This is a genomic window from Candidatus Electronema sp. PJ, assembly GCF_048287395.1.
Lineage (GTDB): Bacteria > Desulfobacterota > Desulfobulbia > Desulfobulbales > Desulfobulbaceae > Electronema.
The window spans coordinates 1-53,940 of sequence record NZ_JBLWEO010000065.1 but is presented as its reverse complement, the minus strand read 5'-3'; the positions used below and the strand labels follow the sequence as shown (position 1 = coordinate 53,940).

The window sequence follows — 53,940 nt, the reverse complement described above, 5'->3', positions numbered from 1 at the left end:
CTCATGCTCCCAATAAAAAGTATGGGAATAAAACGGGAGTTATCATGTTTAGAACAGATGGAATAATAACAGACCAACCATCATGTAACACGGAGAACGAATGGTCTTTTAATATAAACACAGAAGTTGGCAAAGCGATGTATACTATGCTCTTACACGCTGATTCAAAAAAAATACCTATTATAGTTCTGGGCACAGGCAAATGTTCTTCATGGTCAGACAGAGAGACTGTTTACTGGATTCAGATTAACCCATGAGTCCACTGCAACATTAACGTAATACCCGTGAATTATTTTGTTTAACTGGAGACCTGTGTCGCGGGGAAGCTATCTGCTGTAACGAGTGAATTCCTTCCTAGAGCGGCTGATTTCGAGCCTCTGCAAGTCAGTAGCACTCCTTTCTAAGTCGGCAAGACTTCTTTCTGGCTTGGCAAAACTCCTTTCTTGCCGAGCCAGACTCCTTTCCAAGTCGGTAGAACTTCTTTGCGGCTCAACAAGACTCCTTTTCTGCCAAGCAGGAAAGGAGTTCTACTTGGCAAAACTCCTTTCTTGCCGAGTACAACTCCTTTGTAAGTCGGCAGGACTCCTTTTCTGCCAAGCCAAACTCCTTTGCCAGCGAGCAGAAAAGGAATATTTTCTCCGCCTAGAGCTGCCCTCTCCCCTGGCTGACCGCGCCAACTCAGCCTTTCTGCAAACTCTTCGCCACCAGCTCGCCCACATCCCGCGATAAACCCGGCAAAGCCGCGATCCGTTCCAACTCAGCCTGCATGAGCTGCTGCCGTCTGGCATCGTAACGTTTCCACTGGGTGAGCGGAGTGAGCATTCGGGCGGCCACCTGCGGGTTAGCCGGGTCAAGCTCGAGAACACAGTCCGCGAGAAAGGCGTAGCCTGTGCCGTCAACCGCATGAAACTGGTACAAATTGCCGCCAAAGGCCCCAATCAGCGAGCGCACCTTGTTGGGATTCTTCATGCTAAAGGCCGGATGCTGTGTCAGGGCCTTGACTCGCTGTAAAGTGCCAGGGAGAAGGCATGTTGCCTGAAGAATAAGCCACTTATCCACCACCAAGGGGTCGTGTTGCCATTTCGCATAGAACTCCGCTAGCAGCGCGTCGCCAGCCTCTTGGTCAGCATTGACCACCACAGCCAAGGCAGCAGCGGCATCTGTCATATTATCCGCCTGCCGGTACTGATTGACCGCCATTTCTAGGAATCGGCCAGAGGCGGTCTCGCCTGGAGCCAGTGCTAACAGATAGGCCAGGCAGCAATTGCGCAACGAACGGCGGCCTGCCTCTTCGCCAGAATAACCATACGGCTTTTGGCTGGTCAGCTGCGTGTAGCGAGCAAGAAGAGCCTGCTTATGCCGCTGCTTGAGCTGACTGCGGAAGGTTTGGCGCACGGCAGACACCGCTTCTGGGTCTATCACCGCGAGTTGCTGGCTGATCCAACCTTCTGTAGGTAAGACAAGGGCGAGGGCAAGGAAGGCCGGGTCGCTCTGCTCATCTGCCAACAGCTGGGCAAAGGCCTGCTGAAACAGTTCAGGCAATTCCGGTTCGTTGCCTTCCTGACAATCGGCGATCCCCTTGAGTAAACAGCGCAGACCCAGCTGCTGACCTGCGTCCCAACGGTTGAAGGGATCGCGGTCATGCGCCATGAGAAAGGCCAGCTCCTCGTCCTGCAAGTCTGACTCCACATTGACAGGCGCGGAAAAGTTGCGATTAAGCGAGACCACCGGCTTTGCATTCAGGCCAGCAAAGCGGAACTCCTTGCATTCCTGGTCGAGCAAGAGCACCTCGTCGCGCAGCTCTGCACCTGTGTTCTTGTCCAGCAGACCAACCCTGATCGGCATGAAGAAAGGCAGCTTCTCGGCCTCCCCTGGCGTGGCTGGACAGCTTTGGCAAAGGGTAAGGATGAACTCCTGCGTTGCTTGGTCGTATTCACCGGAGAAGCGCAGCAGGGGCGTGCCAGCTTGATTGTACCAAAGCTGGAACTGATTCAGATCAAAGCCATTCGCATCCTGGAGAGCTTGGACAAAATCCTCGCAGGTCACAGCCTGGCCGTCATGCCGGAGGAAATACAGATCCATGCCCTTGCGGAAGCCCTCTGCACCCAGCAAGGTATGCAGCATCCGTATCACCTCAGCCCCTTTATTATAGACCGTAGCGGTGTAGAAGTTGTTGATCTCCACGTAGGACGCTGGCCGGACAGGATGGGCCGTGGGGCCGCTGTCTTCTCGGAACTGAACATTGCGGATGAGGTTGGCATCTTGGATGCGTTTCACGGCCCGCGACCCCATATCTGCGGAAAACTCCTGGTCACGGAACACGGTCAGCCCTTCTTTGAGACTGAGCTGGAACCAATCTCGGCAGGTGATGCGGTTGCCTGTCCAATTATGGAAGTACTCATGGCCGATCACCGCCTCAATGCCCTCATAGTCATTGTCAGTCGCGGTCTCTGGTTGGGCCAGCACATATTTGGAGTTAAAGATGTTCAGCCCTTTATTCTCCATTGCCCCCATATTGAAGTCATCCACAGCCACGATCATGTAGGTGTCGAGGTCGTATTCTCGTCCGAAGGTCTCTTCATCCCAGCGTAGAGCCTGTTTGAGCGATTGCATGGCATGAGCGCACTTGTCTCGGTTACGTTCCTCCACATAGATATGCAGAGCCACTGCTCGGCCTGATCGAGTTACGAAGCTATCCTTGATCTGGACGAGCTGCCCAGCAACCAAGGCGAAAAGGTAGCTGGGTTTAGGGAAAGGATCCTGCCAAATGGCAAAATGGCGGCCATTATCCAGCGTGCCTTGCTCGAGCAGATTACCATTCGAGAGCAGCACCGGGCAGCTTGCTTGCGGGCCAATCACTGTGACGGTGAACACCGCCATGACATCCGGGCGATCAGGCCAGCAGGTGATGCGACGGAAGCCCTCGGCTTCACACTGCGTGCAGTAGTTGCCAGAGGAGAGATAAAGCCCCTCTAAGGCCGTATTGTGCTCCGGGGCAATAAGAGTGACGACCTCCAGGCTAAACTGCTCTGGTACTGCCATGATGCGCAGTTTGCCCTCGCCGAATTGGTATTCCTCTGCCGCCAATCTCCGGCCATCCACGGCCACTGAAAGCAGCTCTAACTGCTCGCCGTCCAGCTCCAGTATCGCCTGGCTCTCTGCTGCTGGGTTACGCCGGAATGTGCTCTGAGCTGTGACCTTGGTTTGCAGAGGAGCAAGCTCAACAGTAAGGTGGATATTGGCAACCGTAAAGGGATAAGGCTGGTAGTCTTTGAGGTAGATCGCGCTGGGCTGGGACATACTCTATATTCTGGTTAAATTGTTAGCAGATTGTAGGGTGACATGGGACTCTAAAACACCCTTGCTAGGATTGCAAGCGGCAAGTACCTAGCACGCGCTTTCCTGGAAGACCATAGTCACCATAAAGCCCTGAGGCTGGAGGTTCTTGGCTGACACTGTGCCTGCACAGCTCTCCACACAGGTCTTGACAATCGCCAAGCCAAGTCCTACACCACCGGAATCCCGGTTGCGTGATGGTTCAGGCCGAAAGAACGGTTCAAAGAGGCGGTCAAGATGTTCCTCAGCAACCCCTGGGCCGCAGTCTGCAACTGTAATAACTACCTCCCTCTCCTGTGCTGTTGCAGCAATGGTGATTGGCCCGGCTGTGCCTGCATATTTGACCGCATTACGGAGGATATTTGCCAGGGCACGAGTGAGCAGTTCAGCTGAGGCCAGCAGACATATTTCCGGGGCAACGTGCATGATAACAGACACCGACTGTGGGCATTCTCGCCGGATAACTACCTCAACAATGGGCAGGAGCTGTAGCTGTTCCAGATGCACGGCTTGCGGGTTCATTTCTGCCCGCGAAAAGGCCAACAACTCGCCAATCAAGGCTGCCATCAGCTCCACATCTTCCATCACATCTTGCACCCGTTCACGGTTCACCCCATCCAGTCGCTGCTCTAATATTCCCAGGCCAAATTGCATCCTGGCCACTGGGGAACCAAGCTCATGCGAGACATCACCAAGAAAGCGTTTCTGGCCCTGCATAAGCAGGGAGAGACGACTCGTCATGTGCTGAATCGTGCTGGCAAGTCGCCCGATTTCATCCTTCCTGGGTTCATAGAGAGAGACCGCAAAGTTGCCGCGCGCAATCTCCTCAGCTGCCTGGGTCATGCGGGCCAAAGGCCGGGTTATGCTGCGGATCATGGGCAACCAGAAAAGGACAGAGATTACTACCACCCCGACTGCCGCGAATATCCATGGTAGCGGGTCAAAGAAGAAGCCATTACCAGTGATCGAAGCAGAGGAGGCGATCAGCATGATGGGGAGATGTCGCTCTGAGGCTTCGAGGAACAAAGGCATCCGAATGCCAAACCACCAGCGGCCAGGTGCATTGGTATGCAGGAGCAAGAGTGGTCGCTGCCAGCGTTGCTGTGTGGCTTTACCTACCTGGTCATGACCAGGCCCACCAGGTTGCTGCAACAGCTCTTTGGCCCTGTTCAAGACCTCTGCGGGCACCTGGTCTTTATTGGGGGAAAAGACCAGCCCTTCCCGCAGTACCAGCAGGAAATCCACCCCGTGAATTTGCGTATGACGAGCCAGGATATCAGGCCACTCATCCGGTGGTGCTTGCGCCAAATCATGGTTGATCAGCATCCCTGCAGCTCGGAGACGTTCAGCTCCCTCATGCCTGAATACTTCATGGAGATTCATCTGCACTTGGACAGCAAAGAATACGGCAAAGACCACCACGAGCAGGAGGAGATTGAGGAAGAACCAGGCCAGGATTTTGGCAAACAGGGATGAGGCCAGTTTCATAGCACTGAGCTAGGCAATAAACATATACCCTGCGGTACGCACGGTCTGAATGTACCTGGGTTGGCGGGGCTGTTCTCCTAGCTTGCGGCGAAGCGATGAGATATGCACATCAATGGAACGATCAAAGACATCATAGTTGCGACCAGCCACGGCTTCGAGCAGATAATCCCGCGTTAACACCCGCCCAGCTGCGTTGGCCAGAACAGCCAGCAGATCATACTCTACCGGAGTCAAATTCAGTAGTTCACCCTGCAAACGCACCGTGCGCGAAGCCTGCTCAATCTCTAGGTCAGCGAAACGCAAAGTCTGGCCTGCTTGCTCGGCATTGGCCCGGCTCTCAGTCTGCTGATAACGACGGGTAACAGCCCGCAACCTGGCTAACAGTTCCCGGGAAGAGAACGTCTTAGGCAGGTAGTCATCTGCACCCAATTCTAAGCCCACAATGCGGTCAGTTTCCTCGCCCCGCGCAGTGAGCATGAGCACCGGGATGCCTGATTCTTGACGCAGTTGTTTCAGGACTTCAAAGCCATCCATCCGTGGCAACATGACATCCAAAATCACCGCATGATAGGCCCCTGCTCGGAACATTTCTAGGCCCTGAGTACCAGTATAGGCTACCTCTACCTTGTAGCCCATTGGCTCCAGATAATCAGCCACCAAGCGGCAGAGCTTCTGGTCATCATCAATCATCAGGATCTTCATAGTTGCCTTGCTGGTATCAGTTGCCTTGCCTAGCCAATTCGTAGCTCCAAAACTTCCAACAACCGACCTGAGTAATTTTTACCCACCAGGCGGATAAGCCCCTCAGTTACCTGGTTGCCGGAGAGCAACATCCACTGATCGTATTCCTCTCTCTACGTGTTCTCAGCGTATTTGTCAATACCCTCTCTGGAACTGAGGTACCAGGGTACTTGGGTGGCAACTATCATGATAGTTGGATGGCAAGTACCATGATAGTTGGATGGCAAGTATCATGATAGTTGGGCGGCAAGTACCAGGGTACTTGGGTACCTTTATGTATGTTGACAGGCGCATAGGAACGATGTAGGTATAGTATATATCTCCGTTGTATCAGCCACTCAACTATCACTCTCTTCAGGTGATGTCATGCGTTACTCTCGCCTTACTTCCCGCACCATTCTTCAACAGGTTGGATTGAGCTTCCTCTGCCTGTTTGTCCCAGCACAAGCTGCACCTGCCTCAGTGTTGAAGATGATTATCCCTGTGCTTGCCAGCGAGAAACAGATCCCGCCACCTCCAGCCCTCACATGGGGCAGTCCGCAACGTCTTGAGAGTAATACTGGCTTCATTTGGAGTACGGTACAACTGACTGGAGATGCAGCAGGGAATGCCTTTGTTACCTGGGCACAACAGGCACAACCTGATACGGTGATGCGGGTCTGGCTGAACCGTTATAGCGTAGGAAGTGGCTGGCAAGTTGCCCAGACAATAGATGCCAACACGGGGTATAATGCCTATACGCCTTATCTCACAATAGACCCCACAGCGACTCATGCTGGCCTAGGTTGGCGGGAAGAGAATGCCAGTGGTTACTACGACCTTTATACCCGCTTCTATACAGCCGCAAACGGCTGGACTGAGCCGGTAATTATCCAGGATCAAGTCTCGGCAGTATCTAGCCCGATTGTCAGCGTAGATCCCGCAGGTAATGCCATGACTGCCTGGCACGAAGGCTACAAGCCAGCGATCTTAAAGGCGCGTCGCTATGGAGCAGGCAGCGGCTGGGAAACCACGCAGGTGCTGGTCTCAAATAGTACAGATATATCCGATATCAACCTAGGGATGGATACGCAGGGTAACGCACTGCTGGTCTGGGCATTTAAGCCCATGTACACCTACTTTGTCATGGCAAGTTGCTACCAATCTGGCGTGGGCTGGACTGAGCCACAATTGATTGAGCCGGTTACTTGGCCCCAATATACTAACTCCACTGATATACAGCTGGTTATGCTCCCTTCTGGTGCAGCAATGGTGGTTTGGACACGGGAAGATAAGATCTGGTTAAATAGCTATGAACCAGGCAATGGTTGGGGTACTGGCCAGCCGATTACCTCTGATGTCGGCACACCAGGATATCCTGATGTGGCCAGCAATGAGGCAGGCCATAAGGTGGTGGTCTGGCAGCAATTTGACGGTACCTATCAGAGCATCTGGGCCAAGTATTATCTGCCAGGTAGTGGCTGGAGTCTAGCCAGGTTAATTGAAAAGAATACTACAGGAAATGCCCAACGGCCTAAGGTAGCCATCAATGCAACAGGTACGGCAGTGGTGGTCTGGCAGCAGGATAATAGCGGGCAAACCAGCGTCTGGACCAACCACTACGTGCCTGGCACTGGCTGGAGCTTGGCCCAGGCAATTGACCCAGCCAATACCAGTGGCACAGTAGCCCAATCGCCCTTGGTTACGATCAACACTGAGGGTCATGCCCTAGCCGTATGGAGGAATGAGCAGACCATCTGGGCAGCTCGCTCACAATAGATCAATATGCCCGCAGTTGAGTTGACAAAACCGGCTGAATGCGGTACTTATGGTCATCTCTATCTGATCTCCCTGTATTCCCAATCAACTGCTTCAAGGTGGTGGCATGTCTCTTCAAGTCTTTAATCCAAGCTCTGGCTTCAGTACTGAGGTCGCAGCTGAACCAGGTGGGCAACACCTGAATGCCTGCTTTGCCTGTGGTGCCTGCTCTGGTGCCTGCCCAGTGAGCCAGGCAATTCCAGCCTACGATCCCCGGAAAATCATCCACATGATCCGCCTGGGTATGGAGGAGCGGCTCCTCAGCTCTGATCTACTCTGGTATTGCTCTGGTTGTCGGAGTTGTGTACCAGTCTGCCCGCAGAATGTCGGCTTTGCCGATATCATGATGGTGCTCCGTAAGCTCGCTCTGCGCAAGGGCGGCTACATCACTGAAGCCCAGCTGGTTGATAAGGGCAAGGCTGCTCAGGTGCAAAGTGATCTGTGCGTGTCCTGCTTGACCTGTGTTAGGGTGTGCCCTTGGAGTATCCCGAAAATTGATCAGAACAGCGGCAAGGCCACCATTGATGTCACAGCCTGCCGCGCATGTGGCATCTGCGCAGGCGAATGCCCGGCTCGTGCCATTGTTCTCAACCAGTCGGAAGATGCGCGACTACTTGCCACCTGCGGTGCCTAATAAAGGAGGACTTACTGATGAACTTCACACCAGATATCCGGCTGTTTACCTGCCATTATGCCTCCCAACAGAGCTGCGCTGAAGGCGGCAAGGTGCTGCGTGATCTGAACTTTCCCAGCAACATCACCCTAACCCGATTACTCTGCACCGGGAAGCTCGAAGAGAAGGATTTGCTCAAGGCATTTGAGGACGGAGCTGATGGCGTCTATGTAGTGGGCTGCCCGGCAAGTTGCCACAATGTTAAGGGGAGTCAACGTGCATCGAAGCGCGTTGCATCCGTGCGTAAGGCCTTGGCGGAAATGGGCGTGGAAGAGGATCGGATACGGATGTATCACCTGGAACGTGGCCTCCATCCTGAATTCATTACTGCTGCTGAAGAGATGAACACCCTCATCAGCAAGTTGGGGCCTAGCCCTTTCTGCCATAAGGCAGCTTGATTTTACCTATCCCCCTGCTTATCAGGAGAATACCCATGATTATAGCTGAACGGAAGCCGCTGGCTGAAATACTGAATATGGTGCAGAACTGCGGCAGGATACTGGTGCTGGCCTGTCGAGGCTGTGTGACGGTCTGCTCCGCAGGTGGCGAGCGAGAGGCTGAGATACTGGCCTCGCTCGTTCGTCTAGGCTTACAAAAGGCGGGCAAGACTGCTGAGGTGGCCACGGCCTCCTTGGTGCGTCAGTGCGATAAAGAATACATCGAGAGCCTTGATCAGTATGCAGGACAGTATGATGCGATCTTGTCAACTGCCTGTGGTGTAGGAGTGAACTTCATCGCTAACCTGCGGCCTACGGAGCATGTTTATCCAGCCCTTAATACCACCTTCTTTGGTGGCTCTGCCGAGCAGGGTGTGTGGAAAGAAATGTGTGCAGGCTGCGGTAACTGTGTGCTGCACTTCACTGGTGGTCTCTGTCCAGTGGCCCGCTGCGCTAAGAGCCTGATGAACGGCCCTTGTGGTGGCTCGGCCAACGGTCGCTGCGAGATCAATACTGAGACCGACTGCGTTTGGCAGATGATCTACGACCGCATGGGCAGGCTGAAGCGGCAACAGGAGCTGACTGCATCGGCACCCATCCGCGACTGGTCAACCGCTGGGCATGGTGGGCCAAGGAAGGAGGTGCGGGCAGATTTGACGGTGTAGAGGGAAAGGCAGGGATTTGGCGTAGCTGAATTCCTGTTGTTGAATCATATTCAACAGGAAGAATGTGATGTTGAAGTTCAATCCAGAATGGAGGTTTCAACCGCTACCTGATGGTATTTACCACACTAGCGAGATACCCGAAGAAGCTCTTTCGGATTTTGATCTCTTCATCGGTACAGTTGCTACGCAAGGCAAGCGGTGGAGCATTCTTGAAGACTTCAAAGAAGTCTTTTCCAGAGCAGCAAGAAGAAGTTATTATCGAAGTTCGAGCGAAAGTTGGGCTGAGTCTGATTTATCATCTGACATGCGCGAGGCCGCAAAGAATGCCCCTCTTTTTTTGGAGGCGTTTTATGACGCATGTATGAAATTTCAAAGTCCGGGGTTGTTCGCTCCTAATGCTGCAATGATCAATGCAGTCTGTGAGAAACACCGAATAGGCTACATACTCCAGCCTCCTGAATTGCTTCTCCGAGAATCGTCTTCAGCGACTGTTAATGCACCGGTATTAGTCGATAACCGTACCAGGACATTAACTGAGGAGGCCATCGAGATTTTGCAACAATCTATTGCTCGTTCAGAGCAATTGCTTAAGGAAGGCCATCACCGCGAAGCTGTTCAAGAAACTCTTTGGGTGCTTGAGTCGGTAACGACAACTGCATTCCGTGGCCTCGAAACCACAACAGGCGAGGTAATCCGTGGTAAATACTTCAACAAAATCATTGATGATCTCCGCCGTCGTGCACGAGGTTCAACTTTAGATCGTATTCTGGAATGGATGACAAACCTTCATGGCTTCCTTTCATCGCCCACTGGTGGAGGAGTTCGGCATGGAATTGATTTAAATGCAGGCGTTCAAATAGGTCCCGCCGAAACCAGACTCTTTTGCAATCTCATTCGGAGCTACACCAATTATTTGCTTGCGGAGCATGAACAACTAACCAAGAATATTGAGATAAAAAATACCTCAATATGGTAAGTTCTCACGCTCCAGCGCGGGAGCCAAGACGGAATACCTGAAATTCCCCTGAGATGATATGCCCTACAGCGACTTCACCATTAAACAGGCGCAACGCGATTTTGGCTTGGAAAGATTACAGCCTTGATGACAACCCTGGCCGCATTATCGGCATTCTGGCTGCGATGATCGAGCAGCGAGCCTGATTTCTCATTGAACAAGAAAATCTCTAACAGGAGAAAATTATGCAGGTGCAAGGTGTTATCGTTGGCAGATATATAGAATTGCTCCAGGAGATAAACTTACCCGATGGACAGCCTGTCACTGTGGATATCCACGCGGAGTCGCTTTCTTTGGCAGAAAAACAAAGCCTGGTTGATGAAGTGTGCGGCTTATGGGCAGATGACAGCAGTCTGAGTCCGATTTTTAAGGAAATTGAACAAAATCGGCGGGCAAGTCTGACCCGCAAAGTGGATTTCGATGCGGCATCTTGACACCTGCATTGTTATCGCCTATTTGAACGGCAACCAGGTTCTCGCTGAGAAACTGAAATTTTATCTTCCTGATCTTGCAATCAGTTCGGTGGTGTTCGGCGAATTATTGTATGGTGCGAAAGCCTCTGCCCGTAGTTCAGAGAATCTGAAGAACTTGGGAAGGTTCCTCCAGCTTGTTAGTATTGCTGATTATGACCGAAGAAGTGCCGAATCATACAGCGAAATACGTTTGTCACTCCGTCAGCAAGGCCGTCCTTCAGGCGAGGCGGATATGATGATCGCTGCCATTGCCATAGCTGACAATGCAGTGCTTGTTACCGATAATGTAAAACATTTCCAGCAGATTGAAAACCTAACAATAGAAAATTGGCTGAGAGGGTAGCACTCTAGCCAGATCAGCAGTTTCGATACAATGTAGCTCGATGAAATTATTACTGAGATCAGACGGCACAGAAAATCTCGAAGCCTCCTTCCACTCCTTTGCGGCTTGGCCGCATTCCTTTTCTGCCGAGCCGAACTGCTTTGTGGCTTAATAACAAAGGAGTTCGGCCAAGCAAAACTCCTCTTTGGCTCGGCCAAACTCCTTTCTTACTCGACAGGAAAGAAGTTTGGCCAACTTGGACTCCTTTCCTGCCGACTTCAACTCCTTTGTTACCGAGCAAGATTCCTTTGCGGCTAAGTCAAACTCCTTTTCTGCCAGGCTGCACTCGTTGGCAAACAGGCAAGATTTCCTTTCCCAGTAGGCGAAAACCTTGCCTGTTTCTGTGGCAAGAAGAACAGACTGGGCAAACTGCAATGTCCTGGCCTTTTAATCTGACCAGCTTGCCGTCAGCTCGTCCAATTCACTGACCGCCATCTCCAGTGCAGCATTCAAGGCCGCCATTTCCGCTGCGGCCACGTCTGCTGGCTGCCGCGTTGCGAGCCTTTCAAAGGATTTTTTCATCTCGCCCTCTTCCTGAAGCAGATTAGAAACACTTCCTGTCAGCATCACATCCTCCTTTTCTTGTTGTGCCCAAGCCCTATTGACGAACCGGCCTGTGCTTTTCTTATCATACAACCTGTATTTCTTTTGAAGACAGTCCATTTTCACCAAATGAGGACTGGATTTCTGCTTGATTTAAACGAAAGCACCGGTCATTCTTTGCAATTGCCGTGCCCTCTCGTTACATTACGCCGGGCATTCGGTTCGCAGCTTCCCTTCTTTTTACGCAGCGAACCTGGAGCAAAAAAATACAAGTGCGTTTCAGGTGCCGTTTTTGCTCGGTATGCGAAAATCATGCCAGTTTCTCATGCAATACAAAAATAATTCGCAAGACCGCAATATTCCCTTCTGTCATATATCTTATTGATAATAAATACTTTTCACCTTTTTGAAATACTGAGTATTTTTTACTCAACATTGCGTAGCCAGCTGGGTAATTTTTACCCAGAGCAGTAAGCGAGACAAAAAAGTTTTCAGTTGACAGATACCTGGTAATTATGTTTCTTCTTTGAGATCAAAAAAGAACCGCTGCCCGGAGCTACTCCCATGTCCAGCAAAACCGCAGAACCCTGCCGCTGTGCCTCAGAGGTGCGCCTTGTCGCCGCGCCAAAGTCTGATTTTATTCCCTCCGTCGTCAGGCATCTGGCAGAGGGCTTCACCTCGCGCAGATGGTCAAGCCATATTGAGCCGGTGGAGATTCCTTCCCGGCGGGAGACCGTGGATCTGCTTTTACAGGCCCAGCGCATCCTTTTTCCCGGCTACTTCAGCAGTTCGACCATGCCTAGCCCCTCCAGTTTGGAGTACCATCTAGGCCACAACCTGACGCTTTTTCACAAAAACCTCAGCCAGCAGATCAACTCGGCTCTTCGGCATGAGTGCTTCCGCCGCAATCAATCCTGTTCGCACTGCGGTGGGCGCAGTAGCGAGCTGGCCGACGAAGTTGTCCGTTCGCTGCCGGAAATCCGCGAGACGCTGGAGACGGACATCAACGCGGCCCTCGAAGGCGATCCTGCGGCAACCAATGCCGACGAGGTGATCTTCAGCTATCCCGGCTTCTTTGCTATTTTAGTCTATCGGCTGGCACACCAGCTCTTTGTGCTGGAAGTTCCCTTGCTGCCCCGCATCATGAGCGAATATGCCTACCACCGCACCGCCATTGATATCCATCCTGGCGCGGTGATCGGCGATTCTTTTTTTATTGATCACGGCGCAGGCGTGGTGATCGGCGCGACTTGCACCATTGGCAGACGGGTGCGACTCTATCAGGGCGTGACTCTTGGCGCGTTGTCCTTGCCCAAAGAGGCGGTCAAGCGGCTGAAACACGCCAAGCGGCATCCAACCATCGAGGATGATGCGATCATCTACGCCAATGCCACGATTCTTGGCGGAGACACCGTGATTGGGGCGCGTTCCATTGTGGGCGGTAATGTCTGGCTGACCAAGAGCATCGGCCCAGACACCAAAGTGCTGCTCAAACAGCCGGAGCTGATCTACATCGGCAAACACGGCGAAACTGACAACGAAGGAGGAGAAAATGGAAATCTTTGACAGGCTGGCCAGCAGCGCAGGCAACACGCCACTGGTGCGCCTAAACCGCTTCAGCGCGGGCTGCGGAGCCGAGATCATGGTCAAAGTGGAATCCGCTAATCCGCTTGGCAGCGTGAAAGACCGAATCGCAGGGGCCATGATTGAGGCAGCAGAAAACGAAGGCTTACTCTCACCAGAGACCGTGATCATCGAACCGACTTCTGGCAACACCGGCATCGGTCTCGCTTTTGTCTGTGCCGGGCGTGGCTACCGACTAATCCTGACTATGCCAGAAACCATGAGCGTAGAGCGGCGCAAGCTGCTGGCCTATCTCGGCGCGGAGTTGGTGCTCACACCTGGTGCCGAAGGTATGAAGGGAGCTATCACCCGCGCTCAGACCTTGCTGCAAGAACACAAGACGGCCTGGATGCCCAATCAGTTTGAGAACCCGGCCAATCCGGCCATGCACTATCGTACTACAGGGCCGGAAATATGGCGGCAAATGGAAGGGAAGGTTGATGTCTTAGTGGCAGGCGTAGGCACTGGCGGCACAGTTACCGGCGCAGGTCGGTTCCTCAAGGAACGGAATCCGGCCCTGCGCGTGGTAGCTGTAGAACCGTCTGCCTCAGCGGTATTGTCCGGTGGCAAGCCAGGCCCGCACAAAATTCAGGGTATCGGGGCCGGGTTTGTGCCGACAATTCTTGATCAGCAGCTCCTGGACGAGGTGGTGCAAATCAGCAATGATGAGGCAATGGCAGCGGCTCGAAGCCTAGCCCGTCTGGAAGGTATCCTCTGTGGAATTTCTTCAGGTGCAGCAGCAGCAGCAGCTTTGAAGATCGCCAATAGATCAGAAAATACAGGCAGAAGAATTGTCGCGGTGCTGCCAGATACTGGCGAACGATATCTCAGCACAGAGCTGATGGCAGAGGCATGAAATAAACGATTTTCTCGCAGGTTGTTTGTACCCAGCGAGAAAATCGTTTGACCTGTAAGAGGCTTTTCCTTATAATGGAAACAGCTACATGCTGACACACAAGGGAGGGAAATTCTGCAATGTCGAGCAGGGGGACTATTATGAGGAAGATTGCAGTTGCATTATGTTTCTTGATGAGTTTTATTTTGCCGGTGATCAGCTTCAGTGAAGACACTAAATGGTCTGGAGTCCTTTATGTAAAAGGTAAAGGAGCGACAAACTGTGGTAAACCGCGCATCAGCAATGAGGCTTGGGATAGATGTGAGGAATGGGCCAAGAACAGCATCAAAGGTAACGAGAAACCAGTCATTAAAGATATAGAGCTGTACAATATCGCTATCGAGAATGACAAAGGACCTTCTTGGAATCCGAAGTTGAACTGTAACTTCCGCGCCAGCGTGAAGTGTGAATATAGGATGGAGAAGATCAGCACCGCAGAAAAGCTCAAGTTGGCCAAGGGAAACAAGCTCAAAGGAGCGGATGAAAGCTGCGACGAGCCAAGCCCTGAAGAAGAAGTTGTGCAGGAAGACTGTGAAATCGGAGCAGAAAGCAAAAAGCCGGTAGTGGCTCAAGTGCAATCTGTGGTAAAGCCGAACGCTGTAGCCAAGACTCCGCTTGTCGTTACTCTGCCAAAGCCTGAAACCGCAGTTTCGGTGAGCAAGGTGGATCTTGCCTCCGTATCTCAAGACAAAGACAGTGCGGCGAAACAGCCAGAAGCTGCACCAAAGGTCAAACTCAAGTGGTCAGGGCAGCTCAATGTCAAAGGAGATGGCATTACCAACTGTAGCCAATCGCGTATTACCAGCGAGGCCTGGGAAATCTGCGAGGCCTGGGCAGAAAAGAAGAAAGACAAGAAAGGCGTTACTGTGAAACCTGAAGTCAAAGATATCAATGTCTCTGACATTACGGTTGCAACCGGCAAGCCGATTGGTAACGATCCCAACCCAAGCTGTTCGTTCAAGGCCCATGTGAAATGCGGCTACAGTACAGCGATCTATCTTGTCGAGCAGTCTGCCCAGACCGCCAAGGAAAAAGGCAAAGTCAGCACCAAGGAGAGCAAGAAGCATAACCTTGACAATCTTTTTGGCGACGGTTTGCGCTGGTCTGAGCTGATCTCAATTGATGGATCAGGCATCAGCAACTGTGGTAAGTCGCGGATCAACAATGAGGCCTGGGAGCGATGCGAAGCTTGGACAGAGCAGCAGAAAAAGAAGCATGTCGGCGGTCTGCATCCGGTGCTCAAGAATATAGAGCTGTATAACATTGCCAGCGAGAACGAAAAAGGGCCTTCCTGGGATCCTAAGCAGAGCTGCTCGTTCCGGGCCACGCTGAAATGCGGCTATAAGATGGAGTGATTTTTCTGCACAAAGAGAAGAAAAGACTCCGGCTCAGACCTGGTTATGAGCCGGGGTTAGATGACCTCGGCAGACACAAGCACCTCATCCGCCGCAAGGACTCTTTTGAGTTCTGGGAGGATTTGGTGCACATCAACCTCGATGCCGCAGGTGGTGACATCAATAACCAGTTTGCGGAATTCCGGCCAGGTCAGACTTGATTGCTGAAGCACATAACTCCCGGTGATGCCGGGCGTATTCGCCTGAAGTGCAACAGCAGAGAAAACCTCTGCTCTGGCAAAACACTCCATTTCGGCTCGGTTGCAAAGGAATTGTACTCGGCCAAACTTCTTTCCTGCCGAGTAAAACTCCGTTCCAAGTCGGCCAAACTCCTTTGCAACCAAGCCGCACTCCTTTCTTGCTCGGCAAAACTTCTTTCCTGCCGAGCAGAACTCCTTTCCAAGTCGGCCAGACTCCTCTGCGGCTTGGCCAGACTCCTTTGCTAGTCGGCAGAACTCCTTTGTTGCCGACTACAACTCCTTTCCTACTCGGCAAAACTTCTTTCCAAGTCGGCCAGACTTCTTTGCGGCCAAGCCGAACTCCTTTCTGAGCGAGTAGAATTCGAGCTGAATTTCGGCGGCAACGTTGCCAACCAGCTCGGCAAGCTCAACAATCTCGCGCAAAAGATCGCATTACTTTCTCATTAGCACAACCGCCGGATTGCCCTCGGCATCATTTAAGGTCAAGACATCTTCCTCAATGCGATACGCCACTGCACTGTAGAGCGCAGCCATAAAACTGCCCTCTTGTTCCATGATTGCGTCTGATGCACATTGTTTAGTCATCATCATGATCATTTCAAAGCTGAAGGTCTTGGCTTTTGGCGAAAAGGTATAATTGGCCAGATAGTTATTACAGCCTGCATGTCCACTTAATTGGCCACTGCTTTGGAACCAAGCGGTCAAAGGCTGGTTTGTCGTGAGAAGATCGGCCATGCCACCCTGTCCATTGCTGTAGCGAAGAACTTGCCACTGCGTGCCGCGCAGATTTTGGCTTTGCGCCTTGAACACAGCAACGGCGGAGCCTTTGGTATCTTGCAAGGTGAGCTTGCCTGCGTCGATCTGGAAGGCTGTCGCCGTCTTCATCATTTCTACGAACCGCTGCTCCTGCTGCATGACCTCTGGCGGACTGCATTGCTTTTTGGTCATTACCGCAAATTCCAGGTGAAATTTGCCCTTAACCCCTTCCATATACGGGCCAGAGTAGCTGTTGCAGCCTGCTGATCCTCTTGCTTGGTCTTTGTCAAAGTTCAGGGTGCTGCCTGGCTGAACTGCTTGATCGCGTAGGCTTTCCAGCAACCAGTTTGTGCCATTGAGAACATGGCCACTCGCTTCCTCTACCGGCACTACTGGCGGCACAACGGGTTTCTTTTTCTTGGAACAGCTACTCAAGAGCAAAGCAGCGGCAAGGACGACGAAGAGGGACAGTATTTTCCGAGTGGTCATAAAGATTACTCGCTTGATAGAGTGGCTGGCTTGAGGCTAACTCAACAGGCGGGTTAAAAAACAGACAGGATCCTATCCACCCCAAAAGAAGGGTATCTGCCGCTGTTGTTTTGCGAAGGATAAGAATACCGGGCACTGTTTTGCCTGGCGATTGGCGGGTAAGAGGTGTTTGTTTTGCTGGCAATAATCTGGTCCATGCTCTGGCGCACAAACTGAGACCGTTTTGAGAACAACTTTTTCTGGATTTCCTGGATTTTCTCGAGCAGATTGTCCGGCTGGTTGTCCCATAAAGGGCTGCCAGTGTAGGGATCTCTGATCCGCAGCTCAAGATAACTCCGAGAGCAATTGACAATCGTCGCGGCAAAGATGTTATTCTGGGTTAGACCAGTGGCAAAGCGCGAACCAGAGATGATCAGCTGGTCGCCTAAATTGAACGTAAACTGGTTAGGGTGATTTTCTGCGTACCATTGCGGGCAAATATGCACTAGATAGCGGTTAGAGAAGGCATCGCGGGCAAACAGATGCATTCCGTATCTCCCGCTGTGAGGATTTTGCAGGGTATTGACGCTCTCCACTCTGGCCGCAACCTGCATAAAGGTCAGCCGGTTGTACTGCGGCATGGCATTCATTTGCGCAAATGCGGCAGAGGAGGAGCAAACTGCGAGGAGGAGAATGAAAAAAAACAGAACAAAACGCCGCATGGTTACACCCTTTCCTTGATGGTTTCTGCTGTTCAAAAGGGAACCGCTGGAACACGGTTATACAAAATTTCCGGCAAAAAACAACTGCAAACTGCAACTTGCTGGCCAGGTTCTGTTGACAGAACACCGACTATCTTCTATAAATACACACGCACGCAAACAGAGGGCCGTCTGAGCGGCTCTTTTTCATTTTTTCATACTCGCGCAAGGAGACACGCCGATGAATACGAAATACGCTGCCCTGCTCTTGGCCCTCTTACTAGCCAGTCCGGCAATGGCAGAAGAGACGAAACAGGCTCCTGCCGAAGCTGCTGCTGCACCTGCCGAGAAAGCGGTTAAGGGTAAGGTGCTGGAAAGTATGTCTGGCGCAGGCTATACATATCTGCTGATCGAGAACGGCCAGGACAAGACCTGGGTAGCCATCCCAGAGAGTAAGGTCGAGGTCGGTCAGGAAGTTGCCCTTCAGCCTGGCATGGAGGCCAAGAACTTTGAATCCAAGGCGTTGAAGAAAACCTTCGACAGCATCGTCTTTTCGTCTGGCTTGGTCGAAGAGGCCGCGCCTGCTGGCATTGAGGGAGGCACCCCAAAGCTGGCTGGAGAAGCTGACAAGCCAGTTGATGAGGCCACCTTGGAAGCTATGTCCGGCGGTTCTTCCCGGGCTGTGGTGCCAGCAGCAAGTGAGGTCAAAGTTGAAAAAGCTGAGGGCGAGAATGGCCGCACAGTTGAGCAATGCTTTGCTGAGGCAGAGAAATTAAATGGCCAGAAGGTGCGGGTGCGGGGCAAGGTAGTCAAGTTCTCGCCGCAGATTATGGATAAGAACTGGATTCATCTCCAGGATGGCAGTGGCGACCCGATGAAGAATACCCACGATCTGGTTGTCACCACCTCAGAGACAGCGGCAAAGGAGGCAGTCGTGGTGGTTGAAGGTGTTCTCAGCAAGGACAAGGACTTTGGCGCAGGCTACCGCTATGTGGCAATCATCGAGGATGCCAAGATCAGCAAGTAACTGCCGGTGAAGCCCACTATCGACCCGACCCGACTCGGCTTTGACTTTGACGGGGTGATTGCCGATACAGCGGAAAGCTTTCTGCGTATCGCCTGTGAGGATTATGGTCTCTGCGGCTTCTGCCCAGAAGACATCACACACTTTGAGGTCGAAAACTGCCTTGATATACCTGCGGAGATCGTGGCTGCGATCTTCCGCAAGATTCTCGAAGACTCCCTCGGCACTGGCCTGCGGCCCATGCCTGGCGCATTAGAGGTTCTTGCGGAGTTGGCAGAGAGAGCCGGAACCGTCACGGTCATCACAGCCAGACCCCTTCTGAGTCCAGTGCTCGATTGGTTTGCCCATCATCTGCTGCCACCGACACTCAAGGCCGTGCGGGTGGTGGCCATGGGCGATCACGATGACAAGCCCCGCTATATTCAAGCCCAAGGGCTGCATTGCTTTATTGATGACCGAGCAGAAACCTGTGTCCAGCTCCATGCCGCAGGGATCCAACCTCTAGTCTTCAGTCAGCCGTGGAATCAGGACTGTCGCCACTTTCCAGTGGTCAACTCTTGGCAGGAAATTCGGGGACTGCTCCTTGGCTCGCAGCCTTCTCTCGCTTTATAAAAGGATCGCTATGCAATGCAGCTGCTGCGGCCATAAGATGCCCATTCACCGAAACCCAGTACCAACAGTTGACATCATCATTGAACTGGAACAGGGCATTGTTCTGATTGAGCGGAAAAATCCACCGCACGGTTGGGCTTTGCCAGGTGGTTTTGTTGATTACGGCGAAAGCTTTGAACAGGCGGCAGTGCGGGAAGCTCAGGAAGAGACTGGGTTGGCTGTCACTCTAATCCGCCAGTTCCACACCTATTCTCAGCCTGATCGGGACAAGAGGTTACACACCGCCTCCACTGTCTTCATTGCCAAGGCCGTTGGCGAGCCACGAGGCTTGGACGATGCCTTGCAGGCAAAAATTTTCCGTCAGGATAATCTGCCTGTGCTCGCCTTTGATCATGCGCAAATTCTAGCGGATTACTTCAGCGGGATCTATTAATTAACCTGCTCTCTGCTGCTCTTCACAGGTTTGTATTTTGCCCTCCCTATCTTGCTCTTTGTCCGACAAAGCACGCACCCTTTTGCTGCCGGGCTTTCTGTTTTTCTTTTTCCTGATCTATTTTGTGTTCGCTACAGGATGGTATGAGCCATCCTATCTCGTTCTTTCTGGGAAGGCAGAAGGTGCTATGCCGCTGCTTACGGTGAGCTGGGACAGCGGAACAGGCTTCAACAGTTATGAACAGCGCGTCTTTCAGCCGCTGATTCCAGCCGTAGAGGATGGAGACAAGCAGATCAGCATTACTCTTGGGGCCACAGGCCGTAGGTATCCTGCCTCTCAGAGCAAGGACGTGGTTTGTGCGGATCTCTTTATTGACGGACACAAAATTGATCTAATTAGCATTGCTGGCAAACCAATCCTTAATAAACGGGGACTGCGTTTCAAGAATACAGAAAAACTTACCTTTACCATCAAGGCAAGCTCGCATGTCGGTATCCGCTTCCGTACTGACACCAACTCCGGCATAGCCTTTGTTGCTGTCAATGGCCTAGAGTCGGAGACAGACCTGTATATGGCTAACGAAGCAGCAAAATTCAAACAACTGGATTATTGGTTGCTTCAACCTGATGGCACCTTCACAGTGCAAACCGATCTGCCTCGTTATCCAGTTCGTGAATTGCAGATAACCAATGGCGAAAAGGGCAAGCCGGTACAGCTCTTCACAGCGGAACTGCGTGGTAAAGGAAAAAACATTGACCTCTTGCATGGCCAGCCTAAACTACTCGGTGAACTTCGTTTCAAAGATGTGGTTGCTGACATGAAGAACTATGTTCATCCACTCCAGTTGGTTCAGCAGATATGTTTTGCCCTGCTTTCCGTTTGGCTGCTCATTGCCTTGCTACGCCTTGCTGCTGAACGTGGTGGGCTGCGCAAGTGTCTGTTGGCTGATCAGCGGCCTTGGTTTTGGCTTATCCTGGCGATCAGTCTAGCGGTGTTCAGCACTTGGCTTGCCGCATTCTGGCCTGGCGTAATGTCGGTTGATTCCCTGAAGGTTTGGCGAGCAGCCCTGCTCCCAGATGTCTATCTCAATGATCATCCGTTTCTGAATGTGATCTTGTATAAATACCTGCGTCATCTCTGGGATGCTTATGCCATCGTGCCCATGATGCAAGTTTTTCTGACAGCCCTGCTCATTTCTTGGTTGAGTTTCTGGATCTACCAGCAAGGCGTACCCTTGTTTCTTGTGCTGTGCTGGCTGCTTTTTGTCCTGTGCTCGGTTCCAGTTGGGATCTACAATACAGTACTGTGGAAGGATATCCCTTTTGCCTTATTGGTGGTCTTTTGGGCCTGTATCCTGATCAAGCTGCGGTTAGAGAAGCAACAACATCGCTTGCACTGGACTGGCGAACGCCTCTGTGCTTTTCTCTTGCTGGGACTAGCATTAGGTTTGGTTCGGCACAACGGGTTAATTTATTTTGCCGTACTGCCACTGCTCTTCCTGCTGCTTGGGTTAGCACCACTCAAGAAAGCTTTGGTCGGCCTAGCTATCCTCCTGGTATTGGCAGGAGCTGGTTTTGCTGTTTTGCGTCTTTCTGGGAGAACCGCAGGCACCGGCTTTCTGAGCCAAGAGATCCGCAAGTACACTGCTCGCCTGTCAGGCCAGCGACTGTCGGTCCAGAATGTTACCAAGGATGCCAAGCGGACTATGCAGGACTACCTGACCGTCCTGAATATCAACCAGAACCACCAGAAGTGGGACAAGTTCCATCATTACTTTCAAGACCGGCAGGCCTGGTGGTTTCTCCGCCTTTCTGGTTGGCATGATGTCTATCCGTATCAACAAGAAAAGATCCGTTTCCCAGAGCTGAATCAAGCTGCCTTGCGCATATACGAGAAAAGCAATCAGCAACCTTGGGTCTGGCTTACCTGGAACCCGGTTTGGCTGCTTGGTCTGTTACCGTTCCTGACGCTGCTCTTCTGGTGGTGCTTGCCCAACACCGCCGTGCTGGGTGCAGTACTGCTGGCAGGTGCGCTGCCCTTGGTCTATCTGCGGATCTTCAACTGGCGCTATTACTATTTTCTCTATTTCGGTCTGCTATTCTTGCCCGCCTTTGTCAGCCTTGATTTGGTCAGCTGGAACAAGAAAAGGCAGTCTCGCAAGCCTGCTTTGTCAGTAGCAGGATAAAATCATGCGCTTTTCCATCATCACCCCTAATTACAACGGTGGCAGGTTTCTTGAACAGACGATCAGTAGTGTCATCAGCCAAACAAGTGCTGGTCTTGAGTTAGAGTATATAGTCGTGGATGGCGGGAGCAGCGACTGCTCACACGAGATTCTGGCAAGATATAAAGGAAAGATCAACCAGACGATCATTGAGAAGGATCGCGGCCCAGCCAATGCGATCAACAAAGGCTTGGCTTTGGCGAGCGGTGAAGTGTTAGCTTGGTTAAATGCAGACGATATATATTATCCAGACACCCTCCAGCGCGTGCAACAGGCTTTGCAAAATCACCCTGAAGCGGCGATTTGTTTTGGGCATTGCCCAATTATTGATGCGCAGAGCAAGGAAATTCGCCTAGGTATAACTCGCTTTAAAGAACTCTTCTATCCCTTGTCGTCCCGCTTTACCTATCAGTGCATCAACTACCTATCGCAGCCATCTTTGTTTTTCCGGCGTTCAGCTTTCGCGCAAGCTGGCTTCCTGCGGGAGGATCTACAGGCAGCTTGGGATTATGACTTTATCCTTCGGCTCTGGCGTTCTGGCGGCGCAGTGCAGGTGCCCAATGCACCGTTGGCCGCCTTCCGTTGGCACGAGCAATCCATTAGCGGCCAGCATTTCCGCCGCCAATTTCAAGAGGAATACGAGGCTGCCCAGGCTGATGCAGGCCGCCTTGCCCCACAGACCTTGCTGCACTTTTTCGTGCGTTGGGGGATAGTCGGCATGTATTCTCTCATGGCATGGAAAAGAACTTACAGCAAGGGGCAATAGCTTGAAGTGAAAGATGAATTATTTTATCCTGATCTCCTATTTCCTTTTTGGCGACATCTTTTATAGCTTGTAAAAGAGATGTTCAAGTAAGCAAAGGAAGAGTCCTACTCATTTGCCAAGGAGTTTGGCTCGGCAACAAAGGAGTTATACTCGGCAGAAAAGGAGTTCTGCTTGGCCAAACTCCTTTCCTAGTCGGCCACAAAGGAGTGTTGCCGACTAAAACTCCTTTGCAAGTCGGCAGAACTCCTTTCTGGCTCGGCCAGACTCCTTTGTTACTCGGCAAAACTCCTCTTTTGTTTAGCCGGACTCCTTTCTTAGTCGACAGAACTCCTCTTTGGCCAAGCCGAACTCCTTTACCAGCGAGTAAGAAAGGAGCATTAACTCAGGGTTATGCGAAAAACACCGCAACAGAAGAAATCGGTTCGCTCTCCGCTTCAACCTCATTGTTGACTTCTTATTTTATTCTACCTGTTCTTTCCCTATCGGCAAATCCTTCCCGGTTTGCACGCCCAAATTTTTCAACGCTTCAGCCCGGCTAATCAGATTGCCTTGGCCAGTGTGCAGGCGTTTCTCAGCCAGCTCCCAGCTTTCCCGTGCCTGTTTCAGTCGGGTGCCGATTTCAGCGAAGGCTTCGACAAAACCAGCGATCTTATCGTACAATTTCCCGGCATCCTTGGCAATCAACTGGCTGTTGCGGTTCTGCTCATCGACTCGCCAGATGTGATGTACGGTGCGGAGGATCGCCAACAACGTTGAAGGCGAGGCCAGCATCACTCGGCGGCGCAAGCCCTCGCCTAACAGCTCTGGTTTAGCCGCCACAACTGCCTGAAAAGCGCCCTCAACCGGGATAAAAAGGAGGACAAAATCCAGCGTGGTTAGGCCAGGCAACTGCTGATACTGTTTGCCGCTCAAATTGGCGACGTGTTTCTGCACTGAAGCGACATGACTTTTCAGATGCTCCTCGCGTTCTCGCTCCTCAGCGGCGCGACAGGCTTCGACATAGCTGTTGAGCGAGACCTTGGAGTCTATCACGATCACTTTACTCTCTGGGAGATAGACCAAAATGTCTGGTTGTTTGAGCTTGCCCTGTTCATCCCGGATTGACACTTGAGCAGCGAATTCCTTGCCCGGACGCAGACCAGATTCCTCCAGTAGCCGCTCCAGCACCATCTCGCCCCATTGCCCTTGCAGCTTGTTAGTGCCCTGCAAAGCCTTGGTAAGATCAACGGCCTCCCGGCTAATGCGCTCGTTCAGGCTTTTCAGGTGTTCAATCTCCTTGATTAGGGCCACGCGGTCGCGGCTTTCTTGATGATGCACCTCTTCAATCTTGCGGCGGAAGTCGCCGAGCTGTTCTCGCACGGGCTGAAGTAGGTTTTCCAAGCCGCCTACGTGTTGCTCGCGGAGTAGTCGCCCCTGCTCGGCCATTACTTTGCGGGAGAGATTGTTAAATTCCTCTTCCATGCGCTGCTGGCTTTGCTCCAACAGGTTCTGCCGTTCCTCAGCCAAGGCTTGGTTTTCGTGCAACAGGCCTTCCAGTCGAATTTTCTCGCCTTCTAACTCCTCTTTCCGTAGCCGGAGTGCGTCGCGTTCAGTGCGCAGCCGCTGGCTGTCCTCTTCCAGCTGTTGCGTTGTTTTTTCTGCCTGTTCTAAGCGCAGGTTAAACTCCAGCTGCTCCCGCTGTAGCCGGTTCCAGAGCAGCAACAGGGCCACGCCAAGCCCGATAAGCAGCAGCGCAGCAAGCACCAGCAGCAAACCGTTTCCTTCCACCTTCTTTCTCCGCTTGAGTTCAAGGCACACAGCTCTCTTGCCGATGTGCGCAAAGTGCTGTAGTCTTACCGCACGAGTGACAGGACGGAAAGAGAAAAGTGACCCAAGGTAGAGTTGATGAAGAAAGTGGCTGCGCGGCAGGATGGCTTGATTGTCCTGACTGGCTTCCGCGCTACGGGCAAAACAGCGGTAGGTCGGCTTTTAGCCCAGCTCTGCGGCAAGGAATTTGCTGACACTGACCTGCTTTTGGTCGAGCGGATGGGCTGTTCGATTGCCGAGGCAGTGCAGCGTCATGGCTGGCCGTATTTCCGCGAGCAGGAACGACAGCTCTTGACCGAGCTGGCAATGTGGCGGAACACGGTGCTGGCCACTGGCGGCGGTGCAATTCTGCATCAACAAGAATGGACGCTGCTGCGCCAACAGGCCTTGGTGATCTGGCTGCGGACAGATTTCATCACCACCTTAGCTCGAATGCAGCAGGATGAAAACAGCACCGGGCAGCAGCGGCCTCGCTTAAATAATCAGGCAGTTGATCTGGAAACGGAAACAGCCATGCTGCTCAAAGAGCGGGAGCCGTTGTATCAGGCAGGGGCAGATCTGGTGATTGAGACGGCAGAAAAAAAGGCAGAGGAAGTGGCCTTATCACTTTTTGAAGACATCAGAACTTATTACCGATGAAAATACAAAGAATATATGTTGACACCTCTGTAATAGGAGGCTGCTTCGATCCAGAGTTTACAGTTTGGTCTAACGGCTTAATGAATGACTTTAAATTTAAAAAGTTCAAACCAGTTATATCAGAAATAGTATCGGAAGAGATCGTAGAGGCACCAACTTTTGTCAGAGAAAAATATGCTGAACTGATCAACATCGGAGCTGAATGCCTCGAAGTCAATGAAGAGGCACTTAATCTACTTGCTCAATATCAAATAGAATCAATTTTAACAGAAAAATACAGAAATGATATGGTTCATATCGCTCTTGCGACTATTGCTGGAGTTGACTTGCTGACAAGCTGGAATTTCAAACATATTGTCCGTTTTGACAAGATAAGGGCATTTAATGCGGTTAATATCGCCAGCGGATATAAAACTGTGGAAATTTATTCTCCCAGAGAGGTGACGACGTATGAAACCGATTGAGATTGATGCACTCGCGATGATCCGCCAGATCAGAGATGCTGAATACAGCAAAACCAAAACAATGGACAACGAAGACTTCATCAGCTATGTACGAAAGAAAGCAAAGGTCGCCCATGAGGAAGCTATGAAATTAATACAAGCAAGCAGCACAGCAATAGACCGCGCTCTCTAACCTTCTCTTCTTAATATCATGGCAGGCAACACCTTCGGCACCCTGTTTAGGGTGACAACTTGGGGCGAATCGCACGGCACCGCCCTTGGCGCGGTCATTGACGGCTGTCCGCCGGGCATTGATCTGATCCCGGAAATGATTCAGCAGGAGTTAGAGCGCAGACGACCCGGCAAAGGTGGCGCAAGCTCGCCTCGCCAAGAGCCAGACAAGGTGGAAATCCTGTCTGGCATCTTTCAGCCAGAAGGTGCAGCCTGTCCGAAGACCACGGGCACGCCTATCTCTCTAGTGATCTTCAATAAGGACGCGCATTCCAAATCCTACAGCAACCTCCAGGACATCTTCCGGCCTGGCCACGGCGATTTCAGCTATCAGGCCAAGTATGGCATCCGCGATCACCGGGGTGGTGGTCGGGCTTCAGCGCGCGAGACAGCGGCCAGAGTCGCAGCGGGCGCAGTTGCCAAACAGTTGCTGAACAGATACAATATCAGCGTGCTGGCCTGCACCGTGGCTTTGGGCGGAATCAAGGCTGGAGAGCGAGATTTCTCGGTGATCAACGAGAACAGTCTCTTCTGCCCAGACAGCGCAGCTGCCGCGCGGATGGAAGAACGGATTGCCGAGGTACGTGAACAGGGCGACACCCTCGGTGGTATCGTTGAGATTCGCGCCACTTGCCCTGCTGGGCTAGGCGAGCCGGTTTTTGATAAGCTTGATGGCGAGTTGGCCCGCGCTTTGATGTCCATCGGCGCGGTCAAGGGCGTGGAGATCGGCGCAGGCTTCCAAGTAGCGGAAATGCTCGGCTCTGAAAACAACGATCCACTTGCGCCAGAAGGGTTTCTCAGCAATAACGCAGGCGGCATACTCGCTGGAGTCAGCAGCGGCCAGGAATTGATCCTGCGCGTGGCTGTCAAACCGATTCCCTCTATCCGCAAGGAACAGCAGACCATCAATCTCGGCAAGGAGCCGGTGCTGATTAAGGTCGGAGGCCGCCATGATATCTCAGCCATACCAAGGATTATCCCAGTCTGCGAGGCAATGGTGCGGCTTGTCCTGGCGGATCAGCTTCTGCGGCAGCAGGCCGTGCGCGGGCTGCAACCATTCTAAGGAAGACAAATTGTGAATCTATTAGAAGAAAAGAAAATCCTGATGGTTGCCCGCGAATACGACGGGTTAGCCGGAGCAGGCGGGGTAAAAGATGTCTGCCGCCAGCTGGCCGAAGCCCTGGCGCAACACGGTGGCTTTGATGTGCGGGTGGTCTTGCCGCTTTACGGCTTCATGGATGCCCTTGCGCTGGGCTTTGCGCAGGTGACATTCCCCTGCCGCAACGCTACGGACAAACCTGCCTTGACCTTTGAGGTCGATATGCACTATCCCGGCAGGGAACGACGGGAAGAGGTCGGACTGTGGGTGCAAAACATCCGGGGAGTCACGGTGTATTTGCTCGACTCCAAACGTTTTACCGAGAAACACGGCGTTTACACCTACACTGCTGAGGAAGAGACGCAGAAAAGCTGGCAGCAGGCCGGGGTTGGGCATTTCGATTATTTCGCCATGAACATCCTGCTCCAGAAAGCAGCCTTGGACATGCTGATTCTCCTCGATTTCCGCCCGAACATTGTCCATTGTCACGACGGCCATGCCGCGCTTCTGCCAGCCATGATGCGGGAAAACGAAGGTTGGCGGCATTACTTCTGCCGTACCGGGGCTGTGGTGACGATTCACAACGCTGGTCTGGGCTATCATCAGGAAGTGGCGGACATTGAATTCGCCGAAGTCGTGACTGGACTGCCTGCTTCGGTGATTCGCGCCGGGATGTTCAACAGTAGCTTTGATCCCTTTGCCGCCGCCGCTGGTTATGCGGTAATGAACACGGTGAGCGAGAACTATGCGCATGAGTTGCAAAAGAGCGAAGAGGATAGTCGCACGGGTTGGCTCGGTCATCATCTCCTGCGGAAAAACGTGACCCTAGCTGGCATCACTAACGGCATCAATCCTGAGGATTTCAATCCGCGTGCGCCGGAAAAGCTGGGCTTAGACGCAGCTTTCGACCCAGCAACAGGTGAGCTGGCCGGTAAACATCTCTGCAAAGAGCAGCTCTTGGCCGCTTGCAGCCCAGCAAATCAGGTTTGGCAGCGGGTGGTCCAGCATGGCAGCCTGAATAGAGAGCCAGACCTGCCGCTTTTCACCTTTATTGGCAGACTAACCGCCCAGAAAGGGGTGGATGTACTGCTCAAGGCACTCAGCCTACTCGCTGCTACAGGCGAAACCAGCTTTCAGACGCTTATTCTCGGTAATGGTGAGAAGTATCTGGAGGAACACCTGGAGGAAATGGCCGGGGCTGAGGCGAGTGGCGGCCGACTCTGCTTCCTTCAAGGCTATGATCAGGCCTTGGCGAACAAGATTTATGCTGCTGGCGACTTCTTCCTCATCCCTTCGCTTTATGAACCCTGCGGCCTGACCGATTACATTGCCCAGCTCTTTGGCAATTTGCCGGTGGTGCATCATGTTGGCGGCTTGGTCAAGGTGATTGATCAAGAGACTGGCTTTACCTATCAAGAACACGCGCCTGAATCTCTGGCCGCAGCCATGCAGCAGGCCCTCAACGTGTATCGCCACGACCGGGGCAAGCTGGCCGCCATGCAGCGGGCCGCTGTGGAGCGCATCCGCAACCGTCACACCTGGCAGCAAGTCATGCAAGACTACCTTGCCCTGTATCAGCAGGCCCTGCGCTAACAACAGCCCATGCCCGCGTTTCTCCAACCTGCCTTTCGCAACGCCCTGCGCGCCAATTGGTTTGAGCGGCAGCGGGATTTTTTCGTTCGCCAGGTCTTTGCCGACTTCTTTAGCCTGATGCTCTCCTTTCAGGAGCTGTATCAGTCCTATTGCCTCTGCCGAACCACCCGGCGTGGCGACGATACCTGCTGCTTGTTGATCAACAGCGAAGAGCACAGCCAATGCAGTATCTGGAACCAGCTGTCAGTAATGGTTGGTACGGAGATGGAGAAAGGCCAGCTCTGGTTACTCAAAGACCTCTGCCTGCAAATATGGCCGGAAAGTGGGCCAGAGCTGAAGATTGAGGACTCGCTGATCGAGTGGCTGATCGGTTCCATCTTTCATGAGGCAGTTAAACTGAAGGAAGATGTCCATATCCTCAACAGCTACGGCTCCTCCGCCTTTTGGCACGGCGGTACAGTTCCAAGCTCCTCCCGATTAACCCGGATCATCGACCGCAAAGGCTTAGTCCGGCGGGTAGCCGTGGATGTCATGCGCCAAATGGAGCAGCTGGCCCTGCTTTTCGGCCAAGCCAGCAACATGCTCCGCACCATGCTCCCGGTTTTATCCAGCAACATCCTGCTCGTGCGCTTTTTGGTCGAGCGAGAAGACATCGTGGAAGAGCTGTGGGGCGAAGAGCTGACTTCGATCTTTCAAGATATGTTTGGTCAACCCAGCTTGGGCTTCTGCGCTGCCGGAGAAAGCTACATGGGCGGCCAGTGGTACACGCGCGCCCTGGTTATGTACCGCCGCGCTATCGCCTTGAACAACTTCTGCGCCGAGGCAACGGCCAAGGTTGATGAGCTACAACAGCTTATTCAGGAGACTGGCGGCTATCTGGGCGCGGCCTAATTGGGCCTACTGTAGCCAGAGGTGTTTGGCAGAGAATTTTGCGGACTGCCACTGATTTTTTGCTCGATAGCAAAGGAGTTGGAGTCGGCAGAACTCCTTTGCGGCTTGGCCGAACTCCTTTGCTAGTCGGCCAAACTCCTTTGTTAGTCGGCAGAACTCCTCTGCGGCCAAGCCGAACTCCTTTGCTAATCGGCCAGACTCCTTTCTTGCCGAGCAAAACTCCTTTCCTACTCGGCCAAACTCCTCTGCAAGTCGGCAGAACTCCTTTGCGGCCAAGCCAAACTCCTTGCCGACCGAGTATAATTCGAGACCGATTTCGTTGGCGGCTGCGCAAAGTGGCTCGGCAAGCCCTTTTTCAGGGCAAGTCTGCATTCAAAAGTGCTGCATCTGCCCTTACCCAGCAAAAAATACGCACCCGGTTTGACTTTTTTCTTTTGCTCGGCTATATTGACCTTCCGTTCGCCGTCTGCCATGCGTTGACCGCAGCAATGCAGACTTTTCTTGGATCATCTATAAGATGAGGAGCTGACAGTGGCCAGTGTCGTGGTGGTTGGAACCCAGTGGGGGGATGAGGGAAAAGGCAAGATTGTAGATCTGCTGACAAGCCATGCCGACTGCATAGTCCGCTTTCAGGGCGGCAACAATGCTGGGCACACGTTAGTGGTAGAAGGAAAGAAATATATCTTTCACATCATTCCTTCCGGCATTCTCTACGAAGATAAGCTCTGCATGATCGGCAATGGCGTGATCATTGATCCCGCTGTGTTGCTCGATGAAATGGATGAGCTGCACGCGAAAGGGCTGCCTGTGACTCCTGAACGCCTGCTGATCAGTGAAAACGCGCATCTAATCATGCCCTATCATCGAATGCTCGATCAGGCGCGGGAGGCTGCCCTGTCAAGCGGCAATAAAATCGGCACCACAGGCCGGGGCATTGGCCCGTGCTACATGGACAAGGTAGGGCGGGTGGGAATTAAGGTTGGCGATCTGCTCGATTTCAACCAGTTCCTCGCCAAACTGCAAGCCAATGTGGAAGAAAAGAATTTCTTCCTGACCAAACAGTATAATGCCGCACCTGCCTCCTTTGCCGAGATCAAAGCGTTGTTTGAACGTCACGCCGAGCGGCTGTCTGCTTTCATTGGCAATGTGTCGGTGAAACTGGATCAGGCCAGAAAAGAAGGCAAAAACATCCTGTTCGAGGGAGCGCAGGGAACGCAGCTTGATATTGACCACGGCACCTATCCTTTTGTCACCTCGTCCAACACTGTAGCCGGTAATGCCTGCGTTGGCTCTGGCTTTGGCCCAGCTCATATTGACGAGGTGATCGGCATACTCAAGGCCTATACCACGCGCGTGGGTTCCGGCCCCTTTCCTTCTGAGCTGCCAGAAGGCGATCTTATCGGCGATGAGCTGCAACGCAAGGGCGGGGAGTTTGGTGCCACTACAGGCCGCCGTCGCCGCTGTGGCTGGCTGGATATGGTAGTTGCCAATGACGCTGTCCGGCTTAATGGCCTGACTGGCTTGGCAATCACCAAGCTGGATGTGCTTTCTGGCCAACCTAAGCTGAAAATCGGGCGGAGCTACACCGTGGAAGGAAAGCGTTTCGACCAAATGCCTGCCAATATCCGCCAGGCGGCCTTAGCCCAACCTGTTTATGAAGAGGCAGAAGGCTGGCACGAGGACATCAGCAAGGTGCGCGATTTCAGCGAACTGCCGCAGCAAGCGCAGGACTACATCCGCCGGATAGAAGACATCGCTGGCGTGCCGCCGATAATCGTCTCGGTCGGCCCTGACAGGGCTGAAACCCTGCTCCTGCGCAACCCCTTTGAAAAATAGTTTTTTCAATTTCACATTCCGTTCAAAACCAGATATTATACTTTTCAGGGTGCCTGCCGTTGGTTCGCCCCCTGTCTGAGGAGACTGAAAATGGCCCGTATTACTGTAGAAGACTGTCTTGATCAGGTTGGCGACGACAACCGTTTTGCCTTAGTACACCTGGCGGTCGAGCGTATCCGCCAGCATCGCCATGGCGAACCGTTTTTAGTCGGCGGTAAGAACAAGGAAGTAGTCATGACTTTACGCGAAATTGCGGATGGCAAAGTGACTTTCGCCAATATCAAGGAGCTGCCGAGCCAGCGCAAGGCGCGGGAAGCGGTTGAACGGGAAAGTCGAGGCGAGCAGGCGTAGGCTATGAGCAGAGATTATTATGAAATCCTCGAAGTCCCGAAGAATGCGGACGGGGAGGTCATAAAAAAGGCGTATCGAAAGCAGGCCATGAAGTATCACCCAGACCGTAATCCGGGTGATAAAGAGGCTGAAGCCCGCTTCAAAGAGGCTGCTGAGGCCTATGAAGTCCTCAGCGACCAGAAAAAGCGGCAGGTTTACGATGCCTATGGCCATGACGGCCTGAAGAACACCGGTTATTCCGGCCCAGGTGATGCTGCGGACATCTTTTCTCATATCAATGAGATGTTCGGCGGCATTTTTGGTGGATTCAGCGGTGGCAGGGCGCAGCAGCGCGACCCTAACGGGCCAGCGCATGGCAGCGATCTTCGCTATGATCTGGAAATCTCCTTTATGGACGCTGCGCATGGCGTGGAAAAGGAGGTGGAGATCGAAAAGCGGGAGACTTGCTGGACTTGCGAAGGCAGCGGAGCCAGGCCAGGCAGCAAGCCACAGAATTGTCCGACCTGTAAAGGCCGGGGCCAGGTGATTCGCTCGCAGGGCTTTTTCCAAGTTAGCTCTACCTGCCCGCATTGTCGGGGCGGGGGCCAGACTATCTCTGACCCTTGCGGCGATTGTCACGGCGAAGGGCTAGTGAGCAAAAAGAAAAAGGTCATGCTCAAGATACCTGCGGGCGTGGACAGCGGCTCACGGATGCGACTCACCGGTGAAGGCGAGGGAGGCCGCCGAGGCGGTTCCTCTGGCGACCTTTACGTGGTCATCCATGTCAAAGATCATGAGTATTTCCTCCGAGACGGGCAGACGGTATATCTCCGTTATCCAGTTTCGATGGTTAAAGCTGCCTTGGGCTGCGAGGTTGACGTGCCAACAGTCAATGGCACGGCCAAACTGAAGATTAAGGCGGGCACTCAGTCCGGCGAGCGGTTCACTTTGCGCGGTGAAGGTATCGTTGGTCTCCGGGGCCGGTCGCCAGGCGACATGGTAGTCGAGGTGCAGGTGCAGACACCGACTTCTCTGACTAAGCGGCAACGGGAGCTGCTCCAGGAGTTTGACGAACACAGCCAGGATGATGAGGAAGGCTTTTTCGCTAAGATGTTCGGCTCCTTCAAAGGCCGCGAGAAAGAAAAAGAGCAGTCGCACTGATGCAGCTTTCTCATTTTGACGCAGCAGGCCAGGCCTGGATGGTGGATGTGGGAGCTAAGGCTGAGAGCGAGCGGGTTGCCGTTGCAGAAGGCCGGATTGCGATGCTTCCAGCCACCTACGCGATGATCAAAGCTGGGACGATGAAAAAAGGCGATGTCCTGGGCGTGGCCCGGTTGGCCGGAATCATGGCAGCCAAGCAAACTGGTTCCCTGATTCCGCTGTGCCATCCTCTGGCAATTAGCGCAGCAGAGGTTAACTTCGCCTTTGACGATGTGCGGCATAGTGTCGTCATTGAGGCTACTGTTCGCATCACCGGGAGAACCGGAGTAGAGATGGAGGCCCTGACAGCGGTCTCTGTGGCAGCTTTAACTATTTACGACATGTGTAAGGCTGTGGACAAGGGGATGGAGATATCCCAAATCCGCTTGATGCGGAAAAGCGGCGGCAGAAGCGGTGAGTTCAACCGCTCGTCGGAATGACACAAAGGGAAAAGACTATGGATAGCGAACAACTACAAAAAATCAGAGTGCTGCTTGAAAATATGAAGCAGGAAATCGTTTCCGATGTGGAGCAGACGATTTCGGAAATGACTGATCATCAGTTCAACACCCCAGACATTACTGACCGCGCCACGCTGGAATCAGATCGCAGCTTTGAGCTGCGCCTGCGCAGCCGAGAGCAGCAGCTTTTAGACAAGATCAATCAGGCCATTGCTCGGATTGACAGCGGTACCTACGGCATCTGCGAGGAGTGCGAGGAGGAGATCGGTGTCAAGCGACTAGAGGCTAGGCCAGTGGCTACCCACTGCATCGACTGCAAGATCAAGCAGGAGCAGCGGGAAAGAAATTCGGGAAGATAAAACATGCCTGAACTGCGGAAAGACCCAATCCTTGGACGCTGGATCATCATTGCCAGGGAGCGGAGCAAGCGGCCCACTGATTTCGCGGTGGACTGCTATGAGGCAAAGGGCGGTTTCTGCCCGCTCTGCCCAGAAAACGAGCGAACCACGCCTCCTGAGGTATTGGTTTATGGCCGTAGCCACGGCCAGCCGTCTAACTCACCGGGGTGGCAGCTGCGGGTGGTGCCCAATAAATACCCTGCGCTGGTGATTGAAGGCGAGCTGGACAAGCAGGGCGAGGGGCTCTACGACCGAATGAACGGCATTGGTGCCCACGAGGTCGTGATTGAAAGCCCGGATCATGCTGCTCGCTTCAGCTTTCTGCCGCACTATCAGATGCTGCTCACGTTCAAGGCGTTTCAGGCCCGGATTGGCGATCTCTCCAGAGACGAGCGCTTCTCCTACGTCATGGTGTTCAAGAACAACGGCAAAGCAGCTGGAGCCTCGCTGGAGCATTCCCACTCGCAATTAGTCGCCTTGCCAGTCATGCCGCGCATGTTGGTTTCAGAGCTGGAAGGCAGCAGGCAATACTACAGCTACAAAGACCGCTGCGTGTTCTGCGACATCATCCGCCAAGAGATCCAGCAGAAAATTCGCCTGGTCTGTGAGAACAGCCGTTTTGTCACCCTGACTCCCTTTGCTCCGCGCACGCCTTTCGAGATGTGGGTGCTGCCGAAGAAGCACAGCTCCTCTTACATTGAGCAGGATGAAGCATCGCTCTCTGACTTGGCCCAGATCTTCTCCGAAACCCTGCGGCGGCTGGATGCCTGCATCCCTGGTATTCCCTACAACTTTGTCCTGCACACCCAGCCGCTCCGTTCCAGGCTGCTGGAGCATTACCACTGGCATTTTGAGATTGTGCCCAAACTGACCAGCATTGCCGGTTTTGAATGGGGCACCGGTTTTTACATCAACCCCATGCCGCCGGAAGATGCTTGCCGTTATCTCCGCGAGGTGCAGCCGTAGAAGGCTGCGGCAAAAAAGGAGGCTGCCATGGAAAGCAAAAAGAAAATTCTGATCGTTGATGATGAGGAAGTCATCCTGTTTCTGTACCAAGAAGAACTGGAGGAGGAGGGCTTTGCTGTGGTGACAGCCTTGAACGGCGATCAGGCTCTGCGGCAGTTCACAGCCGCACCGCCAGACTTAGTTATTCTCGACATCAACATGCCAGGCATGAACGGCATTGAGGTACTGCGTCAGATGAAGAGCCTCAATCCTGCTCTGCCGGTCATTCTCAGTTCAGCCTACCCTGAGTACAAGCAGGATTTCGGTACCTGGGCCTCAGACGAGTACATCGTCAAATCAGCTAACACTGATGCGCTGAAGGCCGCAGTTCATAAGTATTTAGACTAAGAAGCGGTAGCAGAACACGGGGCAGCGATTTTTTCGTTGCTCCCCAACAACCATTCCGGCAGACTATTGTCCGCAGTAGTTTGTCCCAATCTTTTTCCTTCCGACACGTCTTTGCAACGAATCGCCGCTGTGTTCCGCTGGCTGTGGAGGATCGTGGCTACTGCCAGCATCCTTTTCACTGGCTGTTTCTTCCTTTTTTTCTTTACCCTCATCTTCGGCGTAGCCAGTTTGCATCGGCAAGCCAAACCGGTCGCTGTGCCCAAGGACTGTGCCCTGGTACTGGCTCCACGCGGCAGTATTCTCGAAAAACGCCCGTTCTTCAATCCGGCAGAAGAGCTAGCTGTCCTGCTCAATCGTACTCCACAGCGGAAAGAATTGCTCCTCCAGGACATCATCAGCGGTTTGCGGGCTGCGGCCAAAGACAGCCGGATCAAGTTGCTGGTTATCCAACCAGACAAACTGAAGCAGGCAGGTTTGAATCAGCTGCACGACATTGGTCAGGCAGTGGCGCAATTTCGGGCCGCAGGCAAGCGGGTAATCGCTACTGCTGATACCTATAGCCAAGGCCAATATTATCTAGCAGCCTGGAGTGACGAAATCTACCTCAACCCAATGGGTTCAGTTGATCTCCACGGCTTTGGTCTCTTCAGCCTGTATCTCCGCGAGCTGTTAGACAAGCTGGAGATCAGCTTTCATGTTTTCCGGGTTGGTGACTTTAAATCTGCAGTTGAGCCGCTCCTGCGCAAGGACATGTCGCCTGAGGCCAAGGAGAACAACCTGCGTTGGCTAGGCCGTCTCTGGAATGGCTATAGCAGCGATATTGCCGGGCAGCGACACCTTCCGCCGCAGACCGTTGGCGAGGCAGTGGAGAAATTGGCTGAGAACATGGAGGCCGCAGGTGGTGACGCAGCCGTAATGGCCCAGCGCAGTAAGCTGATTGACGGCCTCAAGACCTCGGCAGAGCTGATTGAACATCTGCGCGGCTTGGTCGGCCCAGGCGACGAGGAGAACGGCTTTAACCAGATTGACTTTGCCGACTATCTGACAGCGGTTGGCAGCAGTTATAGCAAGAAGTTAGCACACAAAGACCGGGTCGCTATTCTAACCGCGCAAGGCAATATCGTCTATGGCGAAGGCGGCGAAGGCCAGATCGGAGCTGCCGAATTGGTTCATCAGCTCCGCAAGCTCCGGCAGGACAAAAATGCCCGGGCCGTGGTGCTGCGCATCGATAGTGGCGGCGGTAGTGCCTTTGCCTCAGAGCTGATCCGGCAAGAATTGCTGCTTACGCGGAAGGCAGGCAAGCCCGTGGTGGTGTCTATGGGTTCGATGTCAGCCTCTGGGGCATATTGGATCGCTGCTGCCTCTGACCGCATCTTTGTCTCGCCTTATACAATCACTGGCTCAATAGGCATCTTCGGGGCCTTCCCCACTATTGAGAAGACCTTGGCGAAAGTGGGCATCTTCAGCGACGGCATTGGCACTACCAGCCTAGCTGGAGCCGGGAATATCCTGCGTCCGCTGCCAGAGACCTTCAAACGCGCCATGCAAAGCCAGATCGAGCTGGGTTATCGCCGCTTTATTGACCTTGTTGCTGATGGTCGGAAGATGAATCGGGAAGACGTGGAGAAAATTGCGGGCGGTAGAGTCTGGGACGGTGCCACTGCGTTTGAACTCGGCTTGGCTGACCAGCTTGGCAGCCTTGAAGATGCCGTGACAGCCGCTGCCCAGATGGTTGGTTTGCCTGCGGAGCAAGCTATCTATGTCGAAGAGGTGCAAAGCCCGGTCGATATGCTGCTGCACAGCCTAAAGACGACCCGCCTTGCGCTGCCTGGCAGCTCGCCGCTGCTGTCTCAGGCCGAACTCTTCCTCAGTCGCCTTGGCCATCAGTATGATTTTCTCTTCCAGGGCGATCCGCAGAATATCTACAGCCACGCTCTGTTGCCGTTGCCTGAGCTGCTGTTCTTCAGGCCCACGCCTTGAGGCGTTTGCCGAGAAAAGATCAGCAATATTAAGTCGGAAAAACTCCAAGAGAACTCCTGCATCAGCCAACCAGCAGGATTTACAGCGAAGTGCAACTCAGTAAGAGAAGAATCCTGCTCGCTTGCCAAGAAGTTTGGCTCGGCCAGAAAGGAGTTTGATTCGGCAGCAAAGGAGTGCGGCTTGGCTAAACTGCTTTCCTGCCGAGTTGCAAAGGAGTTTGGCCGACTCCAACTCCTTTGCGGTTTAGCCGGACTCCTTTCCTACTCGGCCAAACTCCTTTCTTGCCGACTTCAACTCCTTTGCAAGTCGGCAGCACTCCTCTTTTGCCAAGCCAAACTCCTTTGGAAACGAGCAAAAAAGGAGTCTTTTTTGTCGCAGAAGAGCTTACAGTCAAGCCAGAGAGAGTTTCTGCACCCTGGTCTTGATATATTTGAGGGGCGGCGTGCCTGACCACTTGCAGGCCAGGTTCGGTGGCAGCAAGGTGTTGGTGTTAAAGCCGCCGCATTGAGTCTGATACGGGGAAAAACAAAGAAGAGAGACGGCAGAATGAACCGTCTCTCTGGCAAGAAGGAAAAATGCTTACTTCTTGGCCTTAGAAATTACTTATTTTCTCGGAATTGGAACTTCTCTTTCAGTTCCTTCTCGTATTCCTTCACTTCGATCTTGCCCATGTATTTGTTGACCAATGGATAGCCTTTTTTAGCCCAGCCTTCGATGCCGTCTTCAATTAAAAAGACGTTCTTGTAGCCGTACTTGTAGAGCAGGCTGACAAAATAGGTGGCCCGGTTTTTGCTGCGGCAAATCACCCAGATTTCTGAATCCGCATCTTCAACCTTCTTGGGTAGGGTATAGGCATGACCTGAGTCGAGATTGTTAGAATCCTGTATATGCCCAGCATCAAATTCAGACTCGGTTCTAATATCGATGATGATGGCCTTGCTTTTGCCTTCCTGGACTTCTTTCCATTTCGCATGCAGATCATCAACGCTCTTTACCTTGTCTTGAGGAATGGACTTTTTCACTTCTTCAAACACGGCTTTTTCGCCATCCTGAAGCGCGGAGGCAAACGCGAAGCCTGAGAAAGAAAGGGAAAAAGCCAGTGCTGCACAACAGAGGTTGCTTTGTTTCTTGTTCATGGTAATTCTCCTGTTATACGTTTTTATACAAAGGGAACAGAGAGTTTCTGCACCCTGGTCTTGATGTATTTGAGGGGCGGCGTGCCTGACCACTTGCAGGCCAGGTTCGGTGGCAGCAAGGTGTTGGTGTTAAAGCCGCCGCATTGAGGATATTTGGGATCGCCCTCCAAGCCGTAGTGGCCGCCAAAACCGCCTGCCGCTGCGATTACACCTTGGCGGATGTCCCAGGTGACTTTAGCAACGGCCTGAACTTCTGCCCACGGTGAAGCGACGATGATCTGCTCGCCATCAGCAATGCCGAGTTGTTTTGCATCCAACCAATTGAGCCAAACAGGATTGCTGCTGCACTGCCGCATCAAGGCCGGATTCCAACAGGTGGCGGTGTGTTCATGCTCGATCACCCGGAAGTAGCCAAGCAGCAGCGGATAGTCCGCATCCGGCTTGAGTTCGGGCCAGTCAGCGTGCGGCGGCAGGTAATCAGGCAAGGCATTCAGCCCAGCTTTTTCCGCCACAGGATTGATGAAGTTATATTTGCCGGTCACGCTGTTGCCGGATGAGCCATAACCTGGCGGCGGGTTGATCGAAGCCCATTTCTTGTATTTATAGAACTCCTGCGGGTCAGTAATGAAATAACCGCGCTGGCGCAGCTCCTCGAGCGTCACCTGCTGATTGCGGAGCTGGTTGCGCAGATATTCCTCCTCGTTCTGCCACGGGAAAAACTCGCCAAAGCCGAGCCGCTTCGCTAATTCGGTGAAAATCCAGACTGCTGGTCGCGATTCGTACAACGGCGGCACAGCCCGTTGGCCCAAAGAGATGAACGACTCATACATCCAGTCGGAAACCACCCGGCTCTGCTCAAGGTAGGTGCAGTCGGGCAGCACTACGTCGCACAGCTCGGCGGTATTGCTCATATAGCAATCAATAGCGCAGGAGAACTCTAGCCCCTCGATTGCCCGGCGCAGGCTCGGCTCTGAGCCGCTTGACATCACTGGATTGCCAAAATAGCAGAGCAGAGCTTTTAGCCGACCAGCCTGCACGTCCTGCTCAAAATAAGCAGGAATCCAACCGCTCCACAACCGCCCCGGATTGAGCTTGAATTTCTCGGCATTGTTGGGTGGCTTAGGCTGATTATCTGCCCAAGGCGAGGCCAGCTTGCGCTTGCCGATCAAAGCTGGGCCGCCCGGTGCATCAAAGGTTCCCATCAGGGCATTAAGGGCTTGCACTGCTTGGGTGGCATGAGTCGCATTCGGTACCTGAGCCACGCCAGTCCACGCCAGTGCCCCTGTGTGCGGCGCAGCAGCAGCGAATTCACGGGCCAGTCGTTCAATCGTTGCCGCAGGAACGCCACAGATTGCCTCAGCCCACTGCGGCGTGCGGGCCAGGCCGTCTTCTTCACCTAGCAGCCGCTTCTTGAATTCAGCAAAACCGTAGCACCAGTTCTCAGTGAACTCTTTGTCGTACAGATTCTCCGTCACAATCACATGACACATGGCCATCGCCATTGCCCCGTCTGTGCCGGGAAGGATTGGAACCCATTCCGTGGCTAACTGCGCGGTCTCGCAGCGGCGCGGATCAACCACCACCAGCTTGGCACCGTTCTTTACTGCCTGCTTGAGCAAATTGACCTTGCGCTGCCCAGCAGAAGTGACTAGCTCATTGATGCCGAAGAGTAGAATATACTGCGAATGGGCGTAATCCAGCCAAGGCCGTTTCTCACTGAAGCAATGTTCATTGGCCATGCGATTCGGATTATCGCACATTTGTCGGTGCGTGGTCTTATTCGGCGTGCCATAAGCCGCCATTAACGCATCGCTGCACCAATTGTTATAATCATTGCCCTGATGAAAGCCGACGGTCTTGGGATCAAAGCTCTTCAGCTTGGCAGCGACAAAATCAAGGGCTTCCTGCCACGAAGCTTTGCGGAAGCGGCCCTGCTCGCGGATCAGCGGCGTTTTCAGGCGGTAGGCCGAATAGGTATTTTTATGGGCATTGGCTCCTTTGATGCAAAGGCGTCCGCCGCCTTTGGGATCACCAGACAGCCCTTTACAGCCAGTGATCACCCCGTCCTTGACATTGACCTCTTGTCCACAAAGACCAAGGCAGACATAGCAGTGGGTCTTGACCGTTCTCTCTGCTTCTGGCTGCGCTGAACAGCCAAGAGTCAGTGTGACTAGGGAGTTCAAGGCGTTATCTAAGTCCAGAGCAGCAATCACTTGCCCAAGTTTGGCCAAGACCGTAGCCTGTCCCTCAAGTCCGGCCAGATAGGCACTGTCGCAGACCAACACCGCCTTGGTCAATTCCGCCAGTCCTTGATAAAACTCTGTTTTGGCTGAAGCTGCCAACATAGCACAGAACTTATCTGTCCACGTCAGCAGGCAATTGCAGAGAAAATCCGCTTGCAGCACCTCAGTGCCTGGCCTGCCAGCAAGATAGGCCATGAACTCCAGCTCTGTCGCGATATGATCTTCTAAATCCAGCCAAGTCGGATTCTTCTCCAAGCCGCTGTCGCAGTACATTTTCCGCACTTGCACGATTGGCTCCTGCATCACCAACGGCTCAGGGGCGAGATGACAGGAAGCATAGGGAAAGGCAGGGTTACAGCCTGCATTAAGAAACAGCTCGGCGTAGTCATGGCGCAACTCACGAAACACGACATCGAGCGGCGCAGACTGGAGAAACGCCATCATCTGGGCTAGGCTGGAAAACGGCTTTTCTTCAGAGACAGAATGCTCGTGTAATCTGCCGAGGTGCTCAATAACTTGACCTGCAAGCATTTTCTCCAGCAGCGGCAGGGAGATCTCATCCCGATAAAGAAGGGAAACAAAATGGTAGATAGCTGCCCGCGCCAAACTGATTTTATTGCCCATTATGGTTCTCCAAACACGGCCAACCTTGTTTCTTATTAACGAAAAAGCAGCGTCGCGTATAAATTGATTGCGAGATATAGCACAGTCGTTTATTTATTGTCAACTTATTTTCATCGTCAATATTAGGCGAAGATGCTGCATGAATACAGATGTATGAGAAAAGAAAGAATCATTCTTATTAAGCTATGTTTAATTCAATCAACCCAGGAGAGAGAAAGTGAGAAAAACAATGAAGGGGAGAGAGGTTATCATCCTACTGGCAACCGTTCTGATACTGCTGAACAACCCACCGTTGTTTTCTGCGGAGAACCAGGTGCCTGCCCAGCAGACGCAAGCAACAGCAACGGTTGGCAAGACAGATCTGCCAGGAAAATTAGGCGAAATCGTCGCTAAAACTCCGACCGGCACGGAGAAAGGCCAGATCAACCCGCAGGCAGAGAAAGGCTTTGCCGGGATACCAGGCGCGCCGCAAATCAATTACGTGGTCGCGTTCTTTTGGGCAGTTTGGGTAGGCTGGATCTTCGCCACTGTGGGAGCTTTTGGCGGGATTATGGCTGGAGTGGGCCATATGACCCTCTTTGCTCTTGGGGCCTATGCAGGTAGCTTTAAAGGAACGAATCCTGAGCTGAACAAACTGCTCACAGACACCATCCGGGCTTCCAATCAGTATTTAGTCGGCTTGGCTGCCTTGATCTCCACCTGGAATTTCTTTAAGATAAAACGGCTGGTCGTGCCCCTAGGAGCCACGCTGGGCTTAGGCAGTCTTGCTGGGGCCATGCTGATCACCTATTTCACTGCCGACAAGCTGAAGTTTGACCAATATCAGGGCTACTTCGGCATTCTTGTCCTGGTAATCGGTGCGATTATGCTCTATAGCACTAGCGAAGCGAGTCGTTCCAAAAAGAAAGCCACTGATGAGACCAGCAAGAAGCTACAGAAGCTGATGAAGGAGAAAGGTGAGACTGAAGGAATAAAAATGCTGTCTTCCAGTATCAGCGAAATTAGCTTTTCCTTCTATGGGGCAGAGTTTTCCTTCAATCCGCTGCTGGCCATGCTGGGCGGTGTGATCATCGCGGCGATCTCTGCCTTCCTCGGTGTGGGCGGTGGCTTCCTTTATGTGCCTTTCCTGACTGACATCATCGGCCTGCCGATGTATATTGTTGCCGGTACGTCGGCCTTAGCCGTTCTTCTCAGCATGATCTCCAGCCTTTTTACCCATGTGGTGATCAAAGGCACTTTCATTAGCTGGGGTTTGGTGGGTGTGGAGATGCTCGGGGTCTTTGTCGGCTCAATGATCGGCCCGAAGACGCAGAAGTACATCCCAGAAAAGTGGTTGAAGATCCTTTTCATCTTCTTGGCTATCTATGTGGGCATCGCTTATTTCAGCAAAGGCTTCTTTGGCCAGAGTTGGTTGCCGATGGGCTGACAGATTTGCTCTTGTCTTCCATATTCAGGAGTTCATCTGGGCAAGATGAACTCCAACCGCTTTTTGGTGAACGCATCTCCCTCTCAGTCCCTCTCCTCGCCCGTTCAACTCAGATCAGCAGTACCATATTTTGCGCCGCCTCCGGCTTGCCCAAGGCGTTATCATGCTTATGTAGCTCAAATGTAATCAAATAAGGAGGAACAAAGTGAAAAAAAACAGGAAGGGGAGAGCAGTGATCATCCTGCTGACAGCTGTGCTGCTTCTGCTGAACAGTCTGCCGCTGTTTTCAGCTGAAAAGCAAAACGCTGGCCAACAGCTAGAGCCGCAGACGCAAGCAACAACCCTTGTTGGCAAGCTGAATCTACCAGGAAAATTAGGCGAAGTCGTGGCCAAGACCCCGATTGGTATAGAAAAAGGGCAGATCAACCCGCAAGTGGAGAAAGGTTTTGCTGGGATACCAGGCGCGCCGCAAATAAACTATGTAGTCGCGTTCTTTTGGGCGATTTGGGTAGGTTGGATCTTTGCCACTGTGGGAGCATTTGGTGGCATCATGTCTGGAGTTGGGCACATGACGCTTTTTGCCCTTGGAGCTTATGCCAGTAGTTTTAAGAGTACCAATCCTGAACTGAACGCCCTACTCACTGACACTATCCGGGCCTCTAATCAGTATTTAGTCGGCTTAACTGCCCTGATCCTTACCTGGAATTTTTACCGGATGAAACGGCTGGTGGTGCCCCTCGGAGTCACACTGGGCGTGGGCAGTCTTTTTGGGGCCATGCTGATCACCTATTTCACTGCCGATAAGCTCAAGTTTGACCAATATCAAGGCTACTTTGGTGTCCTTGTACTCATCATTGGTGGGGTGATGTTTGCTGGGACAACACAACAGAGCCTGTCCAAGAAAAAGATCACTGAGGAGATGAGCAAAAAGCTGCATCAGCGGGTGAAAGAACACGGTACGACAGAAAGAGTGCACAATCTGTCTTCCAGCCTCAGCAAGATCAGCTTTTCCTTTTATGGAGCAGAGTTTTCCTTTAACCCTTTACTGGCCATACTCGGCGGTGCGTTCATCGCCGCAATCTCTGCCTTCCTCGGGGTCGGCGGTGGCTTCCTCTATGTATCCTTTCTGACCCACATCATCGGCCTGCCAATGTACATTGTGGTTGGTACGTCAGCCCTGGCTGTTCTTCTCAGTATGAGTGCCAGCCTTTTTACCCATGCAGTGCTCAAAGGCACCTTTATTAGCTGGGATTTGGTGGGCATTGAAATGCTTGGGGTCTTTGTCGGCGCAATGATCGGCCCGAAAACGCAGAAATACATCCCGGAAAAGTGGCTGCGCTACCTCTTCATCTTCTTATCTGCCTATGTTGGCATCGCTTATTTCAGCAAAGGCTTCTTTGGCCGGAGCTGGTTGCCGATGGGATGACGGATGCGCTTCCTTCTTCCCTGAAATTCCTTGCAATTCCAATCAGCCAGGGAGGAGTGCAGCTCGTTTACCAAGGAGTTTGGCTCGGCCAGAAAGGAGTTCTAATCGGCAGCAGAGGAGTTTTGCCAAGCACAACTCCTTTCCTAGTCGGCCAAATTCCTTTCCTAGTCGGCCAGACTCCTTTGTTACTCGGCAAAACTCCTTTTTGGCTTAACAGAATTCCTTTTCAGGTAAGCACAACTCCTTTCCTGCCGAGTAGCACTCCTTTTCAAGTAGGCAGAACTCCTCTTTGACCGAGCCGAAATTATTCGCCAGCACTCATGCCTTCTCTCCTTACATATTCCTCTTCACAGCTTAATATTTTCTGAACATTCATCCTTTCAAATAAATCCCCTGAAAGCCAGTTGGTTCAACACAAACCATTTTGAGGGAGAAAGTATGAAGAAAACTGGAACAGCGCAGCTCCTTGTCCTTGTTGCATTCTTGACTACAGCCATGAGCGGCCAGGACAGCTTGGCAAAGGAGACCATCTTACGCATTCATGGCTCCAACACCATTGGGGCGAAGCTCGCGCCCGATCTTGCCAAAGCCTTTCTGCTCAAATTGGGTGCGGAATCGGTCAAGCAGCTTGATCTCACCTCGGGTACAGAAATGGATATCGAAGGCCATTTTGCCGATAAGGAGCAGACCAAGGTCATTGAAATCAGGGCGCATGGCTCTTCAACCGCTTTCAAGGGACTGAAGGAAAAGCAGTGCGACATTGGTATGTCTTCTCGAAAGATCAAAGACAGTGAGGCGCAGGAACTCGCTGGGTTGGGTGACATGACTGGCAGTGCCTGTGAGCATGTGCTCGCAATGGATGGCGTGGCAGTTATTGTCAACTCCTCCAATGCTGCGGTGAGCAAATTGAGCTTTCCGCAACTTGCCGACATCTTTTCTGGCAAGCTCAAAAACTGGTCTGAATTGAGTTGGGGAAATGCGCCAATCAACATCCAGGCGCGGGATGAGAATTCAGGAACGCATGATACCTTCAAAGGTATCATTCTGGGGGAAAAGAAACTCGATGCCGCAGCCCAGCGGTGGGATTCCAACGAAAAGCTCTCTGATGCGGTCAACACCGATGTTCATGCGGTGGGGTATTGCGGCCTTCCCTATGTCAAGCACAATAAAGCCCTTGCCATTTCGGATGGTGGCCCAGCCGTGCGGCCCACGGTTTTTACCGTTGCAACTGAAGACTACCCGGTCAGCCGTCGTCTGTATCTCTATAGCCCTGCGGCACCGGCAAATGCTTATACTCAAGATTTCATCGAGTTCGCTTTGGCTTCAGATGGGCAAGAGTTGGTCAAGAAGCACAAGTTTGTCGATCTGACTATCTCTGCTGAGGATCACAAAATAGAAGTTGCGCCAGGAACCAATCAGAATTACCAGGTACTTTACAAATATCTGACTGGGGTGCGAGAAGCAAAACGGCTCTCGGCAAACTTTCGCTTCCAAGGCGAGGCCCTTGCCTTAGACAACAGGGCTGTTCGGGATGTGGAAAGGATCGTGGATTTCCTGGCCAGCAATAGAAACAAGGAGATCTTGCTCGCTGGATTCTCCGACAGCGCAGGCGACTCTTCCGGTGATCGCAAGATGCAGGGGCTGCCTGACAGTCAGGAAAGCTATGAAAAACATCTGGCCCTGTCCTGCAAACGGGCAGAGGTGGTGAAGGAAGAGCTAAGTTCGCGGGGCATCAAGGTGCGGGAACTGTTCTGCGTTGGCAGTGAGATGCCAGTTGCATCCAATAGCACTGCCTTAGGTCGGGAGAAGAATCGCCGCGTTGAGGTGTGGCTGAAATAAAGGCAGGAATTGATGAGCCGCGATCAGGCTCATCAATTTTTCATTCTGGCTGAATATATTTCTCATGATGGTCTGGTTCAATAGCAGACAGGTGAAGCGCAAGGCTAGCAAGCACGCAGCACCCCTTTTCAAAGGAGGATAAATCATGTCGGAACGGAATGAAAATGCGTTGGAACGCGCATTAGAGAAAGCGGCAAAGATCATTTGTACCTTGCAGTACGGACGCTGCCCGGTCAAAGAGGAACATTTCCCTGGCTGTCCCAGCGTGTGCAACGAAAATATCTTGCCGTGGCAGTGTTGGGTCTCCTATCTTCGCACCACGGCCAACCGGGCAACAGCCTAACGCTGTTGCGAAGACATCAGGACTAGGACTCCATGCAGGAGTTTCTGCCGCACAGAGAACGCGAGGCGGCAGAACTCTTGCTCATTCTCTTCTCCCTAAAGCGACGAATACAGCCGCCGTAACGCCGAAGCCTTAAAAACAGCGATCACCTCACTGCCAGGGCTGATCTCCAACTCCTCCACAGATTGCGGGACAATCTCCGCGATTAGAGTATTGCCCTGACAATCCAGTTCCACCCCTGCCAGCCAGTCAGTCTGATAGAGACGACGCACTGTGCAGGCCAGCATGTTGCGTGCGCTGGCGGCCTCAGGGTGTTTTTTAAACAACAGGATGTCTCTGGCCCCTAAAACAAACTGCCCAGCAGTCTGCTCATCGCTGTTTAAGCCAATCAAAAAGACCTTGCCCCACTGATAACGCCGCAGATTCCCCATTTCCTGCGGCCTGTCCAACTGGAGCAAGTTGCTGTAACCCTGCTCAATGCTGCCCAGGTTTACCCGCGCTAAGTCCTCTGTCAGCATGGTCTTTTCCGCCTGTCCATCCCGCATAATGAGCACCTCCTCCGTCATCAGGCGCAATTCCTGCAAGCTGTGGCTAATAAACAGCAGGGGGATGGAGAACTCGGCAAAGACGTTGCGCAGATAAGGTATGATCTGATACTTCAAAGCCCGATCAAGGCCAGACAAAGGCTCATCAAGAAGGATTAACTGCGGGCAAGCCAGGACTGTTCGGCCTAAGGCAACCCGCTGCCGTTCTCCCCCGGAAAGCCGATGAACGCTGCGCTCGAGCAACTCATCGAGCTGGAGTACACGAATGAGCTGGTCTGGGCTAATATTGCGCTGTAAGCGAGGCAAGCGATTCCTGCCATAGAACAGATTCTGCCGCACATTGAGGTGAGGGAAGAGACAACAGTGCTGAAAGACCACGCCCACCTGTCGCTCTTCTGGCAGGAGGTTAATTTTCTGCTTCTGATCAAACAAAACGCGGCCATTGAGCCGGACAACGCCTTTATCCGGCTGCAAAAGCCCGGCGAGCAGGTGCATCAGGGTTGACTTGCCACTGCCAGAAGGCCCAAACACCCCGCACTTATCTGACCTGAGCGTAAAATCAGCCTTGAACTGGAACGCCTCAAATCGTTTTTCCACAGCAACTTCGAGCAGCATACCTTTAACTCCGCTTGAGATGCCGGTTTGCAATCTCACCAACTAAGAGAACGGCAAAGGAGAGACAAATAGAAACGATGCAGAGAGCCAAAGCCTGCTTTTCGCCCCCTGGACTATTCGTGTATTGATAGATTGCCAGCGGGATGGTTTGCGTAACCCCTGGGATATTTCCGGCAAGAATCACAGTCGCGCCAAATTCACCCATACTACGGGCAAACATTAGCGTCATACCAGCCAGAACAGCGCGGCTGCACAGCGGAATAATGATGGTGCAAAGCGTATCCCACCAAGTTGCGCCCAAAGTACGTGCGGCCTGCACGTATTGACGATCAATCCCCTCCAAACCAAGGCGAATGGAACGGACAAGCAGAGGAAAACCCACCACCGCAGAGGCAATGATCGCCCCACGCAGCGTGAAAACAATCCGCACATCAAAGAGCAGCAGCAATTTCCCAAACCAACCCTTCCGACCAAAGAGCAGGAGGAGCAGATAACCCGTCACCACCGGCGGTAGAACCAGCGGCAGATTCACCAGACCTTCAAGCAGGGCTTTTCCGCGCATATTAGTCATCGCTAAAAGATAAGCAATCGCAAACCCAGCTGGCAGGGCCAGCAATGTGGCCGCAGCTGCTGTCTGTAAAGAGAGCTTAATGGCCAGGAGATCGTCGAGGGTGAAGAATAGCATGGATTATCCGTTTGTTGCGATAAGGATCGACAGGTTACTGAAAAAAATATTTGCCAATTTATGGGTAATTGTTTACTGTAGTTTCGTCAATTAAATTGATAATTAGCCTTTATCACTTGCCTTAGGCAAACACCAAAAATAAATTTCTGAAAATTATGGCAATTGAGCGTAGAAGTCTCTTTTGTGATGAATCGGAAACACATGCGCCAGTTTTTTATATTGGTGGCATTGAATGCTCTCAACGTCGAGCAGAAATATTAAGCAATAAAATTATTGCTCTGAGAAATAAAGAGAGTTTTCATCATGAGTTCAAATGGAAAAATATCGGAAATAACGAAAAATATATAAATTTTTACAAAAAATTTCTCGATATATTTTTTCTCGATGGTTATGCATCGATGCGTATAGTGCGATTTGATAAACAGGATCGGGATTGGAAAAACTGGTCTTCGAACGAAGATGAAAGATTCTTTAAATGTTATTATTGTTTCCTGATGAATATATTAAAACCATATGCGCGATACGATATACTCGTAGATGAAAAATCTATCATGAAGCCATATTACTGGAACTCTCTTTATTGGTCACTCACCAACAAATTCAAGGCTCGTGAAACAGAAACTGACTATCGCAACAAAAAAGTTGTAGAAAGCTTAAAACCAGTTGACTCAAAAACGAATGATTTAATCCAGCTCGTTGACGTTGCGATTAAGTCATTGATTTCGTCTCCGAAAGGGGATGGCAGGATGGAAATAGTAAACCATATAAAATCGTATAAAGATCAGACAAAATATGCCTCTGTCCATATTTCAGATTGGGTATTTGATGCTGGCAAAGTAAAGTTAAAAAAGCAATGAAAGAATCAAAAACTTGCTATACACATTTAGACAGATGGCTCAGTCACTGATTGACCTTCCATCCCTGTCTTTTTCAATTTTTCACCTCAAACCCGTGCTTTTCCAGGATCGCCTTGGCCTTTGCCCCGGTCAGATAGGCATAAAACTCCTTGGCCGCCGCGTTCTTCTCCCCTGCCTTGGTCATGAGCATGGGGTACTGAATTTCATCGTGCAGCGAATCAGCAACGGTAAAGAGCACCTTGACGTTTTTGGCAAGCAACGCATCAGTCATATAAACAAAAGCACCATCCACTTCCCCTTGATCAGCATACATCAGAGCTTGCCGGACATCATCGGTAAGAACTAATTTTTTATCCTGAGCTAATGCAGAATAAACGCTAGCTCGTTCCATTGCTTGCATGGCATATTGCCCAGCAGGAACACTCTTTGGATTTCCAATGGCAATGCGTTGAAGATCAGCCAGCTTTTCTAAACTTACAGCTGCGGCTTTGGGAGCACCAACAAAAACCAATTTGTTACCAGCAAAGATCGTTGCTGTTCCTTGCGCAGCTAATTGTTTTTCAGTAAGGTATGTTGTCCATTCAGGACTGGCAGAAATGAAGATATCTGCGGGTGCTCCTTGTTCAATTTGCTTGGCTAAAGCTCCAGAGCCACCAAAGTTGGGCAGAACTTGCCTGGCTTCAGCTTGTGGTTCCTTTGTATAAGAGGCAATGATTTCTTTGACCGCCTCAGTCAGACTTGCCGCAGCTGAGAGATGGACGGTTTCAGCTTGCAGGGCAGTTGCGAGCCAGAGAGGCAGCAGGGCGGCAGAGAGAATGATTTTCCAATTCATAGTAGTTTCCTTTGGGAGAAAAGAGAGAGCTGCTCTGGCTCATGCAAGATGAGGGCCAGTTCCTCAAACCAGAGAAAGAGGAAAGGCAAGCAGCTGAGTTATCAATAGACTCAACGCAGCAGAAGATCAAGGCCAACGAGGGGGACTGCGACAAAAAGGTGGCAGGCAGACAAAATAGTCTGCCCCTGAACAGAAGCGAGCGGAGTTCATCCTGCGCCGATGAACTCCTGCTCAGATCAAGAAAGCGGTTCCTGATGGCGAACGATATTGCCCTGGATTAAATAGATGACATCCTCGGCAATGTTCGTGGTGTGATCAGCTATACGCTCCAAATAACGCGACACGCTCAGGTAAGTCAGGAGCTGCGAAACATGCTGTGGTTGTCGAACCAGCTCCGCAGCGACTTTACGATAGACCTCTGCATGAATGGCATCCACCGCATCATCTGAGGCGCAGACCTTTGCAGCTAACTCCAGGTCCAAATTGACCACTGCGTCTAAGCACTGCTTGAGCATCTTGAGCACTGCTTGCGACATAAAAGTAAAATCAAAGGGGAACTCCACTGGCTCTTGCTCGACCAAGACGATAGCCCGCTCTGTGGCATCCACAGCCAGATCGCCGATGCGCTCCAGGTCGTTGTTGATCTTCAATACCGCAATGATCATGCGTAAATCAACCGCCATTGGTTGATGTAGAGCCAAGACCTTGAGGCACTCTTCTTCAAGATCCACCTCCATCAAGTCAATGGCCACATCCCCATCAATAACCTTCTGCGCCAGGTCTTTATCCCGGTTGACAATGCTCTTAATGGCGAGATTAACCTGCTCCTCGACGATTGCGCCGATAGCCAGCAGGCGTTTCTTGATCTTCTGTATTTTCCGATGCAGAATCATGCCGTGTGCTCTCCCTTGCTCGTGGCAGGCATGTTATAGTTTTCGCTCTTCAACAAACCATGCGACCCGCTGCCTGAGCTGCTCCCTGATCTGCCGGATGCGCTCCAGCTGCTCCGCATGACTGCCGGTCAGCTTGGCCGGATCATCGCAGGGCCAGTGCAGCCGCTCGGCCTGGCCGGGAAACAGCGGGCAGCGTTCGCCAGACGCATCATCGCAGACCGTGATCACATAGTCAAACGTTTTCCCCTGCCGGAGCAAGTCAAAGACATTGGTAACGGCATTGCCGCTGATGTCAATGCCGATCTCCTGCATGGTCTCGACCGCGAGCGGATTGAGCCGCCCGGCCTCAATGCCCGCGCTGGCCGCCTCGAAGCGTCCGCCGCCCATCTGCTTGAGAAAGGCTTCGGCCATCTGGCTGCGGGCGGAGTTGTGGATGCAGACAAAGAGGACTGCTTTTTTTTCTGCCATGATTTCCTCCATCAGCCGAAACGGCCTGTGATGTAATCTTCCGTCTGCTTCTGCTTCGGATTGGTGAACAGCTCTCTGGTCAAGCCGTATTCGACGATATGGCCTTTGTAGAAGAAGGCGGTGAAGTCGGAGATGCGGGCGGCCTGCTGCATACTGTGCGTGACAATGGCGATGGTGAAATTGCCCTTGAGCGACTCGGCCAGCTCCTCCACCTTGCGGGTGGCGACCGGATCAATCGCCGAAGTCGGCTCGTCCATGAGCAGGAGCTCCGGCTCCAAGGCGATGGTGCGGGCGATGCAGAGCCGCTGCTGCTGGCCGCCAGACAGCGCGACACCCGGCTTGTCGAGCTTGTCCTTTACTTCCTCAAAGAGCGCGGCCTTTTTCAGGGCCGATTCCACCCGGCCATTCAGCTCGCTCTTGGGCATCTTGAAATGGAGGCGGAGACCGTAGGCGACATTCTCAAAGACGCTGAGAGGGAACGGAGTCGGCTTCTGGAAGATCATGCCCACGCGGCGGCGCAGCTCGATCAGGTCAGTGCCGGGATCAAGCAGGTTCTTGCCGTCCAGCAGCACCTCGCCTTCGGCCCGCTGGTTGCCGTACAGCTCGAAGATGCGGTTGTAGATGCGGATGTGCGTGGATTTGCCGCAGCCTGACGGCCCGATGATCGCGGTGATCTTGCCCTCGGCGATGTCCAGGTTGTTCTCGAATAGTGCCTGCTGCGTTCCGTAATAGAAATTCAGATTGCGGGCGGAGATTTTGGCCGGAGCCGCCTCGTCCTCCTTGTCTTCCTCCCGGAAATGATGGAGGAAGGCATCAATCCGCACCTTGTCGTCATCATCCTCGCTGTCCTCGACCTCGGCGGCGCGGCGCAGCAGCCGCTCGGCGGCATCCGTGGCAGCAGTCATTTCTTTTTTCCTCCCACAATAATAAAACGCGCCGTCAGGTTGAGCAGCAGCACGGTGATGGCGTAACGCCGGATAGTGAACCGCCCCTACACGATGGGCAGATGAGCGGCAAACCGAAAAATGAGAAAGGATCCCTCTATGCCGCTTCAGCAATGCAAAGCGGCGATGAACTCATCCGCTGAAATACCTGCCTGCTTGAGGATGCCCGCCAAGGTGCCGGTTTTGAGTTCCCGATGGTTCGGGACAACGCAGCCGGAAGCTCCGCGCCGCAGGATGATGTGGCTGCCTCGCTGCCGTACAACTGAAAATCCCAGCCGCTCAAAGGCCCGGACTGCCTCTGCGCCTGACACAACCGGCAGTTTAGGAGGCATGAGGTGCAACCTCAAACGTGGTCAGGAAAGGACGGGTTGTTATGATTGCAGGGAATTCTTCAAGATACAGCTCGGCAGCCTCGCGCAGGTTGGCCAGAGCCTCCTCAACTGTCTCGCCCTGCGTTGTCGTGCCCGTCTCAGGATTGAACGCCACATAGCCGCCTTCAGGGGCAGCGGTCAGCACTGCGGAAAGTTCCATATGCTTCTCCTGTTCATCCTTGTTATGCGTCTGCGCTTAGGGCAGGCAAAGAAAACACTCTATCACAGAAACGGATTCAGTTCAAGGCGGCGGCTGAATCCGCCTGCCTATTCTGCCCGGCCTCTGTCAGGAAACAGTTAGGCGGCGATGAGTGTTTGAATAGACCTCTTGCATCAGCCGCAACCATCGTAGGGGCAAAAAATCTTTTGCCCTTGCTGGCATTGCCGTGCGGGTATAAGGGCGAAAGATTTTTCGCCCCTACATCGGACAGATGCTTGGCGCAGCCACGAAGCGTATGGATGAGAACTGCGCGGAAAAGAAAGGGCGCGGGCAGCCCTTACAGCACCGCTGTCACCGTGTTGCTCGGCCCGCTTTCGCCCGCCTTGTTGACGGCAATCACGCGGTATTCCCACTCTTTGCCGCGCTCCTGACTGTTGAGGGTGATCTCAGCTTCCAAGGCTGTGCCGACCATTGCCCATTCGCCGCCCGCCGCCTTGCGCCGCTCCACCCGGTAAAAGGCCGCCCTGCCGCCGTCCGGGGATTTCTTCCAGTCCAAAGTCAGCCAGCCCGGCCCGCCTCAAAGGAACGGGGCTGGCCCGGAACTTGCAGAGGGGTCGGCTCCGCCCTGCCGCCCCAGCCCAGAGCGGTCACGTTGTCCAAGAAGGCTTGCAGCTGCGCCGGGGTGAACGGCGGATTGGGAAAGTCCGGGTTGCCGGTCAGCCCGGCGATGATGTTCTGCACCAACGTCCTGATGTCCGCTTCTCGCTTTGGAAAACGTGCCATGACTGCCTCCTGCGCTGTTTTTTCTGGAACTTATTCAGGTTGAAACGCCGTGTTTGCAGCTGCAAACGCCTCGCGGAACGCTTGCCATGCCGCATTTCATGCTTTCCGGGCCTCATATCACGCTTGAAATGCCACGTTGCACGTTTGCTTTGCCTCACGGCAAGCGTGACATGCCGCGCAGCATGTTTGCCGAAAGGCTCGGAAAGCGTGAAATGTCACGCGGAACGCTTGCTTTGCCTCTCGGAAAGCGTGACACGTCACGTTGCAAGCGTGCCGTGCCGCAAGTGAAACGTGCTATGCCTCATGGAATGCTTGCTCCGCCGCGCCGGAAGCTGAAAATGACACGTTATCAACGTGCGATGCCGCAGGGAAAGCCGGATGCGCGCTGCGGCAAATGTGCAGTGCGGCATTTGCGCCCGCCTTTATAACTGCGCGGCATGAGCGTGAAACTGCCTGAACAGGCATGGTAAAAAGCGCGGCGGTTTTTGTCAACAGGAAAGAGGGGAAAAGTGGATCGTGCTTGTGACTTAACGTCACAAGTGCTCTAATCGGTCGTCAGCAGAAGTTATGGAAAGCAAATCATGCACGCTTGAGTGATACATTGATATTATTGATAATAATTTATTTTTTAAATAAATATTGACAAGTGATCGGGGAGGGGTGCGTAAAATTTGTTGCTTCACTTGCAACAAGAAGGATGGGTTGATATAGCCGCAGCGATATAAAATGATCAAGCAATCATTTTCATCCTATGAGTTGAATCTTATGGCCTATTCAGTAGATTTTCGCCGGAAAGTATTGGAAATCAAAGAACGTGAAGGTTTGAGTTTTGAGGAGGCGGCAG

At 52.6% G+C, this 53,940-nt stretch carries 64 protein-coding genes (1 of these 64 only partly in view); 40 read left to right on the top strand and 24 right to left on the bottom strand.

The annotated features are described in order from the left end of the window. Nucleotides 1-66, top strand: the end of a protein-coding gene (locus tag ACNKIB_RS10815; protein WP_417910566.1) for a hypothetical protein. It extends 102 nt beyond the left edge of the window; 66 of the gene's 168 nt are visible here — the last part of the coding sequence; the start codon falls outside the window, past its left edge; the stop codon is at nucleotides 64-66. A gap of 276 nt (nucleotides 67-342) precedes the next feature. Further along, complete coding sequence (locus ACNKIB_RS10810) at nucleotides 343-729, top strand: hypothetical protein (RefSeq protein WP_417910565.1); 387 nt, start codon at nucleotides 343-345, stop codon at nucleotides 727-729. Here the strand turns inward: ACNKIB_RS10810 and pepN are convergent. The 3 genes from pepN to ACNKIB_RS10795 form a co-directional block, all read right to left on the bottom strand. Further along, nucleotides 679-3,300 (bottom strand): aminopeptidase N, encoded by a 2,622-nt coding sequence (gene pepN / locus ACNKIB_RS10805; protein WP_417910564.1) that lies wholly within the window; start codon nucleotides 3,298-3,300, stop codon nucleotides 679-681. The genes ACNKIB_RS10810 and pepN overlap by 51 nt on opposite strands. A gap of 87 nt (nucleotides 3,301-3,387) precedes the next feature. Next, nucleotides 3,388-4,824 (bottom strand): sensor histidine kinase, encoded by a 1,437-nt coding sequence (locus ACNKIB_RS10800; RefSeq protein WP_417910563.1) that lies wholly within the window; start codon nucleotides 4,822-4,824, stop codon nucleotides 3,388-3,390. A 9-nt stretch (nucleotides 4,825-4,833) separates the two neighbouring features. Next, nucleotides 4,834-5,526 carry a response regulator transcription factor gene (locus tag ACNKIB_RS10795; RefSeq protein WP_417910562.1) on the bottom strand — a complete coding sequence of 231 codons (693 nt, stop codon included), beginning with the start codon at nucleotides 5,524-5,526 and terminating at the stop codon, nucleotides 4,834-4,836. Between the two features lie 405 nt (nucleotides 5,527-5,931). Between ACNKIB_RS10795 and ACNKIB_RS10790 the strand changes: the two genes are divergently transcribed. From ACNKIB_RS10790 to ACNKIB_RS10755, 8 genes are all read left to right on the top strand, one after another. Beyond that, the gene (locus tag ACNKIB_RS10790) at nucleotides 5,932-7,323 is read left to right on the top strand and encodes a hypothetical protein (protein WP_417910561.1); all 1,392 of its coding nucleotides are present in this window, start codon (nucleotides 5,932-5,934) and stop codon (nucleotides 7,321-7,323) included. A gap of 106 nt (nucleotides 7,324-7,429) precedes the next feature. After that, entirely contained in the window at nucleotides 7,430-7,996 is a 567-nt protein-coding gene (locus ACNKIB_RS10785) for a 4Fe-4S dicluster domain-containing protein (protein ID WP_417910560.1), read from the top strand. A 17-nt stretch (nucleotides 7,997-8,013) separates the two neighbouring features. Continuing rightward, a complete protein-coding gene (locus ACNKIB_RS10780; RefSeq protein ID WP_417910559.1) occupies nucleotides 8,014-8,433 on the top strand; it encodes a hydrogenase iron-sulfur subunit in 420 nt (139 codons plus the stop codon). Nucleotides 8,434-8,468: 35 nt separating this feature from the next. Then, nucleotides 8,469-9,137 carry a methylenetetrahydrofolate reductase C-terminal domain-containing protein gene (locus ACNKIB_RS10775; protein WP_417910558.1) on the top strand — a complete coding sequence of 223 codons (669 nt, stop codon included), beginning with the start codon at nucleotides 8,469-8,471 and terminating at the stop codon, nucleotides 9,135-9,137. A 67-nt stretch (nucleotides 9,138-9,204) separates the two neighbouring features. Continuing rightward, nucleotides 9,205-10,113, top strand: a complete 909-nt coding sequence (locus ACNKIB_RS10770; RefSeq protein ID WP_417910557.1) for a hypothetical protein — start codon at nucleotides 9,205-9,207, stop codon at nucleotides 10,111-10,113. A 53-nt stretch (nucleotides 10,114-10,166) separates the two neighbouring features. Beyond that, the gene (locus tag ACNKIB_RS10765; protein WP_417910556.1) at nucleotides 10,167-10,298 is read left to right on the top strand and encodes a hypothetical protein; all 132 of its coding nucleotides are present in this window, start codon (nucleotides 10,167-10,169) and stop codon (nucleotides 10,296-10,298) included. Nucleotides 10,299-10,337: 39 nt separating this feature from the next. Continuing rightward, nucleotides 10,338-10,586: a hypothetical protein gene (locus ACNKIB_RS10760; protein WP_417910555.1), complete on the top strand. Its 249-nt coding sequence runs from the start codon at nucleotides 10,338-10,340 to the stop codon at nucleotides 10,584-10,586. Then, nucleotides 10,573-10,968 carry a type II toxin-antitoxin system VapC family toxin gene (locus tag ACNKIB_RS10755; protein ID WP_417910554.1) on the top strand — a complete coding sequence of 132 codons (396 nt, stop codon included), beginning with the start codon at nucleotides 10,573-10,575 and terminating at the stop codon, nucleotides 10,966-10,968. The genes ACNKIB_RS10760 and ACNKIB_RS10755 overlap by 14 nt, the downstream gene beginning before the upstream one ends. A gap of 147 nt (nucleotides 10,969-11,115) precedes the next feature. Here the strand turns inward: ACNKIB_RS10755 and ACNKIB_RS10750 are convergent, their stop codons facing one another. Beyond that, nucleotides 11,116-11,382, bottom strand: coding sequence for a hypothetical protein (locus ACNKIB_RS10750; RefSeq protein ID WP_417910553.1), 267 nt, complete (start codon nucleotides 11,380-11,382; stop codon nucleotides 11,116-11,118). Between the two features lie 12 nt (nucleotides 11,383-11,394). Beyond that, a complete protein-coding gene (locus tag ACNKIB_RS10745) occupies nucleotides 11,395-11,574 on the bottom strand; it encodes a hypothetical protein (RefSeq protein ID WP_417910552.1) in 180 nt (59 codons plus the stop codon). 540 nt (nucleotides 11,575-12,114) lie between these two features. Between ACNKIB_RS10745 and ACNKIB_RS10740 the strand changes: the two genes are divergently transcribed. The 3 genes from ACNKIB_RS10740 to ACNKIB_RS10730 all read left to right on the top strand — a co-directional run bounded on the left by ACNKIB_RS10740 (nucleotide 12,115) and on the right by ACNKIB_RS10730 (nucleotide 15,423). Continuing rightward, nucleotides 12,115-13,116, top strand: coding sequence for a serine O-acetyltransferase (locus ACNKIB_RS10740; protein ID WP_417910551.1), 1,002 nt, complete (start codon nucleotides 12,115-12,117; stop codon nucleotides 13,114-13,116). Continuing rightward, a complete protein-coding gene (cysK, locus tag ACNKIB_RS10735; protein WP_417910550.1) occupies nucleotides 13,103-14,029 on the top strand; it encodes a cysteine synthase A in 927 nt (308 codons plus the stop codon). Before ACNKIB_RS10740 ends, cysK begins: the two co-directional genes overlap by 14 nt. Nucleotides 14,030-14,199: 170 nt before the next feature. Next, a complete protein-coding gene (locus ACNKIB_RS10730; RefSeq protein WP_417910549.1) occupies nucleotides 14,200-15,423 on the top strand; it encodes a hypothetical protein in 1,224 nt (407 codons plus the stop codon). A gap of 56 nt (nucleotides 15,424-15,479) precedes the next feature. Here the strand turns inward: ACNKIB_RS10730 and ACNKIB_RS10725 are convergent, their stop codons facing one another. Beyond that, nucleotides 15,480-15,713 (bottom strand): S-adenosylmethionine decarboxylase, encoded by a 234-nt coding sequence (locus tag ACNKIB_RS10725; RefSeq protein WP_417910568.1) that lies wholly within the window; start codon nucleotides 15,711-15,713, stop codon nucleotides 15,480-15,482. Between ACNKIB_RS10725 and ACNKIB_RS10720 the strand changes: the two genes are divergently transcribed. Beyond that, nucleotides 15,624-15,908, top strand: coding sequence for a hypothetical protein (locus ACNKIB_RS10720; protein ID WP_417910569.1), 285 nt, complete (start codon nucleotides 15,624-15,626; stop codon nucleotides 15,906-15,908). The two genes, ACNKIB_RS10725 and ACNKIB_RS10720, sit on opposite strands and share 90 nt — an antisense overlap. Before the next feature lie 24 nt (nucleotides 15,909-15,932). Here the strand turns inward: ACNKIB_RS10720 and ACNKIB_RS10715 are convergent, their stop codons facing one another. From ACNKIB_RS10715 to ACNKIB_RS10705, 3 genes are read right to left on the bottom strand one after another with little or no spacing between them, the layout of a single operon-like run. Beyond that, a complete protein-coding gene (locus ACNKIB_RS10715) occupies nucleotides 15,933-16,085 on the bottom strand; it encodes a hypothetical protein (protein ID WP_417910548.1) in 153 nt (50 codons plus the stop codon). Between the two features lie 9 nt (nucleotides 16,086-16,094). Beyond that, nucleotides 16,095-16,907: an META domain-containing protein gene (locus ACNKIB_RS10710; protein ID WP_417910547.1), complete on the bottom strand. Its 813-nt coding sequence runs from the start codon at nucleotides 16,905-16,907 to the stop codon at nucleotides 16,095-16,097. A 53-nt stretch (nucleotides 16,908-16,960) separates the two neighbouring features. Continuing rightward, nucleotides 16,961-17,608 (bottom strand): hypothetical protein, encoded by a 648-nt coding sequence (locus ACNKIB_RS10705; protein ID WP_417910546.1) that lies wholly within the window; start codon nucleotides 17,606-17,608, stop codon nucleotides 16,961-16,963. A gap of 220 nt (nucleotides 17,609-17,828) precedes the next feature. Between ACNKIB_RS10705 and ACNKIB_RS10700 the strand changes: the two genes are divergently transcribed. From ACNKIB_RS10700 to ACNKIB_RS10680, 5 genes are all read left to right on the top strand, one after another. Beyond that, a complete protein-coding gene (locus ACNKIB_RS10700; protein ID WP_417910545.1) occupies nucleotides 17,829-18,614 on the top strand; it encodes a DNA-binding protein in 786 nt (261 codons plus the stop codon). 6 nt (nucleotides 18,615-18,620) lie between these two features. Then, on the top strand, nucleotides 18,621-19,223 hold the full coding sequence (locus ACNKIB_RS10695; protein ID WP_417910544.1) for a 5' nucleotidase, NT5C type: 603 nt from the start codon (nucleotides 18,621-18,623) through the stop codon (nucleotides 19,221-19,223). Nucleotides 19,224-19,260: 37 nt separating this feature from the next. Then, entirely contained in the window at nucleotides 19,261-19,656 is a 396-nt protein-coding gene (locus ACNKIB_RS10690; protein ID WP_417910543.1) for an NUDIX domain-containing protein, read from the top strand. A gap of 187 nt (nucleotides 19,657-19,843) precedes the next feature. Beyond that, nucleotides 19,844-21,841, top strand: coding sequence for a hypothetical protein (locus ACNKIB_RS10685; RefSeq protein WP_417910542.1), 1,998 nt, complete (start codon nucleotides 19,844-19,846; stop codon nucleotides 21,839-21,841). A 4-nt stretch (nucleotides 21,842-21,845) separates the two neighbouring features. Next, nucleotides 21,846-22,646 (top strand): glycosyltransferase family 2 protein, encoded by an 801-nt coding sequence (locus ACNKIB_RS10680; RefSeq protein ID WP_417910541.1) that lies wholly within the window; start codon nucleotides 21,846-21,848, stop codon nucleotides 22,644-22,646. Between the two features lie 297 nt (nucleotides 22,647-22,943). Here ACNKIB_RS10680 and ACNKIB_RS10675 read toward each other — a convergent pair whose 3' ends face one another. Further along, on the bottom strand, nucleotides 22,944-23,090 hold the full coding sequence (locus ACNKIB_RS10675; protein ID WP_417910540.1) for a hypothetical protein: 147 nt from the start codon (nucleotides 23,088-23,090) through the stop codon (nucleotides 22,944-22,946). A gap of 15 nt (nucleotides 23,091-23,105) precedes the next feature. Continuing rightward, nucleotides 23,106-24,413, bottom strand: a complete 1,308-nt coding sequence (gene rmuC / locus ACNKIB_RS10670; RefSeq protein WP_417910539.1) for a DNA recombination protein RmuC — start codon at nucleotides 24,411-24,413, stop codon at nucleotides 23,106-23,108. A 117-nt stretch (nucleotides 24,414-24,530) separates the two neighbouring features. Between rmuC and ACNKIB_RS10665 the strand changes: the two genes are divergently transcribed. Genes ACNKIB_RS10665 through ACNKIB_RS10640 form a run of 6 tightly spaced genes read left to right on the top strand, consistent with a single transcriptional unit; the run spans nucleotide 24,531 to nucleotide 29,348 of the window. Further along, nucleotides 24,531-25,091, top strand: coding sequence for a shikimate kinase (locus tag ACNKIB_RS10665; protein ID WP_417910538.1), 561 nt, complete (start codon nucleotides 24,531-24,533; stop codon nucleotides 25,089-25,091). Next, a complete protein-coding gene (locus ACNKIB_RS10660; protein WP_417910537.1) occupies nucleotides 25,088-25,555 on the top strand; it encodes a PIN domain protein in 468 nt (155 codons plus the stop codon). Before ACNKIB_RS10665 ends, ACNKIB_RS10660 begins: the two co-directional genes overlap by 4 nt. Then, entirely contained in the window at nucleotides 25,542-25,727 is a 186-nt protein-coding gene (locus ACNKIB_RS10655) for a hypothetical protein (protein WP_417910536.1), read from the top strand. The genes ACNKIB_RS10660 and ACNKIB_RS10655 overlap by 14 nt, the downstream gene beginning before the upstream one ends. An 18-nt stretch (nucleotides 25,728-25,745) precedes the next feature. Continuing rightward, on the top strand, nucleotides 25,746-26,828 hold the full coding sequence (aroC, locus tag ACNKIB_RS10650) for a chorismate synthase (RefSeq protein ID WP_417910535.1): 1,083 nt from the start codon (nucleotides 25,746-25,748) through the stop codon (nucleotides 26,826-26,828). 12 nt (nucleotides 26,829-26,840) lie between these two features. After that, on the top strand, nucleotides 26,841-28,457 hold the full coding sequence (locus ACNKIB_RS10645) for a glycogen synthase (protein ID WP_417910534.1): 1,617 nt from the start codon (nucleotides 26,841-26,843) through the stop codon (nucleotides 28,455-28,457). A 9-nt stretch (nucleotides 28,458-28,466) separates the two neighbouring features. Further along, entirely contained in the window at nucleotides 28,467-29,348 is an 882-nt protein-coding gene (locus ACNKIB_RS10640; protein WP_417910533.1) for a hypothetical protein, read from the top strand. 6 nt (nucleotides 29,349-29,354) lie between these two features. Here ACNKIB_RS10640 and ACNKIB_RS10635 read toward each other — a convergent pair whose 3' ends face one another. After that, on the bottom strand, nucleotides 29,355-29,720 hold the full coding sequence (locus ACNKIB_RS10635) for a hypothetical protein (RefSeq protein ID WP_417910532.1): 366 nt from the start codon (nucleotides 29,718-29,720) through the stop codon (nucleotides 29,355-29,357). Nucleotides 29,721-29,879: 159 nt separating this feature from the next. On the opposite strand from ACNKIB_RS10635, the gene ACNKIB_RS10630 reads away from it, so the two are divergent. The 9 genes from ACNKIB_RS10630 to ACNKIB_RS10590 all read left to right on the top strand — a co-directional run bounded on the left by ACNKIB_RS10630 (nucleotide 29,880) and on the right by ACNKIB_RS10590 (nucleotide 37,356). Next, nucleotides 29,880-31,184 (top strand): adenylosuccinate synthase, encoded by a 1,305-nt coding sequence (locus ACNKIB_RS10630; protein ID WP_417910531.1) that lies wholly within the window; start codon nucleotides 29,880-29,882, stop codon nucleotides 31,182-31,184. 90 nt (nucleotides 31,185-31,274) lie between these two features. Continuing rightward, nucleotides 31,275-31,535: a DNA-directed RNA polymerase subunit omega gene (gene rpoZ / locus ACNKIB_RS10625; RefSeq protein ID WP_417910530.1), complete on the top strand. Its 261-nt coding sequence runs from the start codon at nucleotides 31,275-31,277 to the stop codon at nucleotides 31,533-31,535. Nucleotides 31,536-31,538: 3 nt separating this feature from the next. Then, nucleotides 31,539-32,675: a molecular chaperone DnaJ gene (gene dnaJ, locus ACNKIB_RS10620; RefSeq protein ID WP_417910529.1), complete on the top strand. Its 1,137-nt coding sequence runs from the start codon at nucleotides 31,539-31,541 to the stop codon at nucleotides 32,673-32,675. Continuing rightward, nucleotides 32,675-33,154: a cyclic pyranopterin monophosphate synthase MoaC gene (gene moaC, locus ACNKIB_RS10615; RefSeq protein ID WP_417910528.1), complete on the top strand. Its 480-nt coding sequence runs from the start codon at nucleotides 32,675-32,677 to the stop codon at nucleotides 33,152-33,154. The genes dnaJ and moaC overlap by 1 nt, the downstream gene beginning before the upstream one ends. 17 nt (nucleotides 33,155-33,171) lie before the next feature. After that, nucleotides 33,172-33,534, top strand: a complete 363-nt coding sequence (dksA, locus tag ACNKIB_RS10610) for an RNA polymerase-binding protein DksA (RefSeq protein ID WP_417910527.1) — start codon at nucleotides 33,172-33,174, stop codon at nucleotides 33,532-33,534. Between the two features lie 3 nt (nucleotides 33,535-33,537). Beyond that, on the top strand, nucleotides 33,538-34,539 hold the full coding sequence (gene galT / locus ACNKIB_RS10605; protein WP_417910526.1) for a galactose-1-phosphate uridylyltransferase: 1,002 nt from the start codon (nucleotides 33,538-33,540) through the stop codon (nucleotides 34,537-34,539). Nucleotides 34,540-34,566: 27 nt separating this feature from the next. Continuing rightward, nucleotides 34,567-34,926 (top strand): response regulator, encoded by a 360-nt coding sequence (locus tag ACNKIB_RS10600; protein WP_417910525.1) that lies wholly within the window; start codon nucleotides 34,567-34,569, stop codon nucleotides 34,924-34,926. A 153-nt stretch (nucleotides 34,927-35,079) separates the two neighbouring features. Further along, nucleotides 35,080-36,906: a signal peptide peptidase SppA gene (gene sppA / locus ACNKIB_RS10595; protein ID WP_417910524.1), complete on the top strand. Its 1,827-nt coding sequence runs from the start codon at nucleotides 35,080-35,082 to the stop codon at nucleotides 36,904-36,906. A 180-nt stretch (nucleotides 36,907-37,086) separates the two neighbouring features. Next, nucleotides 37,087-37,356 (top strand): hypothetical protein, encoded by a 270-nt coding sequence (locus tag ACNKIB_RS10590; RefSeq protein WP_417910523.1) that lies wholly within the window; start codon nucleotides 37,087-37,089, stop codon nucleotides 37,354-37,356. 149 nt (nucleotides 37,357-37,505) lie between these two features. Here ACNKIB_RS10590 and ACNKIB_RS10585 read toward each other — a convergent pair whose 3' ends face one another. Next, a complete protein-coding gene (locus ACNKIB_RS10585; protein WP_417910522.1) occupies nucleotides 37,506-38,042 on the bottom strand; it encodes a rhodanese-like domain-containing protein in 537 nt (178 codons plus the stop codon). A gap of 23 nt (nucleotides 38,043-38,065) precedes the next feature. Beyond that, nucleotides 38,066-40,909 (bottom strand): molybdopterin-dependent oxidoreductase, encoded by a 2,844-nt coding sequence (locus tag ACNKIB_RS10580; protein WP_417910521.1) that lies wholly within the window; start codon nucleotides 40,907-40,909, stop codon nucleotides 38,066-38,068. Nucleotides 40,910-41,126: 217 nt separating this feature from the next. Between ACNKIB_RS10580 and ACNKIB_RS10575 the strand changes: the two genes are divergently transcribed. From ACNKIB_RS10575 to ACNKIB_RS10560, 4 genes are all read left to right on the top strand, one after another. Continuing rightward, entirely contained in the window at nucleotides 41,127-42,335 is a 1,209-nt protein-coding gene (locus tag ACNKIB_RS10575; protein ID WP_417910520.1) for a sulfite exporter TauE/SafE family protein, read from the top strand. Nucleotides 42,336-42,540: 205 nt separating this feature from the next. Beyond that, on the top strand, nucleotides 42,541-43,761 hold the full coding sequence (locus tag ACNKIB_RS10570; protein ID WP_417910519.1) for a sulfite exporter TauE/SafE family protein: 1,221 nt from the start codon (nucleotides 42,541-42,543) through the stop codon (nucleotides 43,759-43,761). A 438-nt stretch (nucleotides 43,762-44,199) separates the two neighbouring features. Continuing rightward, nucleotides 44,200-45,600 (top strand): substrate-binding domain-containing protein, encoded by a 1,401-nt coding sequence (locus tag ACNKIB_RS10565; RefSeq protein ID WP_417910518.1) that lies wholly within the window; start codon nucleotides 44,200-44,202, stop codon nucleotides 45,598-45,600. A gap of 145 nt (nucleotides 45,601-45,745) precedes the next feature. After that, nucleotides 45,746-45,943 (top strand): hypothetical protein, encoded by a 198-nt coding sequence (locus tag ACNKIB_RS10560; RefSeq protein ID WP_417910517.1) that lies wholly within the window; start codon nucleotides 45,746-45,748, stop codon nucleotides 45,941-45,943. Between the two features lie 95 nt (nucleotides 45,944-46,038). Here the strand turns inward: ACNKIB_RS10560 and modC are convergent, their stop codons facing one another. Continuing rightward, a complete protein-coding gene (modC, locus tag ACNKIB_RS10555) occupies nucleotides 46,039-47,103 on the bottom strand; it encodes a molybdenum ABC transporter ATP-binding protein (RefSeq protein ID WP_417910516.1) in 1,065 nt (354 codons plus the stop codon). Between the two features lie 4 nt (nucleotides 47,104-47,107). Next, complete coding sequence (modB, locus tag ACNKIB_RS10550; RefSeq protein ID WP_417910515.1) at nucleotides 47,108-47,788, bottom strand: molybdate ABC transporter permease subunit; 681 nt, start codon at nucleotides 47,786-47,788, stop codon at nucleotides 47,108-47,110. Between the two features lie 155 nt (nucleotides 47,789-47,943). Between modB and ACNKIB_RS10545 the strand changes: the two genes are divergently transcribed. Next, nucleotides 47,944-48,645: a DUF3800 domain-containing protein gene (locus tag ACNKIB_RS10545; RefSeq protein WP_417910514.1), complete on the top strand. Its 702-nt coding sequence runs from the start codon at nucleotides 47,944-47,946 to the stop codon at nucleotides 48,643-48,645. Nucleotides 48,646-48,718: 73 nt separating this feature from the next. Here the strand turns inward: ACNKIB_RS10545 and modA are convergent, their stop codons facing one another. The 8 genes from modA to ACNKIB_RS10505 form a co-directional block, all read right to left on the bottom strand. Continuing rightward, nucleotides 48,719-49,477 (bottom strand): molybdate ABC transporter substrate-binding protein, encoded by a 759-nt coding sequence (gene modA / locus ACNKIB_RS10540; RefSeq protein ID WP_417910513.1) that lies wholly within the window; start codon nucleotides 49,475-49,477, stop codon nucleotides 48,719-48,721. 236 nt (nucleotides 49,478-49,713) lie between these two features. Further along, the gene (phoU, locus tag ACNKIB_RS10535; RefSeq protein WP_417910512.1) at nucleotides 49,714-50,370 is read right to left on the bottom strand and encodes a phosphate signaling complex protein PhoU; all 657 of its coding nucleotides are present in this window, start codon (nucleotides 50,368-50,370) and stop codon (nucleotides 49,714-49,716) included. Between the two features lie 33 nt (nucleotides 50,371-50,403). After that, nucleotides 50,404-50,838 (bottom strand): arsenate reductase ArsC, encoded by a 435-nt coding sequence (locus ACNKIB_RS10530; protein ID WP_417910511.1) that lies wholly within the window; start codon nucleotides 50,836-50,838, stop codon nucleotides 50,404-50,406. A gap of 11 nt (nucleotides 50,839-50,849) precedes the next feature. Then, nucleotides 50,850-51,743: a phosphate ABC transporter ATP-binding protein PstB gene (gene pstB / locus ACNKIB_RS10525; protein WP_417910510.1), complete on the bottom strand. Its 894-nt coding sequence runs from the start codon at nucleotides 51,741-51,743 to the stop codon at nucleotides 50,850-50,852. A 146-nt stretch (nucleotides 51,744-51,889) separates the two neighbouring features. Then, a complete protein-coding gene (locus ACNKIB_RS10520; protein WP_417910509.1) occupies nucleotides 51,890-52,114 on the bottom strand; it encodes a type II toxin-antitoxin system HicA family toxin in 225 nt (74 codons plus the stop codon). Beyond that, on the bottom strand, nucleotides 52,104-52,313 hold the full coding sequence (locus tag ACNKIB_RS10515) for a type II toxin-antitoxin system HicB family antitoxin (RefSeq protein ID WP_417910508.1): 210 nt from the start codon (nucleotides 52,311-52,313) through the stop codon (nucleotides 52,104-52,106). The genes ACNKIB_RS10520 and ACNKIB_RS10515 overlap by 11 nt, the downstream gene beginning before the upstream one ends. A gap of 337 nt (nucleotides 52,314-52,650) precedes the next feature. Beyond that, nucleotides 52,651-52,869, bottom strand: a complete 219-nt coding sequence (locus ACNKIB_RS10510) for a fibronectin type III domain-containing protein (protein ID WP_417910507.1) — start codon at nucleotides 52,867-52,869, stop codon at nucleotides 52,651-52,653. A 2-nt stretch (nucleotides 52,870-52,871) separates the two neighbouring features. Beyond that, nucleotides 52,872-53,096, bottom strand: a complete 225-nt coding sequence (locus ACNKIB_RS10505; RefSeq protein ID WP_417910506.1) for a hypothetical protein — start codon at nucleotides 53,094-53,096, stop codon at nucleotides 52,872-52,874. A gap of 86 nt (nucleotides 53,097-53,182) precedes the next feature. On the opposite strand from ACNKIB_RS10505, the gene ACNKIB_RS10500 reads away from it, so the two are divergent. Next, complete coding sequence (locus tag ACNKIB_RS10500; protein ID WP_417910505.1) at nucleotides 53,183-53,524, top strand: hypothetical protein; 342 nt, start codon at nucleotides 53,183-53,185, stop codon at nucleotides 53,522-53,524. Nucleotides 53,525-53,940 lie beyond the last annotated feature (416 nt).

Excerpts from the sequence above, each read along its gene's own strand:
- galT (WP_417910526.1), top strand. The coding sequence starts at position 33,538 with ATGCCTGAACTGCGGAAAGACCCAATCCTTGGACGCTGGATCATCATT.
- ACNKIB_RS10560 (WP_417910517.1), top strand. The coding sequence starts at position 45,746 with ATGTCGGAACGGAATGAAAATGCGTTGGAACGCGCATTAGAGAAAGCG.
- ACNKIB_RS10680 (WP_417910541.1), top strand. The coding sequence starts at position 21,846 with ATGCGCTTTTCCATCATCACCCCTAATTACAACGGTGGCAGGTTTCTT.
- modA (WP_417910513.1), bottom strand. The coding sequence starts at position 49,477 with ATGAATTGGAAAATCATTCTCTCTGCCGCCCTGCTGCCTCTCTGGCTC.
- ACNKIB_RS10565 (WP_417910518.1), top strand. The coding sequence starts at position 44,200 with ATGAAGAAAACTGGAACAGCGCAGCTCCTTGTCCTTGTTGCATTCTTG.
- ACNKIB_RS10690 (WP_417910543.1), top strand. The coding sequence starts at position 19,261 with ATGCCCATTCACCGAAACCCAGTACCAACAGTTGACATCATCATTGAA.
- ACNKIB_RS10530 (WP_417910511.1), bottom strand. The coding sequence starts at position 50,838 with ATGGCAGAAAAAAAAGCAGTCCTCTTTGTCTGCATCCACAACTCCGCC.
- ACNKIB_RS10665 (WP_417910538.1), top strand. The coding sequence starts at position 24,531 with ATGAAGAAAGTGGCTGCGCGGCAGGATGGCTTGATTGTCCTGACTGGC.
- rpoZ (WP_417910530.1), top strand. The coding sequence starts at position 31,275 with ATGGCCCGTATTACTGTAGAAGACTGTCTTGATCAGGTTGGCGACGAC.
- aroC (WP_417910535.1), top strand. The coding sequence starts at position 25,746 with ATGGCAGGCAACACCTTCGGCACCCTGTTTAGGGTGACAACTTGGGGC.
- ACNKIB_RS10545 (WP_417910514.1), top strand. The coding sequence starts at position 47,944 with ATGGCAATTGAGCGTAGAAGTCTCTTTTGTGATGAATCGGAAACACAT.
- ACNKIB_RS10600 (WP_417910525.1), top strand. The coding sequence starts at position 34,567 with ATGGAAAGCAAAAAGAAAATTCTGATCGTTGATGATGAGGAAGTCATC.
- pepN (WP_417910564.1), bottom strand. The coding sequence starts at position 3,300 with ATGTCCCAGCCCAGCGCGATCTACCTCAAAGACTACCAGCCTTATCCC.
- ACNKIB_RS10740 (WP_417910551.1), top strand. The coding sequence starts at position 12,115 with ATGTCCAGCAAAACCGCAGAACCCTGCCGCTGTGCCTCAGAGGTGCGC.
- ACNKIB_RS10655 (WP_417910536.1), top strand. The coding sequence starts at position 25,542 with ATGAAACCGATTGAGATTGATGCACTCGCGATGATCCGCCAGATCAGA.
- dnaJ (WP_417910529.1), top strand. The coding sequence starts at position 31,539 with ATGAGCAGAGATTATTATGAAATCCTCGAAGTCCCGAAGAATGCGGAC.
- ACNKIB_RS10585 (WP_417910522.1), bottom strand. The coding sequence starts at position 38,042 with ATGAACAAGAAACAAAGCAACCTCTGTTGTGCAGCACTGGCTTTTTCC.
- ACNKIB_RS10520 (WP_417910509.1), bottom strand. The coding sequence starts at position 52,114 with ATGCCTCCTAAACTGCCGGTTGTGTCAGGCGCAGAGGCAGTCCGGGCC.
- ACNKIB_RS10505 (WP_417910506.1), bottom strand. The coding sequence starts at position 53,096 with ATGGCACGTTTTCCAAAGCGAGAAGCGGACATCAGGACGTTGGTGCAG.
- ACNKIB_RS10795 (WP_417910562.1), bottom strand. The coding sequence starts at position 5,526 with ATGAAGATCCTGATGATTGATGATGACCAGAAGCTCTGCCGCTTGGTG.
- ACNKIB_RS10700 (WP_417910545.1), top strand. The coding sequence starts at position 17,829 with ATGAATACGAAATACGCTGCCCTGCTCTTGGCCCTCTTACTAGCCAGT.
- moaC (WP_417910528.1), top strand. The coding sequence starts at position 32,675 with ATGCAGCTTTCTCATTTTGACGCAGCAGGCCAGGCCTGGATGGTGGAT.
- ACNKIB_RS10660 (WP_417910537.1), top strand. The coding sequence starts at position 25,088 with ATGAAAATACAAAGAATATATGTTGACACCTCTGTAATAGGAGGCTGC.
- ACNKIB_RS10580 (WP_417910521.1), bottom strand. The coding sequence starts at position 40,909 with ATGGGCAATAAAATCAGTTTGGCGCGGGCAGCTATCTACCATTTTGTT.
- ACNKIB_RS10635 (WP_417910532.1), bottom strand. The coding sequence starts at position 29,720 with ATGCAGACTTGCCCTGAAAAAGGGCTTGCCGAGCCACTTTGCGCAGCC.
- ACNKIB_RS10675 (WP_417910540.1), bottom strand. The coding sequence starts at position 23,090 with ATGAGGTTGAAGCGGAGAGCGAACCGATTTCTTCTGTTGCGGTGTTTT.
- ACNKIB_RS10765 (WP_417910556.1), top strand. The coding sequence starts at position 10,167 with ATGATATGCCCTACAGCGACTTCACCATTAAACAGGCGCAACGCGATT.
- ACNKIB_RS10755 (WP_417910554.1), top strand. The coding sequence starts at position 10,573 with ATGCGGCATCTTGACACCTGCATTGTTATCGCCTATTTGAACGGCAAC.
- ACNKIB_RS10770 (WP_417910557.1), top strand. The coding sequence starts at position 9,205 with ATGTTGAAGTTCAATCCAGAATGGAGGTTTCAACCGCTACCTGATGGT.
- modB (WP_417910515.1), bottom strand. The coding sequence starts at position 47,788 with ATGCTATTCTTCACCCTCGACGATCTCCTGGCCATTAAGCTCTCTTTA.
- pstB (WP_417910510.1), bottom strand. The coding sequence starts at position 51,743 with ATGACTGCTGCCACGGATGCCGCCGAGCGGCTGCTGCGCCGCGCCGCC.
- ACNKIB_RS10710 (WP_417910547.1), bottom strand. The coding sequence starts at position 16,907 with ATGACCACTCGGAAAATACTGTCCCTCTTCGTCGTCCTTGCCGCTGCT.
- dksA (WP_417910527.1), top strand. The coding sequence starts at position 33,172 with ATGGATAGCGAACAACTACAAAAAATCAGAGTGCTGCTTGAAAATATG.
- ACNKIB_RS10780 (WP_417910559.1), top strand. The coding sequence starts at position 8,014 with ATGAACTTCACACCAGATATCCGGCTGTTTACCTGCCATTATGCCTCC.
- ACNKIB_RS10705 (WP_417910546.1), bottom strand. The coding sequence starts at position 17,608 with ATGCGGCGTTTTGTTCTGTTTTTTTTCATTCTCCTCCTCGCAGTTTGC.
- ACNKIB_RS10745 (WP_417910552.1), bottom strand. The coding sequence starts at position 11,574 with ATGCTGACAGGAAGTGTTTCTAATCTGCTTCAGGAAGAGGGCGAGATG.
- ACNKIB_RS10725 (WP_417910568.1), bottom strand. The coding sequence starts at position 15,713 with ATGGAGTGTTTTGCCAGAGCAGAGGTTTTCTCTGCTGTTGCACTTCAG.
- cysK (WP_417910550.1), top strand. The coding sequence starts at position 13,103 with ATGGAAATCTTTGACAGGCTGGCCAGCAGCGCAGGCAACACGCCACTG.
- ACNKIB_RS10515 (WP_417910508.1), bottom strand. The coding sequence starts at position 52,313 with ATGGAACTTTCCGCAGTGCTGACCGCTGCCCCTGAAGGCGGCTATGTG.
- ACNKIB_RS10790 (WP_417910561.1), top strand. The coding sequence starts at position 5,932 with ATGCGTTACTCTCGCCTTACTTCCCGCACCATTCTTCAACAGGTTGGA.
- phoU (WP_417910512.1), bottom strand. The coding sequence starts at position 50,370 with ATGATTCTGCATCGGAAAATACAGAAGATCAAGAAACGCCTGCTGGCT.
- modC (WP_417910516.1), bottom strand. The coding sequence starts at position 47,103 with ATGCTGCTCGAAGTTGCTGTGGAAAAACGATTTGAGGCGTTCCAGTTC.
- ACNKIB_RS10785 (WP_417910560.1), top strand. The coding sequence starts at position 7,430 with ATGTCTCTTCAAGTCTTTAATCCAAGCTCTGGCTTCAGTACTGAGGTC.
- ACNKIB_RS10685 (WP_417910542.1), top strand. The coding sequence starts at position 19,844 with ATGCCGCTGCTTACGGTGAGCTGGGACAGCGGAACAGGCTTCAACAGT.
- ACNKIB_RS10800 (WP_417910563.1), bottom strand. The coding sequence starts at position 4,824 with ATGAAACTGGCCTCATCCCTGTTTGCCAAAATCCTGGCCTGGTTCTTC.
- ACNKIB_RS10775 (WP_417910558.1), top strand. The coding sequence starts at position 8,469 with ATGATTATAGCTGAACGGAAGCCGCTGGCTGAAATACTGAATATGGTG.
- ACNKIB_RS10640 (WP_417910533.1), top strand. The coding sequence starts at position 28,467 with ATGCCCGCGTTTCTCCAACCTGCCTTTCGCAACGCCCTGCGCGCCAAT.
- ACNKIB_RS10760 (WP_417910555.1), top strand. The coding sequence starts at position 10,338 with ATGCAGGTGCAAGGTGTTATCGTTGGCAGATATATAGAATTGCTCCAG.
- ACNKIB_RS10500 (WP_417910505.1), top strand. The coding sequence starts at position 53,183 with ATGCCGCATTTCATGCTTTCCGGGCCTCATATCACGCTTGAAATGCCA.